This window comes from Streptomyces sp. NPDC056628, assembly GCF_042792555.1.
Lineage (GTDB): Bacteria > Actinomycetota > Actinomycetes > Streptomycetales > Streptomycetaceae > Streptomyces.
The window spans coordinates 234,239-288,850 of the sequence record NZ_JBHTWG010000002.1 but is presented as its reverse complement, the minus strand read 5'-3'; the positions used below and the strand labels follow the sequence as shown (position 1 = coordinate 288,850).

The following is a 54,612-nucleotide window of genomic DNA, read 5'->3' as shown; positions in this document are numbered from 1 at the left end:
CGACGGGGCCGCCGAGCCCCAGGCGCACCAGCCGCAGCAGGACGTCGAACACGCCGCCCCGGTCCGGGCTCATGACCATCGCGGAGCGCAGGGCCACCTTGCGGGTGTGCGGGGTGTCGGCCTCGTCCAGGGCCCGCTCCCAGGCCCTGGCGATGTCGACGCTGTAGGACCAGTAGCCCGGCACATCGGGTTCGTGGCCGCCGATGACGCCGGTCGCCTCGTCGTGGGGCGCGTCGAAGCGGTGGGCGTAGACGGTGGCCGTGCTCATCTGGAGCCAGACGCGCGGCGGCCTGGCGGCGTCCGCGATCGCCTCGCCGACGATCTCGGTCGAGCGCACCCGTGAGTCCATCATGGCCTTGAGGTGGGGCGCGGTGTATCGGCAGCTGACGCTGCGTCCGGCCAGGTTGACGACGACGTCGCTGCCGTCGATCTCCGCCGTCCACGGCCCCACGGTCGTGCCGTCCCAGCCGACCTCACCCGTCCGGACCGGACGCCTGGTCAGGACGACGACCTCGTGGCCGGCCGCGCTGAGCGCACGGTTCAGGATCGTGCCGACCTGCCCGGCGCCGCCGGGGATCACGATCTTCATGGGGGTCCCCCTCTCGTCCGGCATGACCCTAGCCCATATTTGAACACGTTCAAAACCCCGTCGGCGGACCCCTCTTGGCACCGCTTCAAGCCCGACCACTTTCCAACACAGTCCGACACGTTCTACCGTGAGCAAACCATGACGCGTACATGACGTCTCCCTTTGCAGGGACGGAGGAACGTGACCATGCGTCACCTTCACAGCCGCACCACCCGCACGAGACTGATCGGGGCGCTCACCGCGGCACTGCTCTGCGCCGCCGGGCTCGCCGCCCCCGCCGCGGCCGCCGCTCCCCCGGCCCCGGCCGTGGACGACGGTCTCGCCCTGACCCCACCCATGGGCTTCAACAACTGGAACTCCACGCACTGCCGTGCCGAGTTCGACGAGGCCATGGTGAAGGGCATCGCCGACCTCCTGGTCGAGAAGGGGCTCAAGGACGCCGGCTACCAGTACGTCAACCTCGACGACTGCTGGGCGCTCCCCTCCCGGGACGCCGACGGCAAGCTGGTGCCCGACCCGGCCCGCTTCCCGCACGGCATCAAGGCGGTCGCCGACTACGTCCACGCCAAGGGGCTGAAGTTCGGGATCTACACGAGCGCCGGCACCAAGACCTGCAACAGCGCGGGGTTCCCGGGCGCGCTGGGCCACGAGTACAGCGACGCGCGGCAGTTCGCCGACTGGGGCGTCGACTACCTGAAGTACGACAACTGCAACAACCAGGACGTGGACGCCCGGCAGCGCTACACGACCATGCGCGACGCGCTGCGGGCCACCGGCCGCCCCATCGTGTACAGCATCTGCGAATGGGGCGAGAACAAGCCCTGGGAGTGGGCCTCCGACGTGGGCCACCTATGGCGCACGACCGGCGACATCAGCGACTCGTGGGGCTCGATGCTGTCGATCCTCAAGCAGAACCTGCCGCTCGCGGCCCACGCGGGCCCCGGCCGCTGGAACGACCCCGACATGCTGGAGGTCGGCAACGGCGGCATGACCGGCACCGAGTACCGCTCGCACTTCTCCCTGTGGGCGATCATGGCCGCGCCGCTGCTCATCGGCTCCGACCTGCGCACCGCCTCCGCGGAGACCTTCGAGATCCTCGGCAACCGGGAGGTCGTCGCCGTCGACCAGGACCCCCTGGGCCGGCAGGGAACCGTCGTCTCCTCCGAGGGCGGGCGCTGGGTCGTCGCCAAGGAGATGCGGGACGGCAGCCGCGCGGTGGCGCTGTTCAACGAGTCCGACACCGCCCAGCGCGTCACGACGACCGCCGAGGAGGTCGGACTGCCCGCCGCGGGCGCCTACACCCTGCGCGACCTGTGGCGGCACCGCACCCTCAACACGGCGGGCACGATCTCCGCGACGGTGCCCGCGCACGGCACCGTCCTGGTCCGCGTCGCCGCCGACGGCCGGTGGGCCCAGCACCCGCCCGCGGTCGAACTCGGCGTGGACGGCGGCCTGCTGTTCGAGCCGGGCCGGACCGCTGCGCTGACCTCCACGGTCACCGATCTCGGGCGTACGGCCGCCCGGCGCGTGTCCGTGTCCCTGTCCGGGCCCGAGGACTGGTCCCTCCGGCCGACGTCGCCGGCCACCTCGCCCGCGCTGCCCACGGGCCGCGCCCTGCGCACCGGATGGGAGGTCACCGTGCCCCGAGGGACGCCCACGGGGCCGTACGCGCTCACCCTCACGGTGCGGCACCGCTCACCGGCGGGCGACCGGGTCGAGACCGCGCTGCCGCTCACCGCGACCGTGGTGACCGCGCCGCCTGCGGGGACGTCGGGACTCGGCGCTCTGCCGTGGCTGTCGGCCACCAACGGATGGGGGCCGGTCGAACGCGACACCAGCAACGGGGAGAGCGGCGCGGGCGACGGGAACCCGATCACCATCGGCGGGGTCGTGTACGGCACCGGCCTCGGCGTCCACGCCGAGAGCACCGTCGGCTACTACACGGGCGGCGCCTGCGAGACGGTGACGGCGCACGTCGGCGTCGACGACGAGGAGGGCGCGGACGGCACCGTCGCCTTCGAGGTCTGGGCGGACGGCACGAAGGCCGCCTCGACCGGCGTCCTCACCAATGCCATGCCGGCCCAGACGCTCACCGCCGACGTGACCGGGGCGCAGGTGGTCCGGCTCGTCGTCACCGACGGCGGGGACGGCGTCACCTCGGACCACGGGGACTGGGCGCAGGCGCGGCTGAGCTGCTGAGGCGCCCGGCCCCCGAGGCGGACTCAGACCCCCGCCGCGGCCACGCCCGTCCGACCGGCGAGCGCGGCCGCGGCGGCACCGACCAGACCGGCGTCGGTGCCCATCCGGGCGGGCGTGACGGTCAGGCGCCGCACGAAGGACAGGGTGGCGTAGTCGGCGAGCGCCTTGCGCAGCGGCGTGAACAGGACGTCGCCCGCCTTGCCGACGCCGCCGCCGATCACCGCCACGTCGATCTCCACGAGGGTCGCGGTGGCCGCGATCCCGGCGGCCAGGGCCCGTGCGGCCCGCTCGAAGGAGGCCACGGCGACCGGGTCGCCCTCACGCGCGGCGACGGCGACCGCGGCGGCGGAGGTGTCGCCGTCCGGTCCGGGCCGCCAGCCGGCGTCCAGGGCCCGGCGGGCGATGTTCGGGCCGCTCGCGATGCGCTCCACGCAGCCGCGCGAGCCGCACGGGCACAGGTCGCCGTCGAGGTCCACGCTGATGTGGCCGATGTGGCCGGCGTTGCCCGTGGGCCCGGGGTGCAGCCGCCCGCCCAGCACCAGACCGCCGCCGACGCCCGTGGAGACGACCATGCACAGCGCGTTGTCGTGCCCCTGGGCGGCCCCCTGCCAGTGCTCGGCCGCGGTGATGGCCACGCCGTCGCCGATCAGCTCGACGGGCAGCCCACCGGTCGCCTCCCTGACCCGCCGCACCAGCGGATAGCCGCGCCAGCCGGGGACGTTCACGGGGCTCACGGTGCCCGCCGAGGCGTCCACCGGTCCCGCGCTGCCGATCCCGAGCGCCGAGACCTGCCCCCACAGGGGAGAGGCCGCGAGCTCCTGGACGACCTCCTCGACGGCCCGCATCACGGTCTCGCCGTCCTCCCGCGCCGGAGTCGGGCGCTGCGCCCGGACCGCGATGGTGCCGTGACCGTCCACCAGCGCTCCGGCGATCTTGGTGCCGCCGATGTCGAGCGCAGCCACGAGGTCGTTGTGCATCTGATTCAGTTCTCCCCGTCAACCATTCGGAACTCCCGCCGAGGGCGGAAATCGGACGCGCCGGTCTGGCGGTGGGGGCGCAGGCCGGAGATTGCGGTGGACAGTGTCTCCCGGATCTGACAACGTTGTCCAGGCTCTATGCTCGACGCCACATCCTCATACAAGCCCATGGACCGCCGCATCCCCGTGGACGAGAACAGGACAGGACACCGCATCGTGCCCGAGACCATCCGCCGTTCCGACCGGCTTCCCGAGAGCCGCTACGGCAATCGTCCGACTATGAAGGACGTCGCCGCGCGTGCCGGAGTCGGTCTGAAGACCGTCTCGCGCGTGGTCAACGGGGAGCCCGGAGTCACACCGGAGACGGAGCGCCGCGTCCAGGAGGCCATCGACGCCCTGGGCTTCCGCCGCAACGACAGCGCCCGTGTGCTGCGCAAGGGCCGCACGGCGAGCATCGGCCTGGTCCTGGAAGACCTCGCGGACCCCTTCTACGGCCCGCTGAGCCGCGCGGTGGAGGAGGTGGCGCGGGCGCACGGCGCCCTGCTCATCAACGGCTCCAGCGCCGAGGACCCCGACCGTGAGCAGGAGCTGGCGCTCGCCCTGTGCGCACGGCGCGTGGACGGGCTGGTGGTCATCCCGGCCGGTGACGACCACCGCTATCTGGAGCCCGAGCTGAAGGCCGGCGTCGCCACCGTGTTCGTGGACCGCCCGGCCGGGCAGATCGACGCCGACTGCGTCCTGTCGGACAACTTCGGCGGGGCCCGCGACGGCGTGGCCCACCTGATCGCCCACGGGCACCGCCGCATCGGCTTCATCGGCGACATGCCCCGCATCCACACGGCCGCCGAGCGGCTGCGCGGCTACCGGGCCGCCATGGAGGCCGCCGGGATACCGGTGGAGGACGCCTGGATGTCCCTCGGGGTGACGGACCCGGAGCGGGTGCGCCGGGCCGCCGAGGACATGCTCAAGGGCCCCTCCCCCGTCACCGCGATCTTCACGGGCAACAACCGGGTGACCGTCACCGTGATCCGGGTGCTCGCCGCGCAGAGCCGCCGGGTCGCCCTCGTGGGCTTCGACGACCTCGAGCTCGCCGACCTGCTGCAGCCCGGGGTGACCGTGGTCGCCCAGGACGCGGCGGCCCTCGGCCGTACGGCCGCCGAGCGGCTGTTCGGCCAGCTGGACGGCACGCTGGTCGCCCCCGAGCGCATCGAGCTGCCCACCAGGCTCGTCACCCGCGGCTCGGGCGAGCTGTCGCCCGAGGACTGAGCGGACATGGACGGCACGTCCGGGGCGGGTCCCGGGGAGGCGGTGGACGACCGCACGCTGGAGGCGCTGGGCCTGGCCGAGGCGCCCCGCGACCATCCGCTGCTCTACCCGGGCGCCTGGCCGAGCGACACCGCGCTCCTCGACGGCGATCGGCTGCTGCCGCTGGAACGCCTGGTGCACGACGCCCGGGTCCCGGTCCTCGCCGTGGGCTCCAACGCCTGCCCCGCCCAGCTGCGGCGCAAGATGCAGGCGTTCGGGATCGACTCCCCCGTGCCCCTGGTGAGGACACGGGTGACGGGTCTCGCCGTCGGCGTCTCCGCCCATGTGAGCCGCCCCGGGTACGTCTCCGCCGCTCCGTTCCTCGCGCACGACCATGTGACCGAGCTGTTCGTGATCTGGCTGGACGAGGAGCAGCTCGCGGTGATGGACGCCAGCGAGGGCGTGCCCCGGTCCGACGGCAACTACGCCCGCGCGTGGCTGCCCGCACCGGACGTACGGATCGGCCTGGCGGACGGCACGACGCTGCCGGGCGCCTTCGTCTACGTCAACCGCCACGGCGTCCTGCACGACGGCACCGGCGCACCGCGCACCCACCCCGGGCAGCGGCCGCTCCTCACCGAACTGCTGTCGGGGTCGGCCCGGTTGCGGGAGCTGTTCGGCGCCACCCCCGAGGAGTTCAGCGCGCGGGTCCGCGAGGACGTGCGTCTGTGCGCACTGGGCACCGCGGTGTTCGCGCGGGAGAAGCTGGTGACGGCGTCCGGGCTCGAGCCGTACGTCGGCGTCTGAGGTCAGCAGACGGGGAGGCCGGGGACCGGTGCGTCGTTGTCGCCGCCCTTGATGTAGACGTCGCTGACGAAGACCCCGGTGTTGCCGCTGTCGTCGTCGGTCCTCGCCCACCAGACGTTGGTCCACCGGCCGGACGTCTCGCGGCGGCCGAGGTTCTGCTGGCAGTAGAAGTAGTTGGTGCCCGCGTTGAGGACTCCGGCCTTGGCGCCGGAGGCGGTGTAGGAGTCCGCCGTCTTCCAGACCTCGCAGTTGTACCGGCCGCCGCCGATGGGCCGGCAGGCCGCGGCGGGCGTGGTGGGGGTGTCCCCTGGCTTCGCCCCGCCGTCGTCCCCGCCCGTGCCGGGGGCACCGCCGCCCGCGGTCCTGGTCGGCGACGCGCCGCCGGGCCGCTCGGCGGGCTTCCGGTCCGCCGGCCGGCTCGGGTCGCCGGTCGTGGCGGGGGACGTGGAGGCGTCCCGTTCGGTCAGCCCGGAGTCGCCCGCGCGGTCGGCCTCCGGGCTGCCGTTCGCCCGGACGGCCGGGCCGGTCGCCGTCGGGGACGTCCTGCCGCCCGCCGCGGCCGGGGCCTTGCCGTCGTGGTGGTTCAGCAGGGCGGCGGTGATGCCGCTCGCGGCGAGGACGACGGCGACGGCCGCGGCGGCGAGCAGCGCGCGGCCCCGGTGCCGCGGCCGGGTGCCGGAGGAGCCGGTCAGGGGGCCGGTGGCGCCCGGGTCGTGCGGCGGCGGTCCGGGGTACGGCTGTCCGGCCGGGGCGAACCCCTGTGCCGCCGGAGTTCCCGGAGTCGTGGGACCGTCGGCGCCCTGGGCTGCCGGCCCGAAGCGCGGGGCGCCGGGCAGATCCGAGGCGGGGACGCCGGGGCCGGCCCCCGACACGTCCGCCGCCGTCCGCTCGCGCGCCGGCCCTGTGCCGGACGGGGACAGGCCGCGCAGGGCGGTCGTCGGGGTGTCCGTACCGGAGTCCGCCACCGCCCGGAGGAGGTCGCGTGCCTCCTCGGCCTCGGGACGGGCCTCGGACCGTTTGTCCAGCAGCCGCTCCAGGACGGGGGTGAGGGGCCCGGCCCGACGGGGTGCGGGCAGGGGCTCGCCGACGATCGCGGTGAGCGTGGAGAAGGTCGAGGTGCGGCGGAAGGGCGCGGAGCCCTCGACGGCGGCGTACAGCGTGGCGCCGAGCGCCCACACGTCGGAGGAGGGGCCCGGTGCGGCGCCCTGGGCCCGCTCGGGCGCCAGGAAGTCGAGTGAGCCCACGAGCTGCCCGGTGCGGGTCAGTTGGGTCGCGGAGCCGTCGCCGGGGTCGTCCATCGTCGCGATGCCGAAGTCGGTGAGGACGACGCGGCCGGAGGCCTCCAGCAGGATGTTGCCGGGTTTGACGTCCCGGTGCAGGACGCCGGCCCGGTGGGCGGCGGCCAGCGCGTCCATGACCTTCGCGCCGATCCCCGCCGCCTCGTACGGGTCGAGGGTGCCGCGCTCCCGCAGCACCGCCTCCAGGGAGGGGCCGTCGACCAGTTCCATGACGATGAGCGGGCGGCCGTCGACCTCGGCGATGTCGTGCACGGCGACGACGCCGGAGTGCCGGATCCGGGCGGCCGCGCGCGCCTCGCGCCGCATCCGCAGCCGGAGGTCGGCGAGTTCGGGACCCGCGGCGTCGGAATAGGTGCGCAGTTCCTTGACGGCCACCTCGCGGCCGAGGACCTCGTCGACCGCCCGCCAGACGACGCCCATGCCGCCGCGTCCGAGCTGTGCCACCACCCGGTAGCGTCCGGCCAGCATCCGGCCGGGCTCCTCCGTCTGCCCGCTCTCCCCCGAAGACACCGCAACCCCGTTCCTGTGGCCCGTCCTTGCGCGTGCCGTACAGCCTACGGGGCGCGTACGACGCCGGGGTCACCGTGGGCGGGCGCCCGGGGGCCCGGCGGACGGTGTGCGTGCGCCAAAGCGACCGCGGACGGCGGGGCGCGGGCCTCAGCTCCCGGACGCCGTCAGGTCGCCGCGTCGGGGTGAGGCGTAGCCCTCCAGGTCGGCGCGGGTCAGACCGGTGAGCCGGGCCACCTCGCCGATGTCGAGAGCGCCGCAGTCCAGGCCGCGCAGCAGATAGCCGCCGAGTGCCTTGGCGGTGGCGGGCTCGTCCATGACGTCGCCGCCGGCCCGGTCGGCGTACCGGGCGAGCCGGGCGGCGGCCTGCTCGAACCCCTCGCGGTAGAAGGCGAAGACGGCCGCGTAGCGGGTGGGGATGTGGCCGGGGTGCATGTCCCAGCCCTGGTAGTAGGCGCGGGCGAGGGCGCGGCGGGCGAGGCCGTAGTGGAGCCGCCATGCCGCGTGCACCTGCTCGGTCGGGCCGACGGGCAGGACGTTCGTCGATCCGTCGCAGACGCGCACGCCGGTGCCGGCCGCGGCGACCTGCATGACCGCCTTGGCGTGGTCGGCGGCCGGGTGGTCACTGGCCTGGTGGGCTGCCGAGACGCCGAGGCAGGCGCTGTAGTCGAAGGTGCCGTAGTGCAGTCCGGTGGCACGGCCCCCGGCGGCCTGGATCATGCGGGCGACGGTGGCGGTGCCGTCGGCGGCGAGGATGGCCTGGCTGGTCTCGATCTGGATCTCGAAGCCGATCCGGCCGGTGTCCAGGCCGTGTGCCTTCTCGAACTCCTCCAGGAGCCGCACCATGGCGGTGACCTGCTCGGGGTAGGTGACCTTGGGCAGGGTGAGGACCAGTCCGCCGGGCAGCCCGCCGGCCTCCATGAGGCCGGTGAGGAAGATGTCGAGGGTGCGGGTGCCCCGGGCGCGGACGGGCGCCTCCATGCACTTCATGCGGATGCCCATGTACGGGGCGGCCGTCCCGTCCCGGTACGCCTGGGCGATCAGCCGGGCCGCGCGGGCGGCGGCCTCGTCCTCCTCGGCGTCGGGACGGGAGCCGTAGCCGTCCTCGAAGTCGACCCGCAGGTCTTCGACGGGCTCGCGCTCCAGCTTGGCGCGGACCCGTGTGTACACCGGCTCGGCGAGTGCGTCGGGGAGGCCGAGCACGGCGGCGAAGGACGCGGCGTCGGGGGCGTGTTCGTCGAGGGCGGCGAGGGCCCGGTCGCCCCAGGAGCGCACGGTGCCGGCGGCGAAGACGTCGCCGGGGACGTAGACGGTGTGGACGGGCTGACGGGTGCGGGGGTCTCCGGGGTACCGGCGCTCCAGTTCGGCGTCGACGGGGGCGAGGGAGGCGTCGATCTCCTCGCTGACGGCACCCGCGAGGCTCGTCGTCACCTTCTCCTGCCGGCCCATTCCCACGCCCTCCGCTGCCGCCCTACGGTTCAACAATCTGTTGAATAACGGTATCGGGAGTGCTCCGCCCTGGTCAACACCGTGTCCACGGCCGCAGGGTCGCACGCTCCTGTCCATCATCCGACGCACGAGGCCCCCGTGACCGTCGGAAAACGGTCACGGGGGCCTCGGTGTGCCGGGTGGGGATCAGCCCTTGCGGGCCTTGACCTCCTCGGTCAGGGCCGGGACGACGTCGAAGAGGTCGCCGACGACGCCGTAGTCCACCAGCTCGAAGATCGGGGCCTCGGCGTCCTTGTTGATCGCCACGATCGTCTTCGAGGTCTGCATGCCCGCGCGGTGCTGGATCGCGCCGGAGATGCCGGAGGCGATGTACAGCTGCGGCGAGACCGACTTGCCGGTCTGGCCGACCTGGTTGGTGTGCGGGTACCAGCCGGCGTCCACCGCGGCACGCGAGGCACCGACGGCCGCGCCGAGGGAGTCGGCGAGCGCCTCGATGATCGCGAAGTTCTCGGCGCCGTTGACGCCACGGCCGCCGGAGACCACGATCGCGGCCTCGGTCAGCTCCGGGCGGCCGGTCGACTCACGCGGCGTGCGCGCGGTGACCTTGGTGCCGGTGGCCTTGTCGGAGAAGGTCACCGAGAGGGCCTCGACCGCGCCTGCGGCCGGGGCGGCCTCCACGGCGGCCGAGTTCGGCTTGACCGTGATGACCGGGACACCCTTGGAGACACGGGACTTGGTGGTGAAGGAGGCGGCGAACACCGACTGGGTGGCCACCGGGCCCTCGTCGCCGGCCTCGAGGTCGATGGCGTCGGTGATGATGCCGGAGCCGATGCGCAGCGCCAGACGGGCGGCGATCTCCTTGCCCTCGGCGGAGGACGGGACCAGCACGGCGGCCGGGGAGACGGCCTCGACGGCGGCCTGCAGGGCGTCGACCTTCGGCACGACCAGGTAGTCGGCGTACTCGGCGGCCTCGTGGGCGAGGACCTTGACGGCACCGTGCTCGGCGAGGGTGGCGGCGGTGTCACCGGCGCCGTTGCCCAGCGCGACGGCGACCGGCTCGCCGACACGGCGGGCCAGCGTCAGCAGCTCCAGGGTGGGCTTGCGGACGGCACCGTCCACGTGGTCGACGTAGACGAGAACTTCAGCCATGGGATTGCTCTCCTGCGAAACGAAGTTGAGGGGCGGTCGGCGTGTCGAGCCTTAGATGAACTTCTGGCTCGCGAGGTACTCGGCGAGCTGCTTGCCGCCCTCGCCCTCGTCCTTGACGATCGTGCCGGCGGTACGGGCCGGACGCTCGGCCGCGCCGTCGACCACGGTGTAGGCGCCCTCGAGACCGACCTCCTCGGCCTCGATGTCGAGGTCCGACAGGTCCCAGGACTCCACCGGCTTCTTCTTGGCGGCCATGATGCCCTTGAAGGAGGGGTAGCGCGCCTCGCCCGACTGGTCCGTGACGGACACGACGGCCGGCAGGGAGGCCTCCAGCTGCTCGGAGGCGGCGTCGCCGTCGCGGCGGCCCTTGACGGTGCCGTCCTCGACGGAGACCTCGGACAGCAGGGTGACCTGCGGGACGCCCAGGCGCTCGGCCAGCAGGGCCGGGACGACGCCCATGGTGCCGTCGGTGGAGGCCATGCCGGAGACGACCAGGTCGTAGCCGGCCTTCTCGATCGCCTTGGCCAGCACCAGGGAGGTGCCGATGGCGTCGGTGCCGTGCAGGTCGTCGTCCTCGACGTGGATGGCCTTGTCGGCACCCATGGACAGCGCCTTGCGCAGGGCGTCCTTGGCGTCCTCCGGACCCACGGTCAGGACGGTGACCTCGACATCGTCGTCGGAGTTCTCGGAGATCTGCAGCGCCTGTTCGACCGCGTACTCGTCGAGCTCGGAGAGCAGACCGTCCACGTCGTCCCGGTCGACGGTCAGGTCATCGGCGAAGTGCCGGTCGCCAGTGGCGTCGGGCACGTACTTCACAGTGACAACGATCCTCAAGCTCACGCCGGCTCTCCTACTGCGTCGACTTTTCTCTGCTGCCTCTTGCAGGCAGCATAGGCGCCCCAAGCGGCCGATCCCGATCGGGGCGACCCGCGCTCCGAGCGAAATATTACTCGTCAGTACATACAGTTCGTTCCCGCTAAGCAAGCGCTTTGAACTGTGACCTTTGCAACGCAGCGTAATCGGAATCCGACGGCTCCGCAGAACACGCCGAGCGCTTCCTCGGTCACACCGCGGCGGTGACCTCAGTCACGCAGCCCGTTGAACCGGCCCTGGTGGTACAGCAGGGGGCGGCCCTGCCCGGAGGGGTCCCCGAGGACGACCTCGGCCAGCACGATGCGGTGGTCGCCCGCCGGGACGCGCGCCACCACCCGGCACACCATCCACGCGAGCACCCCGTCGAGCACCGGGACCCCCTCGGGGCCCTCGCTCCAGACGGTGGGCGGCCCGAAGCGGTCGGCGCCGCTGCGGGCGAAGGTCGCGGCCAGGTCCTGCTGGTGCTCGCCGAGTATGTGGACGCCGACGTGGTCCGTCGCGGCGATGGCCGGCCAACTGGAGGCGCCGGCACCCACGCCGAAGGAGAGCATCGGCGGTTCCGCGGAGACGGAGCTGAGGGAGGTCGCCGTGAAGCCGACGGGCCCGCTCTCACCGCGGGCGGTGATCACCGCCACACCGGCGGCATGGCGCCGGAAGACGGAGCGGAGCAGATCGGGGGAGGCGAGCTGAGCGGATTCCAGGCCGGGAGAGGCCGTCATGGAGTTGTCCTTCTGCGAGGGGAGTCGGGGGCGATCCGTGGCGCGTCAACAGCCCGGACAGCGCGCGCCCACCGTGCGGGCCGGGTCGGCGGGGGCCCGTCCGAAGAGAAGGAGTTCCTCACACATACGGTCAGGCTGACGATAGATGGTCCGCGCAGTCAAGTGCGTTCCGGCATGTGGGAGATGACTCACCCTCGGCATCACGGCCCCTCAGACCGCCTCGCCCAGAGCCGCGATCACGTCGGCCTTGCGGGGCTGCCCGGTGGCCCGCCGCACCACGGCGCCCTCGGCGTCGAGGACCAGCACGGTCGGCGTCTTGAGGATGTCGAGCTGACGCACGAGGTCGAGGTGCTCCTCGGCGTCGATCTCGATGTGGCGGACACCCGGCACCATGCCGGCGACCTCGCCCAGCACTCGCCGGGTGGCCCGGCAGGGGGCACAGAAGGCGCTGGAGAACTGCACGAGCGTCGCGCGCTCTCCGAGCTCGCCACCCAGCTCGCTCGCGCCGAGCCGCTTCCCGTCGTCGCGCCCGCGCACCCTTACCCTCCCGCTCCGCCGCCGATGCAGCATTCCGTACACACTCGCCACCGCGAGCACCGCCACGCACACCATGAGTCCGGTCATCACCCTGCTCAAGCATTCACAAGACTGCAAAGATTCCCACCTCCCGAGACGCGCTCCTATGCGGAATGCTTGATTCATGGACATCGACGTGAGAGGGCCGCGCTTCGGAGCGGCCGTGACGACCGTGGTGCTCGCGGTCGTCCTGATAACCGGGAGCGCCTGGCTGCTCGCCTGGCAGACGCTGGCGTTCGCGCTCGGCGCCGCGGGCGGCGTGGGGCGTTCGCCGTACGGGGTGCTGTTCCGCCGGGTGGTGCGGCCGCGACTCGGGCCGCCGACCGCCTTCGAGGCGCCGGAGCCGCCGCGCTTCGCCCAGGCGGTCGGGCTCGTCTTCGCGGGCCTCGGACTCGTCGGCTACGCGCTGGGCCTGCAGTGGCTGGGCCTGGCGGCCACCGGCGCCGCGCTGGCGGCCGCGTTCCTGAACGCGGCCTTCGGGTACTGCCTGGGGTGCGAGATGTACCTGCTCGTACGGCGGCTGACGGTGCGCGCCGGGTAAAGGACGATCAAAAGCACGAGGTGGATCAAGGGGTGACGTGACGAGGATCTCGCGGCTTCCGGGCGCTTGGGCTTGGCCGTCGGCCGTTCTTCGGGCACGATCAGCCACAAGCCGTAAACCTACGGCTGCGTAACTTTCCTCTGGGAGCTTCCTTCCCAGGCACTGAAGGAAGGGTCCACCTCGTCCATGGCAGAGCTTGTCTACCGTCCTGTCGTCGGTTTCGCCCAGACACTGTTCAAGGTGTGGGACCTCAAGATCGACTGCAAGGGGTCGGAAAACATTCCGCGCTCGGGCGGCGCCGTGCTGGTGAGCAACCACATCAGCTACCTGGACTTCGTCTTCAACGGCCTGGCGGCGCTCCCCCAGAAGCGGCTCGTGCGCTTCATGGCCAAGGAGTCGGTGTTCCGGCACCGGATCTCCGGCCCGCTGATGCGGGGCATGAAGCACATCCCCGTGGACCGCAAGCAGGGTGAGGCGGCGTTCGCGCACGCGCTGGACTCGCTGCGGGCCGGCGAGGTCGTCGGGGTCTTCCCGGAGGCCACCATCTCGCCGTCCTTCACGCTGAAGAGCTTCAAGTCGGGCGCCGCCCGGCTGGCCCAGGAGGCCGGCGTGCCCCTGATCCCGATGGCCGTCTGGGGCACCCAGCGGCTGTGGACCAAGGGCCACCCGCGCAACTTCAAGCGCAGCCACATCCCGATCACCATGCGGGTCGGCGAGGCCATTGAGGCGTCCCGCGAGAAGTACGCCGGGGCCATCACCCGCCAGCTGCGCGAGCGCGTACAGGAACTGCTGGAGGCCGCCCAGCGCGCCTACCCGGTGCGCCCGAAGGACGCGAACGACACCTGGTGGATGCCGGCGCACCTCGGCGGCACCGCTCCGACCCCGGAGCAGGTCCGCGCGGCGGAGAGCGCCGCCGGCTAGAACGCGGCAGGCCGCTACGGGCGGACGGTGACGTCGGCGCCGGGGCTGGACCTCCGCAGTGGCTCGGTCAGTTCGGCCGCCGCCCGCTCGACCTCGGCGACCGGCACCGGCGCCATGCCCTCCAGCAGGAAGACGTCCGAGGTCGTCTCCTCGGTGAGCCGCGTGCGCGGGCCCTGGCGCCGGTTCCAGCGGCGGCAGGTGACGCCCGCGTCGCCGTGCCCCACGACCTCGCCCGCGTCCGGGTGGCCGACCGTCGCCTCGCCGCCGGCCACGGTCACGAAGTCGCGACGGGCGTGAAGCCGGGCGCGAGGGCGCGGACCGCGTCGGACACGGTCAGGGAGAGGGTCGTCGCCGCCTCGGGGTGCGGTGGGGTGCCGGACCCGCCCACGGTACGCGAACAGGCTGGCGTGGTTCGCCGGCCTGTTCCTTCGAGCGGAGAGCCCTAGCGGGCCATCTCCTCCTTGAGCGCCGCCACGAAGGCGTCGACGTCGTCCTCCCGTGTGTCGAAGGAGCACATCCAGCGCACGACGCCGGCCGCCTCGTCCCAGAAGTAGAAGCGGAACTTCTTCTGCAGCCGCTCGGCCACCTCGTGGGGAAGCCGGGCGAAGACGGCGTTCGCCTGCACGGGGTGCAGGATCTCCACCCCGTGGACGGCGCGTACGCCCTCGGCGAGCCGCTGGGCCATCTCATTGGAGTGGCGGGCGTTGCGCAGCCACAGGTCCTTGGCGAGCAGCGCCTCCAACTGCACCGACACGAACCGCATCTTGGAGGCCAGCTGCATCGACAGCTTGCGCAGATGCTTCATGTGGCGGACGGCGTCGGGGTTGATGACGACGACGGCCTCGCCGAAGACGGCTCCGTTCTTGGTGCCGCCGAGGGAGAGGAGGTCGACGCCGACCGCGTTGGTGAACGTCCGCATGGGCACGTCCAGCGAGGCTGCGGCGTTGGCTATCCGCGAGCCGTCCAGGTGCACGGTCATGCCGTGCGCGTGGGCGTGCTCGCAGATCGCCCGGATCTCCGCCGGGGTGTACAGGGTGCCGAGCTCGGTGCTCTGGGTGATGGAGACGACCTGGGGCATCGCCCGGTGCTCGTCGTCCCAGCCGTACGCCTGCCGGTCGATCAGCTCGGGGGTGAGCTTGCCGTCCGGGGTGGGCACCGTGAGCAGCTTCAGTCCGCCGACCCGCTCCGGCGCCCCGCACTCGTCGACGTTGATGTGGGCGCTCTCCGCGCAGATCACCGCGCCCCAGCGGTCGGTGACCGCCTGGAGGGCGACGACGTTGGCACCGGTGCCGTTGAACACCGGGAACGCCTCCGCCGTGGCACCGAAGTGCCCGCGGATGATCTGCTGCAGGTTCTCGGTGTAGGCGTCCTCGCCGTAGGCGACCTGGTGCCCGCCGTTGGCCAGGGCCAGGGCGGCGAGCACCTCCGGGTGGGCGCCGGCGTAGTTGTCGCTGGCGAAGCCGCGGACGTCCGGGTCGTGGTGACGACGGGCGTCGGTCTTCGGAGGGTTCACGGCTTCTCGGTCAGCCACAGGCGCTTTCCGTTCACTTCGGCGGCGGACCGGTCCCAGACGCCCACGACCGCGTCGGCCAGGTCGTGGACGTCCGTGAAGCCCGCGAACTTCGCGTTGGGGCGGTCGGCGCGCATCGCGTCGTGCACCAGCGCCTTCACCACCAGGATGGCAGCCGCCGACGTCGGACCGTCGGCGCCCCCGGCCTTGCGGAAGGCGTCGGCCAGCGCGAGCGTCCACGCCTCGGCGGCGGCCTTGGCGGCGGCGTACGACGCGTTGCCCGCGGTCGGCCTGGTGGCGCCGGCCGCGCTGATCAGCACGTAGCGCCCCCGGTCGCTGCGCTGGAGAGCCTCGAAGAAGGCGAGCGAGGTGTGCTGCACGGTGCGGATCAGCAGCAGCTCCAGGAAGTCCCAGTCGTCGAGGCTGGTCTTGATGAAGGTCTCGCTGCCGCGCCAGCCGCCGACGAGGTGGACCACGCCGTCGACGCGCCCGAACTCCTTCTCGGTGCGCAGCGCCCAGTCACGGGTGGACTCCAGGTCGAGCAGGTCGACCGTCTCGCCCGTCACGCTCGCCCCGCCGCAGGCGTAGCGCGCGGCGTCCACGGCCTCGGCGAGGCGCTCCGGGTCGTTGTCCGCGCCGACGACGGTGGCGCCCGCCTCGGCGAGCCGTCGCAGTGACGCCCGGCCGGCGGGTCCGCCCGCTCCGGCCACCGCGATCACCGCACCGCTGAGTGCACCGTTCCCCACCATGCGCCTCGCCTCCTGAGCAGCCTGAGCCGTGTTGCCCGTGTCGCGGTCGCTCACGCGGCGATCCGCTCGGCGTCGCCCGCGGTGATACCCCGGGTCGAGGCGATCACGTTCTTGAGCTTCTTGGACAGGGCCTCATAGAACATGCTCAGCGGAAACTCGTCCGGAAGCACGTCATCGACGAGTTTCCGCGGCGGCTGGCTCAGGTCGAGGGCGTCGGGGCCCTTGGCCCACTTGGATCCCGGGTGCGGGGCCAGGTAGGTCGAGACCAGCTCGTAGCCGGCGAACCAGTGGACGAGCTTCGGGCGGTCGATGCCCTCGCGGTACAGCTTCTCGATGTCGGCGCACAGCTGGTTGGTGACCTGCGGGGCGCGGTCCCAGTCGATGTACAGCTTGTTGTCGGTCCAGCGGACCACGTCGTGCTTGTGCAGGTAGGCGAAGAGCAGCTGGCCGCCGAGGCCGTCGTAGTTGCGCACGCGCTCACCGGTGACCGGGAAGCGGAACATGCGGTCGAACAGCACGGCGTACTGCACGTCACGGGCCTGCGGGACGCCGTCCGCCTGGAGCTTGACGGCCTCCTTGAAGGCGGTCAGGTCGCAGCGCAGCTCCTCCAGGCCGTACATCCAGAACGGCTGGCGCTGCTTGATCATGAACGGGTCGAACGGCAGATCGCCGTGGCTGTGGGTGCGGTCGTGGACCATGTCCCACAGGACGAAGGCCTCTTCGCAGCGCTTCTGGTCGTGGACCAGCGCGGCGATGTCCTCGGGCAGCTCCAGGCCCAGGATGCCGACGGCGGCGTCGGTGACGCGGCGGAAGCGGGCGGCCTCGCGGTCGCAGAAGATGCCGCCCCAGGTGAAGCGCTCGGGCGCCTCGCGCACGGCGATCGTCTCCGGGAAGAGGACCGCGGAGTTGGTGTCGTAGCCCGCGGTGAAGTCCTCGAACTTGATGCCGCAGAACAGCGGGTTGTCGTAGCGGGTGCGCTCCAGCTCGGCCAGCCAGTCGGGCCAGACCATGCGCAGGACGACCGCCTCGAGGTTGCGGTCGGGGTTGCCGTTCTGCGTGTACATGGGGAAGACGACCAGGTGCTGGAGGCCGTCCGCGCGGTTCGCGGCGGGCTGGAAGGCCAGCAGCGAGTCGAGGAAGTCGGGTACCCCGAAGCCGCCCTCGGCCCAGCGGGCCAGGTCCTTCGCCAGGGCCTGGTGGTAGGCGGCGTCGTGCGGCAGGAGCGGGGAGAGCGCCTCGACGGCCTCGACGACACGCCGCACGGCGGTCTCGGCGTCATCGCGCTCGGGCGCGCCCTCGGCCGAGAAGTCGATCGACCCGTCCTTGCACTGCCATGGCCGGATCCGCTCCACGGCATCCTTGAGCACGGGCCATGCCGGGTGCTCCACCACCCTGGTCACGGGAGGAACCTGCTCCCCCGAAGCCGCCTGCACAAGAATTTCCGTCATGTCCCATCCTCCACGGGAGAACCTCGCGTAAAGAGACCGTATACATACGAGGTTCCTCCCAGCAAGAGGAGGCTCGGGAAATTATCCTGCGCACCCTCAAGGTCACCGCACTTTTTCCTGCGGGGCGCGAGGAACGCGATTCAGACGCCGCCGGATGGGCATATGCACCTCCTACCCAGGGAGCCCCGGTCAATCCTCACGAGACTCGCCCACCCCAGGGTGACGGCCCGGAGCCGTGTGTGCCAGCCGTGCCACGTCGCGTAGCGCGAACCCCGCGCACATGTGGGGCTCATCACGCGCACCGGCCATTAGGCTGCGGGCTGCCACGCGAACAGTGCCCTCCGGTTCGCCTGCGTGCCGAGCCGCCGTCGACGGAAGCGAGTTGAGTCTTGAACTTCCTTACCATCGGTCACCGCGGAGTCATGGGTCTCGAACCCGAGAACACCCTCCGTTCCTTCGTCGCCGCCCAGCAGGCCGGCCTCGACGTCATCGAACTCGACCTCCACCTGAGCAAGGACGGCGCCCTCGTCGTCATGCACGACACCGACGTGGACCGCACGACCGACGGCACCGGCGCCATCGCCGACAAGACCCTCGCCGAGCTGCGCACCCTGGACGCGGGCCGCGGGGAGCGCGTACCGGTGTTCGAAGAGGTGCTGGACGCGGTACGAACGCCGCTCCAGGCCGAGATCAAGGACGTCGCCGCCGCCCGGGCGCTCGCCGAAGTGATCAGCCAGCGGGACCTCGTCTCCCGTGTCGAGGTGTCCTCGTTCCACGACGACGCCGTCGCCGAGATCGCCCGCCTGGTGCCCGGGGTGCGCACCGCGCTGATCGCCAGCCGCTACGGCACCGACGTCGTGGACCGTGCCGTGGCCGCGGGCGCGGCGACGGTCTGCCTGAACATCCGCCGCCTCACCCTCGAGGTGGTCGAGCACGCCCGCAAGGCCGACCTCCGGGTCATCGGCTGGGTGGTCAACACCCAGGACCACCTGCGGCTCGTCCGGGCCCTGGAGCTGGACGGCGCGACCACCGACTACCCGGAGATCAAGCGCACCGGCCGCTTCACCGCGTAGCCGGCTGCGCCGGGGTGCCCTCCACCCGGTCGAGCTCCTTGACCAGCAGCTCGAACTGGAGGTCGTCGCGCCGCGGGATGCCGAAGCGCTCGTCGCCGTACGGGAACGGCGTCATCCGGCCCGTACGGCGGTAGCCGCGCCGCTCGTACCAGGCGATCAGCTCGCTGCGCACCGAGATCACCGTCATGTGCATCTCGGTCACGCCCCAGGTGAGCCGGGCCTGCCGCTCCGCCTCCGCGATGATCACCTTGCCGAGACCGGCGCCCTGGAGCTCCGGGCTCACCGCGAACATCCCGAAGTAGGCGTACGCCCCGCGGTGCTCCAGGTGGCAGCAGGCCACCGTCCGGCCGTCGCGCTCGACGGTGAGCAGCCGGCCGTCGGGCGACTTGACGACCTCCAGCACGCCCTCGGGGTCGGTGCGCTGCCCTTTGAGGATGTCGGCCTCGGTCGTCCAGCCGGCACGGCTGGAGTCCCCCCGGTAGGCCGACTCGATCAGCGCGACCAGCGTGTCCACGTCGGCGTCGGTGGCGTCGCGGAAGACGAGCCCGGCACGGGCGTCGGGCGCGGCGGTGTCCATGGTGTGTTCTCCCCCGTCTCGGGCGCGGTCAGGGCATCGCAGAGCCTAACCCGCCGCTAGGGTGCGGCTGCATGGTGCATGTACTGAGCGGCCGGACACTCATCCGTCCCACCGACCCCGAGCGGTCCCGGGTCTTCTACGGCGAGCAGTTGGGCCTCGCCGTGTACCGCGAGTTCGGGACGGGCGCCGAGCGCGGCACCGTCTACTTCCTCGGCGGGGGCTTCCTGGAGGTCTCCGGCCGCTCCGAGGCACCGCCCTCACCGGCCGTGCGGTTGTGGATGCAGGTCGACGACGTGGCGGCCGCGCACGAGGAGCTGGTGGCGAAGGGCGTCGAGATCGTCCGGCCGCCCCGGCAGGAGCCGTGGGGCCTGATCGAGATGTGGCTCGCCGACCCGGACGGCACGTCGATCGTGCTGGTCGAGGTGCCGGCGGAGCACCCACTGCGGTACCGCCCCGGCATCTAGGGCGTGTTTCGAAAGTCCCGCAGGCTGCCGAGGCGGCCTTCCAGGCGGGTGAGCAGGTCGCCCAGCAGGGAGGCCAGTTCCTCCTGGCCGTCGGCGTCGAGGTCGGCCAGGACGGCTGTCTCGTAGGCGAGCTGTTCGGGCAGGATGCCGTCGACGAGGTCCCGGCCGGCGTCGGTGAGGCGGACGTGCGCGACGCGGCGGTCGCGGGTGTCGCCGCGCCGCTCGACGAGTCCGCGTTCGCTGAGCGCCTTGAGGCGCTTGGTGACGGCGGCCCCGGAGGAGAAGGTCTCGCGGGTGAGCTCGCTGGGGGTGAGCTCGTGGCCGGTGCGCCGCAGCGCGCCCAGCAGGTCGAACTCGGCCCGGCTCAGACCGGCCCGGCGCAGCGGCGCGTCCTCCGCCTGCTGGAGCAGGGCGGAACAGCGGTTGATCCGGCCGATGATCTCCATGGGGGCGGTGTCGAGGCGGGGGTGCACGGTCCGCCACTGGCGGACCACGGCGGCCACCGTGTCCTGTCGCGTCCCGGTCGGCCCGCCGTTCGTCGCCGTCATGGCCGTACGCCCTCCGTCGTGTCGCTGTGTGTGCGCTGGTCGTGGTGCGCGTCCTCGCGGTGTCCCGTCCCGGCGAGCGTACGGGGTGTCTCGCGCGCGTTCCGCACGACCCGCTCGCCGGCGCGGTCCGGGACGGCCACGGCGGCGAGGACTCCGACGAGCGCGCCGACGAGGGTGTCGAGCACCCGCTCGCCGATCAGGCGAGCCGGGTCCTGGAGGCCGGCGAACTCGGTGATGAGCAGGGCCATCGGCGTCACGCAGACGCTGCCGAGCCAGTAGTTGCGGCCGATGAGGGCCTCGGCGCCGAAGTTGAGGGCGACGCAGCACAGGACGAGGGCGAGGCCGCCGGTGTGCGCGAGGGGGACGAGGGCGGCGAAGAGGAGGACCCCGAGGAGGTTGCCGACGACGCGCTGCACCCCCCGGCCCCAGGTGAGCGTGAAGCTGGCCTGGTAGAGCGAGGCGGCGGTGACCAGCGCCCAGTACGGGCGGCCGACCCCCAGGGCGAGGGAGGCGTACCCGGCGAACGCGCAGCCCAGGGCGGTGCGTGCGGCGATCCGGCCGAGCGGGCGGACACGGGCCCACAACGGGTCGCGCACGACGGGTTCGCTCCGGAGGAGCGTGCGGTCGTCGACCAGCGGCACGGGCAGGGTGCCGCGCACCTGGCGGGCCCAGTCGCGCAGCAGGTCCGGGTCGGCGTCCCCGGGCGCCGCGAGGGCGATCCCGGCGCGGTCCACGAGGCGGGTCAGGGCGCGCCGGGCGTCGGTGGCGCGGCCCGCGCCGGCCAGGGCGCGCCGGGCGTCGGTCAGGGCGGTACCGGCGTGGGCCGCGTGGTGGTCGTCACGGGACTCCGCGTACGTGGCGGCCGCGCGGAGCGCCGCCGCGGTGGCCCGGCGTTCCGGACCGTGCGGGCGCAGGAGTCCGGGTGCCATGCCGACCAGCCAGGACCAGGCGCCTGCCGCGGCCCCCAGGGCGAGGTGCCCGGGGATCTCGCCGAGGGTCTGGGGCACGAACAGGGCGGCGGAGCTGACGAAGGTGAGGATGACGTGGCCGGGCGGGCCGATCCTGGTCGCGTCGCACAGCACCTTCTGGACGGCGGCCAGTGCCGCGCCGACGGTGACGAGCACGACGGCGCTGCCGGTCAGCGAGGACGCGACCAGGGCGGCGGCGAGGCCGGCGAGCATGCCGAGCAGCACCCACGCCAGGGCGCGGGCCCGGGCGGCGTAGGGGCGGTTGTGGGCGTAGAGCGCGCACAGGGATCCGGCCATCGTGTACATCGCCAGGTCGAGCCGGTCCAGCGCCACCAGGGTGAGGTTGGGCGGGGCGATGGCGGCGACCACGCTCAGGGCGGGCTTGAACCAGATCTCGGAGGGCCGGCCGAGGCGCAGCACTCCGGCGACCGGAAGCGGAATTCGACTACTCACTTCATCACTTTAGCGGGTGTTTTATCCGTAAATCAAATGCGGGTGCTCCGTCGAACGCTCCCCGTGTACACCTCTGCGCCCGCGTGGCCCCCGTCCCGCCCGGGCATCGACGCACTGTCCGGACCGTCGAGCGGGGAGGTGCGCGTGCACGGACCGGCTTCGCTCGCCTGGCTGCTGGTCGCGCTGTGTGCGGCGACCGGCGCCTACTGCCTGCTGCGGATGCGCAGCCATGTCGAGGAGCAGCGCCGGGCCGCGGGAGGCGAGGCGCTGATGGGGTTCGGGATGGCCGCGATGGCGGTGCCCGCCGCGGTCTTCACGCCGCCCGGCTGGGCCTGGCCCGTCTACGCGGCCGTGTTCGGCGCCGCGGCCCTGCACGCCCTGTGGTCGGCGCGGGCCGGCGGACACCATCTGCACCACCTGGTGGGCGCCGTGGCCATGGTCTACATGGCCCTGGTGATGGCCGCCGCGCCGGGGGGCCCGGGTGGGCACGGCGGGCACGGCGACGCGGGCGTCCCGCTGCTGACAGGAGTGCTGCTCGCCTACTTCACGGGCTATGTGCTGCTGTCCGGTGTCCGGCTGGTGCCGGTCACCGCGGGCGGGCCGGGCGTCGGCTGGGGCGACCGCCCCGAACTCGCGCGCGCCTGCCGGCTGTCCATGGGGATCGCCATGCTGGCGATGCTGCTGACCCTCTGAACCTCCCACCCGACGCCCGGACGGGACGCAGGGATACGCCGTGCCCCCCTGGGTATGCGGTGGACCACGGTGTCCATCCTGGGGCGGCCGGGGTCGCCCGCGGCGCGCGCCGCGGACGCCACCCCGGATGCTGGAGTCCGCCCCACGAGTCGGCGAGGATTCCCGCATGCCCATCCCGTCTGTCGAATCCCCGCCCCGCCCGAGGGCCGAGCGCGCGGTGCCCGGCTGGGCGGGCTCGCTCGCCCTCGCCTCGGCGCTGCTGCTCGCCCTGGTCGCGCTCCGCTGGCACCCGCTCATGGCACTCGACGGATCCGTCGCGGACACCACGCACCGCTGGGCGGTCGACGAGCCCGGACTGACGCATGCCTTCCGCATCCTGACGGACTGGGTGTGGGACCCGTGGACCATGCGGTGCGTGGCCTTCGTGGCCGCGATCTGGCTGGTGTGGCGCCGGGCTGCCCGCTGGGCGGCCATGTGGCTGGTGGTCACCTGTGCGCTGGCCACACTGGCCCAGCAGGCACTCAAGGCCGCCGTCGACCGGCCCCGCCCCACCTGGCCCGACCCCGTGGACTCCGCCCACTACGCCGCCTACCCGTCCGGGCACGCGATGACCGCGACGGTCGTGTGCGGTCTCCTGCTGTGGCTGCTGCACCGGCACGGCACCGACCGCCCCCTGTGGCGCACGGCGGTCGCCGTGGCGGCCGTGTCCGTGACCGGCGTCGGCCTGACCCGGATATGGCTGGGCGTCCACTGGGCGTCGGACGTAGTGGGGGGCTGGCTGCTGGGCGCCCTGGTGGTGGCACTGGCGGTGGGGGTGGACCTGCGCCGGCCACGAGATCGGGCGGACGCGGCCGACGGGGCGCTTTCCTGACCCAGGGCCGCGTGGAGGCCGTACACGGTCATGCCGAGCCCGCCCTGGACGATCCCCCGCGTCGCCCAGGGCGGACGGCAAGCCCCAGCCGGGCACAGCGGTGCCGGACGGGAGTGCTGAGTATAGTTGGCTGGCAGCCAGTCAACGCAGGAGTTACCGGATGTCCCCGCGCAGCGCCTCGGTCAATGAAGAGTTGCGGCGGCGTTCCCGGGAGCGGCTGCTGCAGGCGGCGGTGGAGCTGGTCGGTGAGCGCGGGTTCGACGCGACCACCCTGGGCGACATCGCGGACCGGGCCGGATCGGCTCGCGGACTGGTGTCGTACTACTTCCCGGGCAAGCGCCAGCTGGTGCAGTCGGCCGTGCACCGGCTGATGCACCGGACGCTGGAGGAGGCGCTGGAGCGCGAGCCCCGCACCGAGGACGGCCGGGAGCGGCTGGCCCGTGCCATCGACGCCGTCCTGGGCCTGGCCCGGGACCGGCCGGTGCTGATGCGCCAGCACATGGCGGGCATCCTGCAGGCGGAGGGCTTCGTGCAGTGCCCGGAGCAGCGGCGGCTCGCCGAGCTGCTGCGGGAGACCTGTGAGCGGTACGGCTCGCGGGACGTCGACGCGGACTATCCGATGCTGCGCGCCCTGCTGATGGGCGCGGTGTTCGCGGCCCTGGTGCCCGGGGTGCCGATGCGGGTGCCGGTGCTGCGGGCGGAGTTGTTCAAGCGCTACCGGCTGGACTGGGAGATGGGTGTCCCGCCGGACGCGGGAGCCGCTTCCGGCGGGACGTGCGACCAGGATCTGTCGCGGTTCTTCGCGACCGGGCGCGGGCCCGGCCGTCCGGAGGATCAGTCGAAGTAGTCGGGCTGGGTCTGGACGTTGAGTTCACGCAGGTGGATCCGGCGGGCCGGGTCCGTGCGGCGGTCGTCGATCTTCAGGACGTCGAAGCCGCGCGCGATCTCGTTGGAGTAGATGTAGCCGTTGTAGTAGTACGCCGACCACGAGCCCGCGATCTGCAGGGTGTCCGTCGTCAGGGGGCCGCGGTCGAAGTAGGCGATCTCCTTCGGGCTCCTGGAGTCGGTGAAGTCCCAGACCGAGACGCCGCCCTGGTACCAGGCCTGGACCATGAGGTCCTTGCCCTTCACGGGGATCAGGGACCCGTTGTGCGCCACGCAGTTCTCGGTGTCGGCCTGGTGCCGGGGGATCTTGAAGTAGCTGCGGAAGACCAGCTTGCGCTTGTCGCCCTTGCCAACGATGTCGTAGATGCCGTCGGCCCCGCGGTTCGGGCCGATCTCCGCGTTGCAGGTGGCCGCGCCGCCACCGCCGAGCTCGTCGGTGAAGACGACCTTGTTCGCCTTCTGGTTGAAGGTCGCCGAGTGCCAGAACGCGAAGTTCACGTCGTCCCGGACCTGGTCGATGACCTTGGGGCGCTCCGGATCCTTGATCGACATCAGGATGCCGTCGCCCATGCAGGCGCCCGCGGCCAGGTCCTCGGACGGCAGGACCGTGAGGTCGTGGCAGCCCGTGGTCTTGCTGACGCGGCCGGGTGTGCCGGGGTTGCCGCCGCCGTCCGGGCCCTCACCGGGGAAGAGCACCGGGAAGCCGACGACGGCCGCCTTCTGGGGTGCGTAGCGCGGCACCTTGATCACGGAGATGCCGTCGTGCGGCGGCCGGCAGTCCGGGTAGGAGGCGTCGGGCGAGTACGAGGAGACGTAGAGGTAGACGTTCTTGCGCTCGGGCACCAGGGTGTGGGTGTGCGAGCCGCAGGCGGTCTCGACGGCGGCGACGTACTTCGGGTTGCGCTTGTCGCTGATGTCGAAGACCTTCATGCCCTCCCACGAGGACTTCTCGGTGGCGGGCTGGGTGGTGCTGTTGCAACTGCTGTCGCTGCGCGAGGAGTCGGTGGACAGGAAGAGCAGGTCGCCGGAGACGGAGATGTCGTTCTGCGAGCCGGGGCACAGGACCTGCGCGACGGTCTTCGGGGCCCTCGGGTCGCTGATGTCGAAGATACGGAAGCCGTCGTAGTTGCCCGCGAAGGCGTACTTGCCCTGGAAGGCGAGGTCGGAGTTGAGGCCCTGGAGCGTGTCCTTCGGGACGGACGCCAGGTGCCGGATGTTGGCGGAGTGGACGATCTCGTGCTGGCCGGGTATCGCACCGTCCTTCAGCGCCTCGCGCACCTCGGCCCGGGTGCTCTCCGAGACCTTCTGCTGCTGGGCGGGGCCGTCCCCGGGGTCGGGGATCGCGGTCGCCGGCTGCGCGGTGAGCAGCGCGCCCAGGAGTCCGGCGGCGACGGCCACGACTCCCAGGTGTCTGCGGCGGGTTCGGGGATTTCCGAACAGGATCACTGTTTCCTCCCTTGTGCCGTTCGCACTGGAACGGTTCACGCACGCCCGAGTATCGTCATAGGCATGCCCATATCAAAAGGGGACCAGGCACATGTGACGCCGACTTCACGGCGCCGGGCGGGCGTCGCCCTGGCCGCGGCCGCCCTCGTGCTCACGCTCGGCGGCTGCGACTCCGGCACCGACGCCAAGTCGCCCGCGCGGAGCGGGCCTTCGGTGATCGTGCCTGGTGGGCCGGGTGAACCCAACAAGGTGCTGTCCGCCGAGGAGGCCGCTCGGCAGCGCGCCGAGGACGACTCCCCCAACTCCGCCGACGTCGACTACGCCCGCATGATGATCCAGCACCATGAGCAGGCACTGGTGATGACCCAACTCGTGCCCGAGCGCGGCGAGTCGGCGAAGGTGAAGAAGCTCGCCGCGCGGATCGCCGCCGCGCAGGGCCCCGAGATCGACGCGATGAAGGGCTGGCTCAAGACCCACGGCAAGAACACCCGGGGCGAGGGCCACGGGCACGCGCACACGCCGATGCCCGGCATGGCGACCGAGGCCCAGCTCGCCACGTTGCGCGCCGCGCGCGGGAAGGCGTTCGACGAGCTGTTCCTCACGCTGATGATCACCCATCACGACGGGGCGATCGCCATGGCCACCGACGTGAAGGCGCAGGGCAACAACATCCAGGTCGAGGAGATGGCGGACGACGTCGTCGCCCAGCAGACGACCGAGATCTCCCGGATGCGGGACCTGCTCTGACGCAGCCGGACGCGGGTCCGCCGACGGACGTCAGCGGCGCGCGCGGCGCGGTGGCAGGAACCCCGCGTCGCGTGCCTGCCCGATGAGCCGCAGCGACCGGCGCCGGCTGTGCCCGGTCGCCCCCATCACCGCGAGAACGGGGTCGGCGCCCCGTTCCTGGGCGCTGCGGTACTCCCGCGCGACCAGCCACTGCCCCTCGACGCCGAGCGGCCACTCCGGGCGCGCCCTGCTCGCCGGGGAGCCGTCGGCGGCCCGGCCGGTGACGCCGCACGCCTCGGACAGCGGATCCTCGATCCAGTCGGCGAGGGCCGCGAGGTCGTCCAGCGAGAGCGCCGGTACGGCCCGGACGTCCTCCAGGTAGACGCCGCCGTCGCCGACCACGGCGACCGCGTCCACGTGTGCGCCGTCACCGAACTCCAACCGGACACCCAGCCACGACGTGGCCGCGGCGCCGTCCCGCACTTCCCACGCGGGCCACACGGACACGGTGCCGTCTGTCGCACAACGATCGGAAAGATTAAGAAAGGATGCTTCCAGCACACACGCAACGTAACCTCATGATCACATTCCATAACGAACGAACACGCTTCCCGTGCGCCGGACAGCACCCTGTCAGCGGAGTGGCGGCGGTGCGATGCTGGAGTCGAGAGCGACTCCCGACCTTCCATGACCGAGGAGTTCCGCCGTGCTCAGGATCGCCGTCGTCGGTTCCGGCCCCAGCGGGTGCTACACCGCTCAGGGCCTCGTCCAGCAGCACCCCGGCGTGTTCGTCGACGTCCTGGACCGGCTGCCGTGCCCGTACGGTTTGGTGCGGTACGGGGTGGCCCCGGACCACGAGAAGATCAAGTCCCTGCAGAGCACCCTGCGCACGGTGCTGGAGCACGAGCGGGTGCGGTTCCTCGGCGGGGTCCCGGTCGGCCCGGACGGTGTGCCGGTCGCACGGCTGCGCGAGCTGTACCACGCGGTGGTGTACTGCGTGGGCGCCGCCACCGACCGCCGCCTCGGGATCGCGGGCGAGGATCTCCCGGGCAGCTGGTCGGCGACCGAGTTCGTGTCCTGGTACAGCGCGCATCCCGACGCCGCCGTCGACGGGTTCCTGACCGGGGCGCGCTCGGCGGTGGTCATCGGCGTCGGCAATGTCGCGGTCGACGTGACCCGCATGCTGGCGCGCGGCGCGGCCGAGCTGAGCCCCACCGACATCCCGCACGCCGCGCTCACCGCACTCGCCGCGAGCCGCGTGTCCGAGATCAGCATGGTGGGCCGGCGCGGCCCGTCGCAGGCCCGCTTCACCACCAAGGAACTGCGCGAACTGGGCACGCTGCCGGACACCGCGGTCTCCGTGGACCCGCGGGAGCTGGCGATGGACCCGGCGTGCGCCGACCCCGGCGCCCTGCCCGCGTCGCAGCGCCGCAACGTGGAGGTGCTGCGCGACTGGGCCGGGGCCCCGGCACGGGCCGCCCGCCACCGCGTCCGGCTGCGCTTCTTCCTGCGCCCGGTCGAACTCCTCGCCCGCGAGGGCCGGGTGGGCGCGGTGCGCTTCGAGCGGACGGCGCCCGACGGGGAGGGCGGTGTGCGGGGCACCGGCCGGTTCGAGGACGTGGCGGCCCAGTTGGTGCTGCGGTCGGTGGGCTATCGCGGAGTGTCGCTGGAGGGGCTGCCGTTCGACCCGGCGACCGGCACGGTGCCGCATCGCGCCGGCCGGGTGCTGCGCGACGGGGCGGTGGTGCCGGGCGAGTACGTGGCCGGGTGGATCAAGCGCGGGCCGACGGGTGTCATCGGCACCAACCGGCCGTGCGCGAAGGAGACGGTCGCCTCGCTGCTGACGGACGCCGCCGCACTGGAACGCGGGCCGGTGCTGGACGAGCCGGTCACGGCCCTGCGGGCGGCCGGGATCGACCCGGTGCCATGGGAGGGCTGGCGCGCGATCGAGCGGGCGGAGGCGGAGCTGGGCGCGTCGCTCGGCCGGGACACGGTCAAGCTGCCCGACTGGCGGTCGCTCATGAACGCGGCGCAGGGCGACACCCCCTAGGGGATGTCACCGTCCCCGAGCCGCGTGGCCTGGCGACCGGCCGCGTCCAGGAGCGCGGCGAGCAGACCGGGGAAGAGGCCGTCCAGGTCGTCCGCGCGCAGGCCGTTCATCTTGGCCGTGCCCCGGTAGACCTGCCGGATCACACCGCTCTCACGCAGCACCCGGAAGTGGTGCGTGGTCGTGGACTTGGTGACGGGCAGGTCGAAGTGCGAGCACGAGAGCTCTTCGCCGATGGTCGCGAGCTCGCGCACGATCCGCAGCCGCACCGGGTCGGACAGGGCGTGCAGCACCCCTTCGAGGCGGATCTCCTCGCGCGCCGGGTGCGGCAGGTCCCGGCTGCTGACGGCGGGGCTGGTCACGGCGGCTCCAGTTCGTCGGGTCCCCTGACACGGTTTCCCTCACTCGGTTCCGGCCATTGTACGAGAGGCGTCGTAGTTTGACATGTCCCGTACTACGATGCCTATCGTACGAGTCGACCACCGGCCCCGTGACGAATGGAGTCCGCCGTGAGCGCGCTCTTCGAGCCCTACGTCCTGCGCGACCTGACGATCCCCAACCGCGTGTGGATGGCACCGATGTGCCAGTACTCGGCCGCGCCGGAAGGCCCCGACACGGGCGCCGCCGGGGACTGGCACTTCGCCCACTACACCGCCCGCGCGACCGGTGGCACCGGCCTGATCCTCGTCGAGGCCACCGCCGTCCACCCCGACGGCCGTATCACCCCGCACGACCTGGGCATCTGGAACAACCGGCAGGTCGCGGCGCTGCGCCGGATCACGGACTTCCTGCGCGCCCAGGGCACCGTGCCGGGCATCCAGCTCGCCCACGCCGGGCGCAAGGCGTCGTCCGGACGCCCCTGGGAGGGCGGCGGGGCGGTGGGACCGGACGCGCACGGCTGGCAGCCGGTGGCACCCAGCGCGATCGCCTTCGCCGAGGGACGCCCGGTACCCAGCGAGCTGAGCGTCGCCGAGATCCAGGACGTCGTACGGCACTTCGAGGACGCCGCCCGCCGCGCCCTCGCGGCCGGCTTCGACGTCGCCGAGATCCACGGCGCGCACGGCTACCTGATCAACGAGTTCCTCTCCCCGCACTCCAACCACCGCACGGACGCGTACGGCGGTTCCTACGAGAACCGAACCCGTCTCGCCCTCCAGGTGGTGGACGCCGTACGCGCGGTGTGGCCGGACGACAAGCCGCTGTTCTTCCGGATCTCGGCGACCGACTGGCTCGGCGAGGACGGCTGGACCGACGACGACACGGTCCGCTTCGCCGCCGATCTGCACGCCCACGGCGTCGACCTGCTCGACGTCTCCACCGGTGGCAACGCCCCGGGCGCCCGCATCCCCGTCGGTCCGGGCTACCAGGTGCCGTTCGCCGCACGGGTCAAGGCCGAGACGCCCCTGCCGGTCGCGGCGGTGGGGCTGATCACCGACGCCGAGCAGGCCGAGAAGATCCTCGCGAACGGCGAGGCGGACGCCGTCCTCCTCGGCCGTGAACTGTTGCGCAATCCGTCCTGGGCGCGCCAGGCGGCGCGCGAACTGGGCGGCACGGTGCGCGTGCCCGACCAGTACCACCTGTCGGTCTGACCCACGCCGGGCGGGGCGGGCCGTCGGCCGCTTCACGAGGCCGCCTACTCCGGGCCGCTGTCCGCGCCCTCCCCGGTACGCGCGCGTGCCGCCTCGCGCAGGTGCCCGTCGCCACGCGCGCGTGCCTGGCCGGCCACTTCCCGCCGGTAGCGCGCGTACGCGGCCCGCAGGTCCACCCCCGGCCAGCCGTCCGGGAGGAGGCCGGGGGGCAGCACCGGGTCGGCCAGCAGATGCCGTACGACCGCCGCGAAGGCGGTGAAGCGCGCGGACGGGTCGCCGGCGCGGGCGACGTGGCCGAGCAGGGCGTGGCCGGTCGCGGCCCAGGCGTCCAGGTCCCAGAGGCGGGCGGCCAGGTCGCGGGCGGCGGCATCGGGCCGGGACCGGTAGCGCTGGGCGACGTCGTCGAGGGCGTCGGGCAGGGGCCGGCGCAGATTGGCCGGGCGCAGCCAGACGCCCTCCCGCAGTTCGGCGAGGCGCAGCCGGGTCAGCTCGGCGCGCAGGTCCGCGCGGTCGGCCGGGTCGCGGCCGGTGGCCGTGACCACGACCATCTCCCAGTCGCCGGCCCAGGTCCGGGTCTCCGGGTGGACGGCGTCGTCCTGCCGGCGCTGCCGTTCGAGGAGCCGGTCGCTGAGGGCGTAGACGGTGTCCGCCCGGCGCAGGTCGCCCGCGGCCACCATGCGGCTGAGCGCCGCCCGCAGCGTGGTGCCCGCGATCCCGAACGGCTCCACGGCACGCACCAGTTCCCGCACGGGCAGCTCCGGGGGGTGCAGGCCCAGCAGGAGGCTCAGGACGACCGATCGGGCGGACAGCGGGCGCAGTTCCACGTCCTCACCCCGCCGCGCCGCGTTCTTGCCCATGGCCAGGTACCTTACGTGCCGGCGCGACGTATTACAGTATTGCTGCGACCGTAAGAATGCTGCAACACTGGCGGCATGGTCTCGACACTCACGCAGGAGCAGCCCGTGGACCCGCAGGACGGGTCCGGGCCGTACGCCACCCACGACGTCGCCAACCAGCCCCCTCCCCTGGCCCCGTACGACGCGTCGCTGGACACCGCCCTGCTGGAGGGGCTGCGGCGCGAGGGAGCCGGCTGGGCCGAGGAGGACGTGCGGCGGCTCGGCCTGCGGGCCGGGAGCGCCGAGGCGCAGGAGTGGGGCGAGCTGGCCAACCGCCATGAGCCGGAGCTGCGCACGCACGACCGGTACGGCCACCGGATCGACGAGGTGGAGTTCCATCCGAGCTGGCACCACCTGATGCGGGTCGCCGTCGGCGAGGGACTGGCGGCGGCCCCCTGGGCGGACGACCGGCCCGGCGCGCACGTCGCCCGGACCGCGGGCGGACTGGTGTGGGGGCAGACCGAGGCCGGGCACGGCTGTCCGACGTCGATGACGTACGCGGCCGTCCCCGTGCTGCGCCGCCAGCCGGAGCTGGCCAAGGTCTACGAGCCGCTGCTGACCAGCCGGGAGTACGACCCCGGACTGCGGGTGCCGACGGAGAAGCGGGGACTGCTCGCCGGCATGGGGATGACGGAGAAGCAGGGCGGCTCCGACGTCCGGACGAACACGACGACGGCGTGGCCGTCCGCCGAGCCCGGCGTGTACACGCTGCGCGGCCACAAGTGGTTCACGTCGGCCCCGATGTGCGACGTCTTCCTGGTGCTCGCGCAGGCCCCCGGCGGTCTGTCCTGCTTCCTCGTGCCGCGGGTCCTGCCGGACGGCACCCGCAACACCTTCCGTATCCAGCGGCTGAAGGACAAGCTCGGCAACCGCTCCAACGCCTCCTCAGAGCCGGAGTTCGACGGCACGGTGGCCTGGCTCGTCGGACCCGAGGGGCGGGGCGTCAAGACCATCATCGAGATGGTCAACTGCACCCGGCTGGACTGTGTGATGTCCTCGGCGACGCTGATGCGCAAGACGCTCGTCGAGGCGGGCCACCACGTGCGCCACCGCAGCGCGTTCGGGGCCCGGCTGATCGACCAGCCGTTGATGCGCAACGTCCTGGCCGATCTCGCGCTGGAGTCGGAGGCCGCGACGACGCTGACCCTGCGGCTCGCGGGGGCCGCCGACCGGTCGGTGCGCGGCGACGACCGCGACGGCACCGAGTCGGCGTTCCGCCGGATCGCCACCGCCGCCGGCAAGTACTGGGTGACCAAACGGGGACCGGCGTTCACCGCGGAGGCCCTGGAGTGCCTGGGCGGCAACGGCTACGTCGAGGATTCGGGCATGCCCCGCCACTACCGCGAGGCGCCGCTGCTGTCGATCTGGGAGGGGTCCGGGAACGTCAACGCCCTCGACGTGCTGCGGGCGTTGAGCCGTGAGCCGGCGACCGTCGACGCGCTCTTCGGCGAACTGGCCCTGGCGCGCGGTGCGGACGCCCGGCTGGACGCCTCCGTCACCCGTCTCAAGGCCCAGCTGGCCGAGGGGTCCGAGGCCGGGGCGCGGCGCCTGGTCGAGCTGATGGCCCTGACCCTCCAGGCCGCCCTGCTGGTCCGGCACGCCCCGGCGACGGTCGCCGACGCGTTCTGCGCGACCCGGCTCGGCGGCGACTGGGGGCACGCGTTCGGGACGCTCCCCGACGGCGCGGACGTCGACGCGATCCTGGCGCGGGCCCTGCCCGACGGCGCCTGAGGACCGCGCCCCGCCTCAAGTGGCGAGCCCGCCCTCACCAGGTGGCGCGCCCGCCCCAGGACGGGCCGCAGCGGGCCCACTCCTGACCCCACCAGTCGATACGGCGGCTCTCCAGGCGGGCGCGCAGGGCGCGGCCCGCGACGAACGGGACGGCGGCGGCGCACAGACCCGCGACGCCGCCCACCAGCGTGGCCCGCGTACGGGCCTCGGCAGGGGTGGCCGGGCGGCCGACCAGACGGCCCTCCGGGTCCGTCCACACGGTGACCGGAGTGCCGGCCGGGCTGCCGGGGCGGACGCGGACCTGGCCGGTCCGCGGGGAGCCGTCCCGCGCGCTCCAGCGGACCTCGGCCCAGACCCGCTCGCCGCCGGCCGTGCCGGAGTGCGGACGGGCCCTGCCCGGCGCGGCCGCGCCGAGCAGGGCCACGACCGGCCGCCACTCGGCCTGCTCACGGGCCAGGCCCCGTTCCACACCGCCCGTGGTCGTCAGGGCCGTGACGACGCCCGCGAGGACCATGCCCGCCCACACGGCGAGCAGGACCCAGGACTCGACGGCGTCGGCCCGGCGCTTGAGCGGATTGCGCCGCCACCGCCACAGCCACACCCTGCGACCACGGAACGCCATCGGCGGCTTCCTCCTCACGAGCGCACGGACGCGCGGCACGGACGCGCCGGGCCGCTCACCACCCATACGGGTCCCGGCGCGCGGATGCTCACGCCCCGCGCCGGACGCGGCGTGGGACGCGTCCCGCATGTGCGTCATCGCCGCCCCGACCTGCGGTGTCGCCCTCCGCGGGGGTGACTGTCAGTGGCGGGGTGCACACTGGCCGGTGTCTGGGACAAAGGCGTCGCGGAGGTGATCGGCATGACCGAGGTACTGCTCGCAGTGGGCACGCGCAAGGGCCTGTTCATCGGCCGGAAGCGAGGGGGGACCTGGGAGTTCGACGAGAGTCCGTACTTCAACGCGCAGGCCGTGTACTCGGTCGCCGTCGACACCCGGGGCGAGCGCACCCGACTGCTCGTGGGCGGTGACAGCTCGCACTGGGGTCCGTCCGTGTTCCACTCGGACGACCTGGGCCGCACCTGGACCGAGCCGGCCCGGCCGGCGGTGAAGTTCCCCAAGGACACGGGGGCCTCGCTGGAGCGGGTGTGGCAGCTGCATCCGGCCGCGGCGGAGCCGGACGTGGTGTACGCGGGCACCGAGCCGGCCGCGCTGTACCGCTCGGAGGACCGGGGCGAGACCTTCGACCTCGTCCGGCCCCTGTGGGAGCACCCGACCCGCGCGAAGTGGGTGCCCGGCGGCGGGGGCGAGGGCCTGCACACGGTGGTCACGGACCGGCGCGACCCGAAGACCGTGACGGTCGCCGTCTCCACGGCGGGCGTCTTCCGCACCACCGACGGCGGCGTGAGCTGGACCCCGTCCAACTCCGGTGTCTCCGCGGTGTTCCTGCCCGACCCCAACCCGGAATTCGGCCAGTGCGTCCACAAGGTCGCGCAGGACGCGGAGGACGCCGACTGCCTGTACCTGCAGAACCACTGGGGCGTGTACCGCAGCGACGACGCGGGCGGGCACTGGACGGACATCGGCGAGGGCCTGCCGTCCACGTTCGGCTTCGCGGCCGCGGCCCACCCCCGGCGCGGCGGGACGGCGTACGTGTACCCGATCCAGGCCGACTCCGACCGGGTCCCGGCGGACCGCCGCTGCCGCGTCTTCCGTACGGCGGACTCCGGCGGCACGTGGGAGGCGCTGACGACCGGGCTGCCGCAGGAGGACCACTACGGCACGGTGCTGCGGGACGCGCTGTGCACCGACGACGCGGACCCGGCGGGCGTGTACTTCGGCAACCGCAACGGCGAGGTGTTCGCCTCGGCCGACGACGGCGACACCTGGCGCCAGCTGGCGTCGCACCTGCCGGACGTGCTCTGCGTCAGGGCGGCGGTGATCGGATGAGCCCGCGAGGCCTACCGGTCACCTCGGGCCACCGGTTGATCGGCGCCGCCCGTACGGCAGTAGGGTGACGCCCGTGGCTCCACGACCCTTGCATGAAATCGTCGAACCGGGCTGGGCGAAGGCCCTCGAACCAGTCGCCGACCGGATCGCCGCGATGGGGGACTTCCTGCGCGCGGAGATCGCGGCGGGACGGACCTATCTGCCGGCCGGGGCGAACGTCCTGCGGGCCTTCCAGCAGCCGTTCGACGAGGTGCGCGTCCTGATCGTCGGGCAGGACCCCTATCCGACCCCGGGGCACGCGGTCGGTCTGTCCTTCTCCGTGGCCCCCGAGGTGCGTCCGCTGCCCGGCAGCCTCATCAACATCTACCGGGAGCTGAGTTCCGACCTGGGGCTGCCGCAGCCGTCCAACGGTGATCTGACGCCGTGGACCGAGCAGGGTGTGCTGCTGCTCAACAGGGCACTCACCACGGCCCCCCGCAAGCCGGGAGCCCATCGAGGCAAGGGCTGGGAGGAGGTCACCGAGCAGGCGATCCGCGCGCTCGCCGCGCGCGGCAAGCCTCTGGTGTCCATCCTGTGGGGCCGCGACGCCCGTAACTGCCGTCCGCTGCTGGGGACCCTGCCGTCGGTGGAGTCGGCCCACCCGTCGCCGATGTCGGCCGACCGCGGCTTCTTCGGCTCGCGCCCCTTCAGCCGGGCCAACGACCTGCTGATCCGGCAGGGCGGCCAGCCGGTGGACTGGCGCCTGCCGTGACCGGTGCCGGGGGCGGCCCGGCCGGCTTCCTGGCGGTCGACTCCGGCGGTTCCGGGCTGCGGGTCGTCGTCGGCGAGGCCGGACGCGGTGTGCTCGCCCGGCGGGAGTCGCGCGAGCCCCTGCGGACCGGGGACCGCGGGCTCGACCCGGACCATCTCATGGGTCAACTGGTGCCCATGGTGCGGGCGTCGACCGCCGAGGCCGGTGTCGGCCGGCTCGGCGCCGCCGCCGTCGGGGCGGCGGGGCTCGCTTCCCTGGGGGACGCCCTGCGTGCCGAGCTGCCGGCCGCGCTGGAGCGGGAGTTCGGCGTCCGGCGGGTCGCCCTGGCCGCCGACGCGGTCACCGCCTATGTGGGCGCCCTCGGCTCCCGGCCCGGAGCCGTCGTCGCCGCCGGAACGGGTCTCATCGCCGTCGGCACGGATCTGACGGCCTGGCACCGCGCCGACGGCTGGGGGCATCTGCTCGGCGACTGCGGGGGCGGCGCCTGGATCGGGCGGGCCGGGCTGGAGGCGGCGCTGCGTGCGCACGACGGCCGCTCCGGCGGTTCCGCCGCGCTGCTGGCGTCCGCCGAGGAGCAGTTCGGACCGGTGCGGGAGTTGCCGGGCGCCCTGTATCCGCGTCCGGACCGGGCGGCCGTGCTGGCCTCCTTCGCCCCCCGGGTGGCGGCCTGCGCGGCCGACGGCGACCCGGTGGCCGTGGAGGTGCTGAAGGCCGCCGCACGCCATGCCGCGGACGCTGCGGCGGCCGTCTGCCCGCCGTCCGGGACACCCCGGCTCGCGCTCACCGGTGGCCTGTTGAACCTGGGGGCCTCGCTGCTCACGCCGCTGGACGAGGAGTTGGCGCGGCGGCTGCCGCACGCGCGGCGCGTGCCGGCCGCCGGGGACCCGTTGCACGGGTCCGTGTGTCTCGCGACCGACCTGGTGGAAGGCCGGCTCGCGCTGCCCGGTGACGGCGCGGTGCTCACCGTGACCCAGGGGGCGGCCGTGACAGAGCGCGACGAAGAGTGATCTTCCGGCGTCGCCCGATCCCCCTCTCCACGTCACTCAATCCGACAAAAGCGGACGGATACCGCTCACCTGCACCCTCCCCGAACAGGGGAGCCCAGGAAACCAGTAACATGCGGCGCCATGAGCTCCCCCACTGGACCCGCGTCCGGCCTGCCAGTACGAATGCCGCGACCCCGCCAGCCCGGGCGGCACCGCCGACCCGAGCCCCTGGCGGCTCCTGAAGGCGCGCCCGCGCTCGTCCTCGCGGTGCCCGGCACACCGAGTGCCGCCACCCGCGGCCTCGCCGAGGAGGTCGTGAGCATCGCCCGCTCCGAGCTTCCCGGCCTCGACGCCCGCATCGGGTACGTCGACGGTGACGACGGGGAGTTCCCCACGCTCCAGTCCGTGCTCACCAAGGCCGCCGAGGAGCGCACCGCCCGCTACGAGCAGGCCCTCGCCGCGGGCGTGGAGGCCAAGGCGCCCGAGGGCCCCGTCGCCGTGGTCGTGCCGCTGCTCGCCGGCCCGGACAGCGCGCTGCTGCGGGTGATCCGCCAGGCCGTGATGGACAGCCGTGTCGCGGCCGACCTGACCGATGTGCTCGGCCCGCACCCGCTGCTCGCGGAGGCCCTGCACGTGCGCCTGTCGGAGGCCGGTCTGGCCCGTGCCGACCGGGCGCGCCTGTTCACCGTGGCCACGGCCGCGGACGGCATCATCCTGGCCTCGGTCGGCGGTGAGGAGGCCGTGCAGGCGGCCGGTATCACCGGCATGCTGCTCGCCGCGCGTCTCGCCGTGCCGGTGATGGCGGCGGCCCTGGACCAGGAGGGCTCGATCGCGTCGGTCGCCGAGCAGCTGCTGTCCTCCGGTTCTCAGCAGCTGGCCCTGGCCCCGTACCTGATCGGCCCGGAGATCGACGCGGCCCTGATCGAGGAGGCCGCTCAGGAAGTGGGCTGCTCCGCCGCCGAGGCGCTCGGCCCCTACCCGGCGATCGGCAAGCTCGCCCTGTCCCAGTACACGGCGGCGCTGGGCATCGCCCCGCAGCAGGCGCAGGGCACCCCGGTGCGCTGACCGCCCACCGAGGCCGTGACGCCGAAGGGCCCGGCCCCCGCATCGGGGGCGGGCCCTTCGGCGTACGGTCACACCGTGCCGGGAGCCTCGCCGACGACCACGCAGGAGGCGGCGGACACCGCGACGGACCCCGCGTGGCGCGGGAGCCCGGAGTCCGGGTCCACGGAGAACCAGGCCACGTCCCCGGACCGCTCGTTCGCGACGTACAGGACGCCGTCGGCCTCGGTGAGCGCGCGCGGCCAGTGCCCGGCGCACGGGACGGTGCCGACCAGCCGCAGCTCCTCGCCTTCCACGGCGAAGGCCGACAGCACGTCCTCGCCCCGGGTGGCGACCCAGACGAAGCGGCCGTCGGGCGAGACGGCGATCCCCGACGGGTACGCGTCGCCGGAGGGGGCGTCCACCAGCACCGGGTGCTCCGTCAGCGGCTTCAGGGTGCCGTCGTCGCCGTCCCAGTGGCAGACCGTGACGGTCGGACGCAGCTCGTTGACGACGTACGCGTACGGGCGCAGCGGGTGGAAGGCCAGGTGGCGGGGGCCGGAGCCGGGCCGCAGGGCGATCTCGCGGTGCAGGGCGAGTGCGCCGTCGCAGAGGGTGCACACCCGCACCGAGTCGGTGCCGAGGTCGACGCTGACGATCCAGCGGCCGCTCGGGTCCGGCTGGATCTGGTGGGCGTGCGGGCCCTGCTGGCGGGGTGTGTACGGGCCTGAGCCGGTGTGCCGCAGCACGGCGAGCGGGCCCTCCGCCAGGGAGCCGTCGGAGCGGACGGGGACGGCGGTGACGCTGCCGGAGCCGTAGTTGGCGGTCAGGACGTGCCCGTCGTGAAGTGCCAGGTGGGTGGGGCCGTTGGCGTCCAGGGCCACCGGGGTGCCGATCCGTTCCGGACCGTCGCCGGTCACCCGGTAGGCGGCCACGGCGCCCTCGGCCGTCTCGCTGACCGCGTAGAGGGTGTCCCCGCCGGGTGCGACGGCCAGGTACGAGGGGTCGGGCACGTCCCGTACGCCGTTCAGCACGGTCAGCGCACCGCTGTCGGCGGCCACCGCCGCCACGCTGATACCCGCGCCTCCGGCGGCCGTGAACGACCCGATGTAGGCCCGTCTCCCCCGCTTGCCGGCGTCTGCCACCGCTGTCCCCTTCCGGTCGGGTGCCGTCCGGCCGACGGTAGCAGTGGATCACTGCGCACCGGCCGACGCACGGGTGCGGCGGTCGGGGGAGCCGCTACTCCGCCGCCACGAGCCGCCGCACGGAGGCGGTCCGCAGGGGGTGCGCGAGTTCCGCCAGGGCGCGCTCCAGGCCGTGCAGGTGCGCCAGGGCGGGGTCGGCCGCCGCGGGCCGGTCGGCGGGAGCGGTGACGTCCGTGCCACCGGTCAGGGCCTCCACGGCGGCCTCGACGCGCCAGCAGGCGGCGGCGAGGCGTGCGTCGTGCGAGGCCTCGGGGTCCGCGGCGACCGCGGCCAGGCCGCGCACCTCGCGGGCGCAGTCGTCCAGCAGGTCCAGGACGTGGCGGGCGCGCCGCTTGCGGGCCGGCAGGGGGTTCAGCGGGTGCACGAGCGGGGCGACCGAGAGCCGTACGCGGGCGAGGAGCTGTTCCAGCTCGGCGACCCGCTGGGCCGGGTCGGCGCTGTCGTCGCCGGCGAGGCGGGCGGCGGCCTCGGCGGTGGCCGTGTGCACACAGCGCAGGGCCCGCTGGATCCAGGCGTCCGTGATGGCGTGGGTGGTGACGGGCAGGACGAGGAGCACCGCGAGGACCGCGCCGACGGCGCCGACGGCCGTCTCGGCGAGCCGTACCGCCAGCAGGGCGGGTTCGAGGACGCCGAGGAGGCCGTAGAGGAGTTCGGCGAGCACGGTGACGCAGAGCATCATCCACGTGTAGGAGACGGCGGCCGAGTAGAAGATGCCGAAGACGCAGACGGCGAGGAGGGCGGCCGTGGGCAGGTGCGCGCCCTCCAGCGGGACGGCGACGACGAGCCCGAGGCCGATGCCGAGGAAGGTGCCGAGGACCCGGCGGAAGCCCCGGACCAGGGTCTCGCCGCGCGAGGTGGTGTTGACGAAGACCCACCAGGTGGCGCCGACGGCCCAGTACCAGCGCTCTCCGGACACCAGCTGCCCCACGACCAGGGCGAAGCCGGCACCGGCGGTGGCCTGGACGGCCTGGCGGGTGGTCACCCGGGCGAGTCCGCGGCCGCCCGGCGGTGCGGGGACGGCGGCCGGGGGCATCCGGCGTTCGTAGCACCACATCCCGAAGCGCACGGCGGCCGCGCTCAGCACGGACAGCAGGACAGCGGCGTACAGCTCGGGCAGCCGTCCCGGGGTCGCGTGCAGGAACTGCGCCACGAAGTAGGTCATGAAGGCGAACACGCCCAGGCTGTGGCCGCGCGGCCCCCAGCGGCGGGCGTAGACGCCGGCGCCGACGACCGCGAGGAAGGTGAGGTCGCGGGCGAGAGGCTGGTCGTGCAGTCCGGCCGCCGCCGCGAGGACGGGCAGACCGGCCAGCGGCAGCAGCGCGGTGGTGACGGCCTGCCCGCGCACCGTCGCGTCGGCGACCGTGAACAGGGCGAGCAGCGCGGCGATACCGCCGGTGACCATGCCGACGAGGGTGTGCCCGGCGAGCCCGCAGACGAGGACCGCGAGCCCGATGCCCAGGACGCCCCGGGCGGCGAAGCGCAGCCGCACCCGCCCCGGGTCCGGCGCGACGAACACCCTCTTCAGCAATGTGACCCCCCGTGTGGCCCGTGGTGGCCCTTGTGGCCCTGGCATGCAAAAGGCGCCGCGGGAACCCGCAGCGCCATCGACCGTCCCATTGCAGCATCACCGGACTGGCTGGCTCAAGTCTCCTCTTCTAGGCTGGGCCATTGGTACAGATATTTCGGTCCTGGCACGTCCACCGGCGGGCCAATGGACCAGACGGCGAGAAGGGCCGGCGCCCATGCCCGTGGACGAACTCGACACCCGCATCCTGCGGCTGCTGCTGGAGCAGCCGCGCACCAGCGTGCGGGAGTACGCCCGCATTCTCGGGGTCGCGCGGGGCACGCTCCAGGCCCGCCTCGACCGGCTGGAGCGGGACGGGGTGATCACCGGCGCGGGTCCGACGCTGTCGCCCGCCGCGCTGGGCCACCCGGTGCTGGCGTTCGTGCATGTCGAGGTCACCCAGGGGCACCTCGACGACGTGGGCGCCGAGCTGGCCGCCGTACCGGAGATCGTGGAGGCGTTCTCGATCACGGGCGGCGGCGATCTGCTGACCCGGGTCGTGGCCCGTGACAACGCGCATCTGGAGGACGTGATCCAGAAGCTGATCAGTCTGCCCGGTGTGGTCCGCACCCGGACCGAGGTGGCGCTGCGCGAACGCGTCCCGCACCGGCTGCTGCCGCTGCTGGAGGCGGTCGGGCGGGCGTCGGCACGCGGTTGACCTTTGACATCCTGGGGCCATGAGCGACCTCGGCGGCACTTCGGTCATCTTCGATCTCGACGGAACGCTCGTGGACAGCGAGCCCCTCTATTTCGAGGCGGGCCGGCGGCTCCTCGCCGAGCACGGGGTGACGGGCTTCACCTGGGCGGATCACGAGACGTACGTCGGCATCAGCACCCTGGAGACCGTGACGCTCTGGAAGGACGCCTACGGTCTGCGGGCCGGCGTCGGCGACCTGCTCGCCGCCAAGAACCGCCACTACCTGGACCTGGCCGCCACCGGCATCCGCGTCTACCCCGAGATGCGCGCGCTCGTGGAACTGCTGGCGGCCGACGGCGTCCCGATGGCGGTCGCCTCGGGGTCGTCCCGCGAGGCCATCACCGCGATCCTGTCCGGCACCGGTCTGGACGCCCGGCTGCGCACCGTCGTCTCGGCCGACGAGGTGGCCCGGGGCAAGCCCGCCCCGGACGTCTTCCTGGAGGCGGCCCGTCGCCTGGGCGCGGATCCGGCCGCCTGCGTGGTCCTGGAGGACGCGGCACCGGGTGTGGCGGCCGCCCATGCCGCCGGGATGCGGTGTATTGCCGTGCCCTATGTGGCCGCCGAGGCCGACGCCCCGCAGTTCGCGACGGCGGCGCTGCTCGTGCGCGGCGGTCAGGAGGAGTTCACGGCCCGCTCGGCCTACGCGTGGCTGCGCGGGGCGGCGTGATTCAGGACCGGCGCCGCGGCTTGCCGCCTCGGTGGGCGCCGCCCTTGGCGCCCTTGGCCCCGCCCTGGGTGCCGCGACGGCCGCCGCCGCTGCCGGACCGGCCGCGTGCGGCGCCGCCACCGGACTCGGGGCGCTTGCGCCGGGGCTGTTCCTCGGCCGCCGGGGCCTGCGAGGTCGTACGCCCCCGGGTGCTGTTGACCGTGCGGCCGCGCACCACGCCGATGAAGTCCTCGACCAGGTCGGTGGTCGCCTCCTGCGGCCAGGACAGGGCGACGCTCGACTGCGGGGCGTCGGCCAGGGTGCGGTAGGTGAGGTCCTTGCGGTGGTGCAGACGGGCGAGCGACTGGGGGACGACGAGGAGGCCGACGTTGGCCGCCACCAGTTCCACGGCGTCGGCGGTGGTCGCGGGCCGTTCGAAGCCCGGCCGGCCGGGCGGCCGCTCCCAGCCGAGGACGTCGTCCAGGGGGTGGAAGACCACCTCGTCGGCCAGGTCCGCCATGGTCACCTCGTCGACGGCGGAGATGACGTGGTCCTTGGGGACGACGACCACGGTGGCCTCGGTGTAGAGCGGGATCGCGCTGAAGAACTCCCGGTCGACCGGGAGCCGTACGAAACCGGCGTCGGCGCCGCCGTCCCGCAGCATCTCGGGCGCCTCGGCGGCGGTCGCCGCGTGCAGGGTGAGGGGGACGTCGGGGAAGCGTTCGTTCCAGATCCGCACCCATTTCGCGGGTGTCACTCCCGGGACGTACGCGAGCCGGAACGAGGAGGGTGCCGCCGAGCCTGTCACCTGGCCAGGTTACCGGCCGTGGTCGGGGGAGGTTCACCCGGTGGATACCCTGGACCCCATGACGTCGCACCACACCACTCAGTCCATGAAGCCCGCGACCGCGGCGAAGAAGCTGGGTGTGTACCTCGAAGCCACCCCCGTCGAGTTCCGGGAGGGCGTGGTCACGCGCGCGGAGCTGAACGCGCTCCAGGCCGACCCGCCGCAGTGGCTGCGTGACCTGCGGCGCGACGGCCCGCACCCGCGCCCGGTCGTCGCGCAGAAGCTCGGCGTGTCCATCGCGGGGCTCGCCCGCGGCGGTGTCACCGACGCCCTGACCACCGAGGAGATCGAGGCCCTGAAGCAGGAGCAGCCCGAGTGGCTGGTCAAGGAGCGGGCCACCCAGGCCGAGGTCCGCAAGGAGGCGGCCCGGCTGCGCCAGCGGGACGCCGAGCGGGCGGCGAAGGACGCCTGATCCCCCACGTGAGCGCGCTCCGGTGACCGCCCCCGCGCGGTCACCGGAGCGCGTCAGCGGATGTCAGCTGTCGTAGTCCACGGTCAGCGACTCGGAGACCGGGTACGACTGGCAGGTCAGCACGTACCCGGCGTCGACCTCGGCCGTCTCCAGCGCGAAGTTGCGCCGCATGTCCGCCTTGCCGTCGGTGACCAGGGCCCGGCAGGTGCCGCAGACGCCGCCCTTGCAGGCGAACGGCAGGTCGGGGCGGGTGAGCTGGGCGCCGTCGAGCAGAGTCCGGTCCCTCGGCAGCGCCGCCGTGGTGGAGCGCCCGTCGAGGGTGATGGTGACCTGGCTGACAGGGCCTTCCGGCCCGCTCTCCACGTGCCGCGCCTCGCGTACCGGCTCGTCGTCGGCGTAGAAGAGCTCCTGGTGGACCCGCCCGTCCGGGACGCCGAGGCCGGCCAGCACGCGCTGCGCGTCGCGCACCATGCCGTGCGGCCCGCACAGCCACCAGTGGTCGGCGGTCTTCACGTCGACCAGAGCCTCGACGAGCGTGGCGAGCCGTTCGGCGTCGATACGGCCGGACAGGACCTCGGCCTCGCGGGGCTCGCGGGAGAGCACATGGGCGAGCTGGAACCGTGCCGGGTACAGGTCCTTCAGGTCGGCAAGCTCGTCGGCGAACATCACCGTGCCGGTGCGGCGGTTGCCGTAGAAGAGGGTGACCGTCGAGCGGTCGTCGGCGGTGAGGACGGACTCGGCGATGGACACCATCGGGGTGATGCCGGAGCCCGCCGCGATCAGCACGTGGTGGCCGGGGGTGCCGAGGTCGGGGGTGAAGGCGCCGGTGGGGGCCATCACCTCCACGACGTCGCCGGGTCGCACGTCGTGGACCAGCCAGGACGAGAACAGCCCGCCGGGCACGATCCGTACGCCGATGCGCGGCCGCGCGCCGACCGGCGAGCAGATCGAGTACGACCGCCGCTCGTCGCGTCCCTCGATCTCGCGCCGTAGCGTCAGCGACTGCCCGGGGGCGAACGCGAACTCCTCGGCCAGCTCGTCCGGGATGTCGAAGCTGACGGCGACCGCGTCCGAGCACAGCGGCTGCACGGCGGCGACCCGCAGCCGGTGGAAGGCCGGACGGCGGCGGACGCGCGGGCGGGGCCCGGCGGCCGTCTGTGCTTCCCTGAGGCCTTCCATCAGATCTCCTTGACGTACTCGAACGGCTCTGCGCAGGCGCGGCAGCGCCACAGTGCCTTGCAGGACGTGGCGGCGAACCGGGAGGTCTCCTCGGTGTCCGCCGAGCCGCAGCGGGGGCAGGCCACGGCGTGCCGGGTCGGTGACAGCACGAGCGCGACGGGGCCGCCGCGCGGCGCGGGGCCGGGCGGGGCGATGCCGTGCTCGGCGAGCTTGGCGCGGCCGGCCCGGGTGATCCAATCGCTGGTCCACGGCGGATGAAGCACGGTGCGGATCTCCACGCGCGGGTATCCCGCCGCGCGCAGGCGCGCCGCGACGTCGGCCCGCATCTCGGCCATCGCCGGGCAGCCGGAGTAGGTGGGGGTCAGGCTCGCCACGACCGTGCCGTCCTCGGTCATCTCGACGTCCCGCAGGACGCCCAGGTCGGCGAGGGTGAGCATGGGCAGCTCGGGGTCCGGCACCTGGGCGGCGATGTGCCGGGCGCGCCGCGCGTCGAGCAGGGTCGTCACCATGTCGCCTCCGGATGTGCGCGGGCGACGCCCTGCAACTCGGCGAGCAGCGGGGCGAGGTGCTCGGTGTGCTCGCCCTCGCGTCCGCAGCCGGGCAGCGGGCGGTACACGGGCATGGGCAGTCCGGCCGCGTCGGTGACCTGCTTCAGGTCCGTGACGACCTCCTGCCGTACGTCGAACGCGGTGAACAGCTCGCCCAGGTAGGGCGCCACCTGTTCCTGCGCGCGGCGCATACGGCGGTGGGACTCGTCGGTGCCGTCGCCCAGGCGGACCGCCCACTCGGCGGCGTACTGCCGGTGGTAGCGCAGCTCCTTGGCGCCCTTCTCGGCGATCGCCGCGAGCACCGGGTCGGGGTGGGACGCCAGCCGCTCGAAGTGCGCGAGCCGCCAGCTGGACAGCACCAGCAGCCGCACGATCGTGAACGCGAAGTCGCCGTTGGGGAGTTCGGCGAGGCGGACGTTGCGGAAGCCGGCGGCGTCGCGGAAGTACGCGTACGCGTCCTCGCCGCGTCCGGTGCCGTCGGTCTGGCCGGCGCGGGAGTACAGCAGCCGGGCCTGCCCGAGCAGGTCGAGGCCGATGTTGGCGAGCGCGACCTCCTCCTCCAGCTCGGGGGCGCGGGTGACCCACTCCCCCAGGCGCTGCGCCGAGACGAGCGCGTCGTCGCCCAGCGCTACGCACAGGGCGGCGAGCGCGGCGGCGTCGACGTCGTCCGGGACGGTCGTGTCCACGCCGTGCAGCGGGTCCTCGAAGCCGGTGCCGTAGGCCCAGCGGGTGTCGTCGTCGTGTCCCTCGGCGAGGGTCAGGTAGACGTGGTCGTCACTCATGCCCTCTCCTTCAGATGTGGGGGACGTCGTCGGGGATGTCGTAGAAGGTGGGGTGGCGGTAGACCTTGTCGGCGCTGGGCGCGAAGAACGGGTCCTTCTCGTCGCGGGTGGAGGCGGCGATGTGCTCGGAGCGCACGACCCAGATGCTGACGCCCTCGTTCCGCCGGGTGTACAGGTCGCGGGCGTGGGTCAGCGCCATCCGGTCGTCGGCGGCGTGCAGCGAGCCGACGTGGACGTGGTTCAGTCCGCGCTTGCCCCGGACGAACACCTCGTACAGCGGCCAGTCCTGCCTTCCGGTGCTCATGCCACCGCTCCCTTCTCCGCGCGGGCGGCCTGCTTGGCCGCGTGGGCAGTGGCCGCCTCCCGCACCCAGGCGCCCTCGTCGTGGGCGCTCCTGCGTCGTTCCACCCGCTGTGCGTTGCACGGGCCGTCACCCTTGATGACCCGCATCAGCTCGTCCCAGTCGGGCGTGCCGAAGTCGTGGTGGCCGCGCTCGGCGTTCCAGCGCAGCTCCGGGTCGGGCAGGGTGACGCCGAGCTTCTCGGCCTGCGGGACCGTCATGTCGACGAACCGCTGGCGCAGCTCGTCGTTGCTGTGCCGTTTGATCTTCCAGGCCATCGAGCGGGCGGAGTTGGGCGAGGAGTCGTCGGGCGGCCCGAACATCATCAGGGAGGGCCACCACCAGCGGTTCACGGCGTCCTGGACCATCTCCCGCTGGGCCTCGGTGCCGCGCATCATCGTCATCAGCAGCTCGTAGCCCTGCCGCTGGTGGAACGACTCCTCCTTGCAGATCCGCACCATCGCGCGCGCGTACGGCCCGTAGGAGCTGCGGCACAGCGGCACCTGGTTGCAGATCGCGGCGCCGTCCACGAACCAGCCGATCACGCCGACGTCGGCGAAGCTCGCCGTGGGGTAGTTGAAGATCGAGGAGTACTTCTGGCGGCCCTCGATGAGCCGGTCGGTCAGGTCGGCGCGGTCGGCGCCCAGGGTCTCGGCGGCCGAGTACAGGTACAGGCCGTGACCGGCCTCGTCCTGCACCTTCGCGAAGAGGATCGCCTTGCGGCGCAGCGAGGGCGCCTTGGTGATCCACTCACCCTCCGGCTGCATGCCGATGATCTCCGAGTGGGCGTGCTGCGCGATCTGCCGGATCAGTGTGTTGCGGTAGCCGTCCGGCATCCAGTCCCGCGGCTCGATGCGCTGGTCGCGCGCGATCGTCGCGTCGAAGTGCTCCTCAAGCGGCCCTTGTGGGGGCGCCTCGGTGGAGTGTGAGGTCGTCATCGCTCCCGCTTCCCAACCGACCATTCGTTCGGTGCCAGTGTGACGTGTTTCGCCGAACGGAGCAAGACCTTTGAGGTCACCGACGCCGCCACTCTGCGTGACCGCACGGGCGCGCCGTGACGCGAACCGACCCGACCGCCGCCACCGGCGTCGAAGGTCACAAAAACGTATCGGACATTTCGCACGTCAACCTTCACTGCGGGCACACAAGTTGGCTAAGTTACTGGCTCAGGACGCGCGTTGAACTCCGGCGAACCCCGTCGGGACGAGCGGCCTCCGCCGAGTCGGCGTGCCCTGCGGGGCCGCGGAACCGGGGACCCAACCGAACCATGGGGTGAATCGACCCGAGGCCGTGACGGGCCGGGTCGTAGGGCACACCTTCCGACGCGAACGCCCGAACCCGTCAGCTAACTCGGTAGGCGGAGTACGGAAGGAGCACGTCGCCCATGGCGCCGGAACGCACCGGTATGCGCAATTCCGCGCTCGCCTCGGCAGCAGCCCTCACCTCGGTGGCCCTGCTCGGCCAGTCGGCCGGTGCCGCCCAGGCGGACGAGGGACCGAGCCGCGAGGAGGTCAGCCGGCGGGTCAGCTTGCTCTACGACCGGGCCGAGACCGACACCGGGACCTTCAACGCCACCCGCGCCTCGTCGACGGGACCGCGCAAGCGCGCGGGCGGCCCGGCGGCCTCGGGGCGCGACGGTGACGGCGGCCGGGGCTCGGCCCCGCTCGACGAGGTGGCCCGGCAGTGGTTCGACGTCGCCCGGTCCAGACTGGGCCCGACGACTCCGGCCGTGCTGCCGAGGGACCGGATGCCGGAGCGGTCCGCCCCGGCCCGGTCCGCACGCCCGTCGGCCGGCGACGGCGCACGGGAGATATCCGGCCGCACCGCCCTGGAGCTGCCCGCCGGATCGTCCGCACCGGTCGCCGAGTTGACGGCCGGAACCGCCCGCTCGGCAGTCATGGGAGAGCTCACCGCGGGTCCGGTCGCGGCGCTGCCCGCGGCGACCACGCCGGCCCTCGAATCCGGGGCCGCCCCGGCGCTGCCCGCCCCGGCCACCGCGGATCCGGAAGCGGCTCAGCGGTCCATGCTGCGCGCGAGCAAGGAACGCAGCGGGCGCAAGCTGGCACAGGCGCGCGACCTGTTGTCCGCGCGCGCCGGCCGCACCACCCCGGCGCTGGAGGCTCCCCCGGCCGCCCCGGCGTCGTTCCCGCCCGCGGCGCAGACCCGGTGGGACGCCCTGGAGGCGCAGAGCGCCGCCGATCTGACGACGGTCCCTCCGGGGACGACGGCTCAGCCCGCGCCGCCGGTGGACACCTTGTTCCCCGCCGCCCCTGGTGACCAGTCGACGCCGACCACGGGGACGGCGAGTGCCCCGCAGGTGTTCGCCGCCCCGGACGCCGGGTTCGCCGGGGCCGGCCAGACCGGAAGCTTCCCCACGGTCGACCAGACCGGGGGCTTCCCCACGGTCGACCAGACCGGGAGTTTTCCCGCGGTGGCCCAGACCGGGAGCTTCCCCGCCGTCGACCAGACCGGCAGATTCGCGGCGGCGGCCCAGACTGGCAGCTACCCCGTGATCGACCAGACCGGGGGCTTCCCCATGGTCGACCAGACCGGGAGTTTTCCCGCCGTGGCTCAGACCGGGAGCTTCCCGGCGGTCGACCAGACCGGCGGATTCCCCGCCGTCACCCAGACCGGCAGTTTTCCCGCCGTGGCTCAGACCGGAAGCTTCCCCGCAGTCGACCAGACCGGCGGATTCCCCGCCGTCACCCAGACCGGCAGTTTTCCCGCCGTGGCCCAGACTGGGAGCTTCCCCACGATCGACCAGACCGGCGGGTTCCCGGCCGTCACCCAGACCGGAAGCTTCCCCGCAGCCCCGCTGTCCGGGAGCTTCCCCGCTGCCGCTCCGGCTCCCGCCGCCGTGGCGGTCCCGCAGGACAGTCGGGCGCTGAGGGCGCTGGAGTTCGCCCGGGCTCAGGTCGGCAAGCCGTGTGTGTGGGGTACGACGGGGCCGAACACCTTCGACGGTCCCGGGCTCACCCAGGCCGCCTGGAAGGCCGCCGGTATCGCGCTCCCCCGCACCGCCCAGGAGCAGGCCACCGCCGGGCAGGGCGTCGCCCTGACCCAGCTGGAGCCCGGCGACCTGGTCCTCTACCACGCCGGCCATGTCGGCATCTACTCCGGGAACGGCATGATGATCCACGCCCCGGGCCCCGGCACCGTCATCCGCGAGGAGTCCATCGAGTACGCCGGAGAGGCCGCGATCCACAGCGCGATCCGCCCCGCCTGAGACGACGTCACCGGCGCCGTACGACGACCGCCCCGCCACCGCCGGGTGGGGCGGAGCGGGGCGGGTCCGTCGGGGACGCCTTCGGTGGTCGTTCGGGGATCAGTGGCGGGCTTCCGGGCCGCGCCGGTCGGGCCGGCGCTGCAGGGCGAGCCAGTCGGCGACCGCGGCCGCGATCGGCTGCCCCGTCTCCAGCTCGACGAAGCCGAACTGGCCTCCCTGGTTGCACTCCAGGAACCACCAGATGCCGTCCTTGTCCTCCGCGAAGTCGAAGGCGGCGTACGCCAGTCCGGCAAGAGTGACGTACTCGTGCACCGACTTGCCGATACGGTCCGGCACCGGGACCGGCTCCCAGGGGTGCCCGGTGTCGCCGTACCGTCCGTCGATCTGGTCGGGTTCGGCTGTCTTGCGCGCGGCGAACAATCTGGTGCCGACGCAGGTCAGCCGGATGTCCGCCTCCTTGGGGACGTACCGCTGGAGCAGGGCCGGCCCGGCCGCGACGGCGGAGAAGTCCGCGTCGGGGCCGATGAGGGTGGTGGGCAGGGCCAGGGGCGGCTCACCGGGCGGCGGTCCGGAGGCGGACTTCACCACGACCTCCTTGTGCTGCTCGACGAACGCGCGCGCCAGCCGCGGGGCCGTCGTGAACACCGTGGGCGGCACGGCGAATCCGCTGAGGTGGCCGAGCCTGAGCTGCCAGGGCTTGAGGCGGGCCTGGTCCGCGTTGCGGGGATGGTTCATCCATCGGGCGGCGGCCGAGTGCAGCATGCCGTACAACGCCTGCCGGGTCTCGGCGGTCAGCCAGGGCGAGGGGTCCGGCGCGTGGGCGGCCGGCTCTCCGGGCCTGCGCACCCAGATGGAGCGCAGTCCTCCCATCGACAGCACGTGCCCGTTGACCGACAGATGCCCGTCGAAGTCACCGTGGGCGTAGTCCGCGGACAGCACGGCCTTGCCGGGCAGGTCGGCGGGGTCCAGCCGCAGCATGGGCGTCCCCGTCGCGTGCAGTTCGTTCACCACCATGTCGGCGGTCACGTCCTCCTCGGACGTGAGGATCAGTACCGTCATGCGCCGGCCGGTTCGTCAGTCGTCGAAGTGGGTGGCGGAACCAGCCGTGGACGTCGTCGTGCCGGCGGCGAGCAGGAGATCCGGGTCGCTGACGGCCGGGCGCCCGTCGGGCAGCATGTTCAACTGCCGGGCCGGGTCGAAGTGGTACGGCGTCACCGCTTGGGCGGCGCCTCTGGGGAACGCGTAGTTCAGGGTGAAAGGTCGCATCGAAACCTCCGCGGTCACGTGATGCCTGCACTACCGTCCCTTACGCGCCTGTTGTGTAATGCATTCACTACGTGCTGCCACATGGGGGTGAACGTCGTCACACCCGACGGGGTGGTGCGGAGGCCCTGTCGAGGGCCCTCCGCGTGACGGTCTATGCCGCGGGCACGCCACCGCCCCGGAGGCGTTCGAGGTCCGAGGGGCGCACCTGGATGACGAGCAGGGCGATGACCGCGGCGATCGCGGTGAAGATCGCGGCCGTGATGAAGGCGGCGGAGATGCCCGCGGTCAGGATCTCGCCGGCGAACCGTGCCGGGAGCTGTCCGGTGCGTTCGAAGCGCAGCCGTTCCAGAGGGGTGGCCTGGGACAGGAAGGCCGGGATCTGTTTGTCGGCCTCGTTGCTGCTGGCCGTCCCGTACATGGTGACCAGGATGGACAGGCCCAGCGAACCGCCGACCTGCTGGGTGGCGTTGAGAAGCCCGGAGGCGGCGCCGGTCTCCGCGGGCGTCACGTCGGACAGCGCCATCAGCGTCAGGGAGACGAACTCCATGCCCATACCGAGGCTGAAGACGAGCATGGGCCCGAGGACGCTGCCCAGATAGGTCGAGTGGACGTCGGTCAGGGTCAGCCAGGCCAGCCCGGCGGCAGCGAGGATCGCCCCCGTCACCATGAACGGTTTGGGACCGTACCTGGGCAGAAGCCGGGAGGCGATCCCGGCGCCGACCGCGATGACGGCGCTCACCGGGAGGAAGGCCAACCCGGCCTGGAGCGGGCTGAAGCCGAGCACGTTCTGCACGAACAGCGTCAGGAAGAAGAACATCCCGAAGATCGCGGCGGCGAGGCTCAGCATGATGCCGTAGGTGCCTGCGCGGTTGCGGTCGGCGAACATGTGCAGGGGGGTGATCGGCTGTCTGGAGCGCTGCTCGATCAGGACGAACAGCAGCAGGAAGACGACGGCCGCCCCGAAAGCGCCGAGGGTCAACGCGTCCCGCCAGCCGTCCTGTGCGGCGCGGATGAAGCCGTAGACGAGAAGCACCATGCCGATGGTGGAGGTCGTCGCGCCCAAGATGTCGAAGTGCCCTGCGTGCCGCTCGGACTCCCGGATCCAGCGGGGCGTGGCGAGCACGATGAGCAGGCCGATGGGCACGTTGACGAACAGCACCCAGCGCCAGTTGAGCCACTCCACGAGCATGCCGCCGGCGAGCAGCCCGATCGCGCCGCCGCCCGCCGAGACCGCCGCGAAGACACCGAACGCCCGGTTGCGTTGCGGCCCTTCGGGGAAGGTCGTGCTGATCAGCGCCAGGGAGGTCGGGGAGGCGATGGCACCGCCGACGCCCTGGAGAGCGCGGGCACCCAGGAGTTGCCACTCGTTCTGGGACAGCCCGCCGAGCAGCGAGGCCAGGACGAAGAGCAGCACACCGAAGACGAACACCCGCCGCCGGCCCAGGATGTCGCCCATCCTGCCGCCGAGGAGGAGAAGTCCGCCGAAGGTGAGCGTGTAGGCGTTGACCACCCAGGACAGGCTCGTCGTCGAGAAGTCGAGCGACCGCTGGATGTCCGGGAGGGCGATGTTCACGATGGTGATGTCGAGCACCACCATCAGCTGACAGGAGGCGATCACGAACAGTGCCATGGCGTTGCCACGGCCCTTGCTCCGCTCCATGTCCTGCGGGGTGGTCCGTGCTCGGGGTGTCGGCTCCGAATAGCTCATCGCATCGCCGTGGGCGGGGGTTCGGGGGCTGGGTCGGAATCGGACCGGCTGCCCGCCACCACTCGACCGTACGCCGGTGCCGTACGGCCCTCCAGTCGATCACGGGCCGGGCGGATCAGGCCCGTTCGGCGCGGCGCGGGTGGCGGTCGGGCGTGATCAGGCGGCCGCCGGGGGGATGTTCTGGGTGGCGTGGAAGAAGTTGTCCGGGTCGTAGGCGCGCTTGACGTCGGCGAGCCGGTCGTAGTGCCCGCGGTAGGTCGTCCGGACGCGGTCCGTGTTCTCACCCTCGCCGATGAAGTTGATGTACGAGCCGCCCATCGAGAACGGGTGCAGGTCGCTCTGGTACGCGACCGACCACTCGCGGATGGCCCCGGCCTTGGCGGGGTCCGGGTCGACGCCCGCGATCACCGCGGACCACACGGCGTCCCGGTAGGCCCAGGCCGTGTCGTCGGCACCGAGCTGGTGGGCGGCGGCATCCACCGGATACAGGTGCATCAGGGACAGCGGGGTGGGGAGGTTCTCCCCGTACTTGTGATGCACGTCGATGGCGGAGTCGCTGATCGCGTCGAAGAAGTCGCCGCGCCAGTACCACTGGTAGCCCTTCGGGATCAGCTCGTCGAACATGCCCTGGAGGGCCGGGTAGGGCATGGGGGCGCTGAAGTGGAAGGCGGGCGGGGCGGGGTCGTTCACGGGGGCCAGCATCCGCTCCAGCCGGTCGCCCTCCGAATCGCCGGTGTAGCACCAGACGACGCCGCACATCTTCTGCCCGTGGATCGTCTCGGGGAACGGAGGACCGGGCGGGATGCTGAACAGGGTGAAGAAGCCGGTCAGATCCGCCGGTGCGGCAGGCAGGAAGTCCCGGTACCAGCCCAGCACTTCGGGCGTCCGGTCGACCGGCCACACCGTCACTCCGACTCCGACGGTGCCCACCGGGTGGAGGCGGAAGGTGAACGACGTCACCACACCGAAGTTCCCGCCACCGCCGCGCAGCGCCCAGAACAGGTCGGGGTGCTCCTCCTCGGACGCGGTGACGAAGGTGCCGTCGGCGAGCACGACGTCGGCGGACGTCAGACTGTCGATCGTCAGGCCGTACTTGCGGGTCAGGTGCCCGTGCCCGCCGCCCAGCGTGAGGCCGCCCACGCCGGTCATCGAGACGATGCCGGCGGGCACGCCCAGGCCGAACGTGTGGGCCGCGTGATCGAGGTCCCCTATCCGCGCTCCGCCGGACACCTGTGCGGTCATCGACCCGGGGTCGACACGGATCCCGCGCATCGTCGTCAGGTCGAGGACGAGCGCGTCGTCCACCAGGCACAGCCCGGGTCCGCTGTGCCCGCCGCCGCGCACCGCGAGCTCCACCCCGGTGTCCCTCGCGAAGCCGATCGCCGTGCGTACGTCGGCGACGTCCACGCACTGCGCGAACGCGGCCGGCCGCCGGTCGATCATGGCGTTGTAGATGCTGCGGGTCTCGTCGTACTCCGCGTCCTCGGGGGTGACGACGGGTCCCCGCATTCCCTCGCGCAGTTCCTCGACTGCCGTTGCGTTGATGGCGCCCATGGCCGGACCCCTTCGCTCGAAGTCGATGAGCGACGGATGGCGGCACCCGGCGTCCGGCGTCCGGGCGTGAGCAGGGGCGCACGGTGCGCTGATCCGTTCGCACCTCGTGCAGCTGTCGGCAGGACGCACCGTCCTGCCGTTTTCCAGTGTTCTCCGGTCCTCGGACGACGGCACGTCGATCGAGGACCGGAGGGCTAGGGGGGGCGGGGCCGGCTTCAGGCAGCGGTTTCGGGTACGGCCTCTGTTTCTGCTGTGGCCTCTGCTTCTGCTTCTGCTTCTGCTTCTGCTTCTGCTTCTGCTTCTGCTTCTGCGAGGAGAGCGGCGAGCGTGGCACGGGCGCGAGCGACGCGGGAACGGACCGTCCCCACGGGGCAGTCGCTCCATGCGGCCGCCTCCGCGTAGGGCAGTCCGGCCAACTGGGTCAGCACGAACGCCTCACGCCGCTCCGCGGGGAGCGTGTCCAGCAGATCCAGCAGCGCGACCCCTTCGTCGAAGCCGGGCAGGCCGGCGGGCTGGGCGCGTTCGGCGGCGCGCGTCCAGTCGTCGGTGTCGCACAGGCGCGGCCGGGCGGCCGCGTACCGGTGGCTGTCGATCACCGCACGCCGCGCGATGGCCAGCAGCCAGGTACGCGCCGACGAGCGGCCCTCGAACCGGTGCAGGCTGCCGAGCGCCCGCAGGAACGTGTCCTGTGCCAGGTCGTCGGCGGCCTGCGGGTCGGCCGAGAGGTGTGCCACGTACCGCACGACGTCCCGGTGCAGGGACCGGACGAAACGGTCGGCGGCATCCGGGTCACCACCACGGGCCGCCAGCGCCCATCTGGTCGTCGGCTCGTCCTGGGGCTCGCGGACGGCGGGCAGGGCAGGAGTGATCACCTGAGTCCTTCTCGGGTAGTCCGGACTCCAACACGGCGAGGCACGCGTCGGCGGCGGTCGCCTGCGGACGGGTACGCCACGTCCTGGGACGCGTGTCATACATACGGGTACGGCAGGTGCACAGCAGACGCAGGGCACGGCACCGGAGGTGTCCGGGGATGCGGGACACGGCCGTACGGAGGTACGGCCGTGGGCCCGAGGCGTGGACCGCGATCCATCGCGATCGCATGGGACGCCTCGGGGAGCCGGCTGTCTCAGACGACAGCGGGCTCCGCGGGAGGCCCCCGAGAGGTGATGGAGTGGACCAGCAGCAGCCGCGGCGCCCGGTCGGACCGAGCCCGGCGCGGGCGGAGGCGTGGGCGGACCGGCGGGGCGGGGAGGAAGAGGACGAGCCGCAGCGGTGCGGCCAGCCGGCCGGCGACGGCCCGCAGGATGCGGAAGGCGGCACGCTCGCCGTGCCCCAGCCACAGGCCGCACAGTACGGCGGCGAGGGTGTGGGCGGCGAACATGCCCAGC

At 73.0% G+C, this 54,612-nt stretch carries 55 protein-coding genes, 1 pseudogene and 1 riboswitch (2 of these 57 only partly in view); of the genes and pseudogenes, 22 read left to right on the top strand and 34 right to left on the bottom strand.

Annotated features, from left to right (window positions below; translation table 11 throughout):
• Positions 1-589, bottom strand: partial view of a DUF1731 domain-containing protein gene (locus tag ACFRAC_RS04715; RefSeq protein WP_382920639.1) — the 5' portion only. The gene continues 404 nt to the left of window position 1, outside the view; 589 of the gene's 993 nt are visible here — the first part of the coding sequence; it begins with the start codon at positions 587-589; its stop codon lies off the left edge, out of view.
• A gap of 186 nt (positions 590-775) precedes the next feature.
• Between ACFRAC_RS04715 and ACFRAC_RS04710 the strand changes: the two genes are divergently transcribed.
• Positions 776-2,788, top strand: coding sequence for an NPCBM/NEW2 domain-containing protein (locus ACFRAC_RS04710; protein ID WP_382920636.1), 2,013 nt, complete (start codon positions 776-778; stop codon positions 2,786-2,788).
• A 23-nt stretch (positions 2,789-2,811) separates the two neighbouring features.
• Here the strand turns inward: ACFRAC_RS04710 and ACFRAC_RS04705 are convergent, their stop codons facing one another.
• Entirely contained in the window at positions 2,812-3,765 is a 954-nt protein-coding gene (locus ACFRAC_RS04705) for an ROK family protein (RefSeq protein WP_382920633.1), read from the bottom strand.
• Between the two features lie 216 nt (positions 3,766-3,981).
• Here ACFRAC_RS04705 and ACFRAC_RS04700 point away from each other — a divergent pair, with 216 nt between their 5' ends.
• The gene (locus ACFRAC_RS04700) at positions 3,982-5,031 is read left to right on the top strand and encodes a LacI family DNA-binding transcriptional regulator (RefSeq protein WP_382920631.1); all 1,050 of its coding nucleotides are present in this window, start codon (positions 3,982-3,984) and stop codon (positions 5,029-5,031) included.
• 6 nt (positions 5,032-5,037) lie between these two features.
• Positions 5,038-5,817 carry a hypothetical protein gene (locus ACFRAC_RS04695; RefSeq protein WP_382920628.1) on the top strand — a complete coding sequence of 260 codons (780 nt, stop codon included), beginning with the start codon at positions 5,038-5,040 and terminating at the stop codon, positions 5,815-5,817.
• Between the two features lie 2 nt (positions 5,818-5,819).
• Here the strand turns inward: ACFRAC_RS04695 and ACFRAC_RS04690 are convergent, their stop codons facing one another.
• The 6 genes from ACFRAC_RS04690 to ACFRAC_RS04665 all read right to left on the bottom strand — a co-directional run bounded on the left by ACFRAC_RS04690 (position 5,820) and on the right by ACFRAC_RS04665 (position 12,436).
• Positions 5,820-7,625 (bottom strand): protein kinase, encoded by a 1,806-nt coding sequence (locus ACFRAC_RS04690; RefSeq protein WP_382920625.1) that lies wholly within the window; start codon positions 7,623-7,625, stop codon positions 5,820-5,822.
• Between the two features lie 147 nt (positions 7,626-7,772).
• Positions 7,773-9,071 carry a DUF6986 family protein gene (locus tag ACFRAC_RS04685; protein WP_382920623.1) on the bottom strand — a complete coding sequence of 433 codons (1,299 nt, stop codon included), beginning with the start codon at positions 9,069-9,071 and terminating at the stop codon, positions 7,773-7,775.
• Between the two features lie 186 nt (positions 9,072-9,257).
• Positions 9,258-10,220: an electron transfer flavoprotein subunit alpha/FixB family protein gene (locus ACFRAC_RS04680; protein WP_382920620.1), complete on the bottom strand. Its 963-nt coding sequence runs from the start codon at positions 10,218-10,220 to the stop codon at positions 9,258-9,260.
• A gap of 51 nt (positions 10,221-10,271) precedes the next feature.
• Positions 10,272-11,060 (bottom strand): electron transfer flavoprotein subunit beta/FixA family protein, encoded by a 789-nt coding sequence (locus ACFRAC_RS04675; RefSeq protein ID WP_382920617.1) that lies wholly within the window; start codon positions 11,058-11,060, stop codon positions 10,272-10,274.
• Between the two features lie 242 nt (positions 11,061-11,302).
• Positions 11,303-11,812, bottom strand: a complete 510-nt coding sequence (locus ACFRAC_RS04670; RefSeq protein WP_382920614.1) for a flavin reductase family protein — start codon at positions 11,810-11,812, stop codon at positions 11,303-11,305.
• A gap of 210 nt (positions 11,813-12,022) precedes the next feature.
• Complete coding sequence (locus tag ACFRAC_RS04665; RefSeq protein WP_382920611.1) at positions 12,023-12,436, bottom strand: TlpA family protein disulfide reductase; 414 nt, start codon at positions 12,434-12,436, stop codon at positions 12,023-12,025.
• A 76-nt stretch (positions 12,437-12,512) separates the two neighbouring features.
• Here ACFRAC_RS04665 and ACFRAC_RS04660 point away from each other — a divergent pair, with 76 nt between their 5' ends.
• A complete protein-coding gene (locus ACFRAC_RS04660) occupies positions 12,513-12,929 on the top strand; it encodes a DUF4395 domain-containing protein (protein WP_382920608.1) in 417 nt (138 codons plus the stop codon).
• A gap of 186 nt (positions 12,930-13,115) precedes the next feature.
• Positions 13,116-13,850, top strand: coding sequence for a lysophospholipid acyltransferase family protein (locus ACFRAC_RS04655; protein WP_382920605.1), 735 nt, complete (start codon positions 13,116-13,118; stop codon positions 13,848-13,850).
• Positions 13,851-13,864: 14 nt separating this feature from the next.
• On the opposite strand, the pseudogene ACFRAC_RS04650 reads toward ACFRAC_RS04655, so the two are convergent.
• The 4 genes and pseudogenes from ACFRAC_RS04650 to ACFRAC_RS04635 all read right to left on the bottom strand — a co-directional run.
• A pseudogene (locus ACFRAC_RS04650) lies at positions 13,865-14,212 on the bottom strand (cytoplasmic protein); the annotation flags it as partial.
• An 80-nt stretch (positions 14,213-14,292) separates the two neighbouring features.
• Positions 14,293-15,363 (bottom strand): threonine aldolase family protein, encoded by a 1,071-nt coding sequence (locus ACFRAC_RS04645; RefSeq protein ID WP_382920602.1) that lies wholly within the window; start codon positions 15,361-15,363, stop codon positions 14,293-14,295.
• Positions 15,360-16,109, bottom strand: coding sequence for an SDR family NAD(P)-dependent oxidoreductase (locus tag ACFRAC_RS04640; RefSeq protein ID WP_382920599.1), 750 nt, complete (start codon positions 16,107-16,109; stop codon positions 15,360-15,362). Before ACFRAC_RS04640 ends, ACFRAC_RS04645 begins: the two co-directional genes overlap by 4 nt.
• A gap of 50 nt (positions 16,110-16,159) precedes the next feature.
• A complete protein-coding gene (locus ACFRAC_RS04635) occupies positions 16,160-17,557 on the bottom strand; it encodes a DUF6421 family protein (protein WP_382920596.1) in 1,398 nt (465 codons plus the stop codon).
• A gap of 389 nt (positions 17,558-17,946) precedes the next feature.
• Between ACFRAC_RS04635 and ACFRAC_RS04630 the strand changes: the two genes are divergently transcribed.
• Positions 17,947-18,630, top strand: coding sequence for a glycerophosphodiester phosphodiesterase (locus ACFRAC_RS04630; RefSeq protein WP_382920593.1), 684 nt, complete (start codon positions 17,947-17,949; stop codon positions 18,628-18,630).
• Here the strand turns inward: ACFRAC_RS04630 and ACFRAC_RS04625 are convergent.
• A complete protein-coding gene (locus ACFRAC_RS04625; RefSeq protein ID WP_382920590.1) occupies positions 18,620-19,207 on the bottom strand; it encodes a GNAT family N-acetyltransferase in 588 nt (195 codons plus the stop codon). The two genes, ACFRAC_RS04630 and ACFRAC_RS04625, sit on opposite strands and share 11 nt — an antisense overlap.
• 71 nt (positions 19,208-19,278) lie before the next feature.
• Between ACFRAC_RS04625 and ACFRAC_RS04620 the strand changes: the two genes are divergently transcribed.
• The gene (locus tag ACFRAC_RS04620) at positions 19,279-19,671 is read left to right on the top strand and encodes a VOC family protein (protein WP_382920587.1); all 393 of its coding nucleotides are present in this window, start codon (positions 19,279-19,281) and stop codon (positions 19,669-19,671) included.
• On the opposite strand, the gene ACFRAC_RS04615 is transcribed toward ACFRAC_RS04620, so the two are convergent.
• A complete protein-coding gene (locus ACFRAC_RS04615) occupies positions 19,668-20,219 on the bottom strand; it encodes a MarR family winged helix-turn-helix transcriptional regulator (RefSeq protein ID WP_382920584.1) in 552 nt (183 codons plus the stop codon). The genes ACFRAC_RS04620 and ACFRAC_RS04615 overlap by 4 nt on opposite strands.
• Positions 20,216-21,640 (bottom strand): FUSC family protein, encoded by a 1,425-nt coding sequence (locus ACFRAC_RS04610; RefSeq protein WP_382920581.1) that lies wholly within the window; start codon positions 21,638-21,640, stop codon positions 20,216-20,218. Before ACFRAC_RS04610 ends, ACFRAC_RS04615 begins: the two co-directional genes overlap by 4 nt.
• Before the next feature lie 144 nt (positions 21,641-21,784).
• Here ACFRAC_RS04610 and ACFRAC_RS04605 point away from each other — a divergent pair, with 144 nt between their 5' ends.
• The 3 genes from ACFRAC_RS04605 to ACFRAC_RS04595 all read left to right on the top strand — a co-directional run bounded on the left by ACFRAC_RS04605 (position 21,785) and on the right by ACFRAC_RS04595 (position 24,051).
• A complete protein-coding gene (locus ACFRAC_RS04605; protein WP_382920578.1) occupies positions 21,785-22,333 on the top strand; it encodes a DUF5134 domain-containing protein in 549 nt (182 codons plus the stop codon).
• Positions 22,334-22,499: 166 nt separating this feature from the next.
• Positions 22,500-23,204, top strand: a complete 705-nt coding sequence (locus ACFRAC_RS04600; protein WP_382920577.1) for a phosphatase PAP2 family protein — start codon at positions 22,500-22,502, stop codon at positions 23,202-23,204.
• Between the two features lie 160 nt (positions 23,205-23,364).
• Positions 23,365-24,051: a TetR/AcrR family transcriptional regulator gene (locus ACFRAC_RS04595; protein ID WP_382920574.1), complete on the top strand. Its 687-nt coding sequence runs from the start codon at positions 23,365-23,367 to the stop codon at positions 24,049-24,051.
• Here the strand turns inward: ACFRAC_RS04595 and ACFRAC_RS04590 are convergent.
• Positions 24,039-25,535 carry an LVIVD repeat-containing protein gene (locus ACFRAC_RS04590; protein WP_382920571.1) on the bottom strand — a complete coding sequence of 499 codons (1,497 nt, stop codon included), beginning with the start codon at positions 25,533-25,535 and terminating at the stop codon, positions 24,039-24,041. The two genes, ACFRAC_RS04595 and ACFRAC_RS04590, sit on opposite strands and share 13 nt — an antisense overlap.
• 63 nt (positions 25,536-25,598) lie before the next feature.
• On the opposite strand from ACFRAC_RS04590, the gene ACFRAC_RS04585 reads away from it, so the two are divergent.
• Complete coding sequence (locus ACFRAC_RS04585; protein ID WP_382920568.1) at positions 25,599-26,282, top strand: DUF305 domain-containing protein; 684 nt, start codon at positions 25,599-25,601, stop codon at positions 26,280-26,282.
• Positions 26,283-26,312: 30 nt separating this feature from the next.
• Here the strand turns inward: ACFRAC_RS04585 and ACFRAC_RS04580 are convergent, their stop codons facing one another.
• The gene (locus tag ACFRAC_RS04580) at positions 26,313-26,768 is read right to left on the bottom strand and encodes a DUF6214 family protein (RefSeq protein WP_382920566.1); all 456 of its coding nucleotides are present in this window, start codon (positions 26,766-26,768) and stop codon (positions 26,313-26,315) included.
• Positions 26,769-26,967: 199 nt separating this feature from the next.
• Here ACFRAC_RS04580 and ACFRAC_RS04575 point away from each other — a divergent pair, with 199 nt between their 5' ends.
• Positions 26,968-28,311, top strand: coding sequence for an NADP oxidoreductase (locus ACFRAC_RS04575; protein WP_382920563.1), 1,344 nt, complete (start codon positions 26,968-26,970; stop codon positions 28,309-28,311).
• Here the strand turns inward: ACFRAC_RS04575 and ACFRAC_RS04570 are convergent.
• Positions 28,308-28,670 carry an ArsR/SmtB family transcription factor gene (locus ACFRAC_RS04570; RefSeq protein ID WP_382920561.1) on the bottom strand — a complete coding sequence of 121 codons (363 nt, stop codon included), beginning with the start codon at positions 28,668-28,670 and terminating at the stop codon, positions 28,308-28,310. The genes ACFRAC_RS04575 and ACFRAC_RS04570 overlap by 4 nt on opposite strands.
• A 147-nt stretch (positions 28,671-28,817) precedes the next feature.
• Here ACFRAC_RS04570 and ACFRAC_RS04565 point away from each other — a divergent pair, with 147 nt between their 5' ends.
• Positions 28,818-29,897, top strand: coding sequence for an NADH:flavin oxidoreductase/NADH oxidase (locus ACFRAC_RS04565; RefSeq protein ID WP_382920558.1), 1,080 nt, complete (start codon positions 28,818-28,820; stop codon positions 29,895-29,897).
• A gap of 44 nt (positions 29,898-29,941) precedes the next feature.
• Here the strand turns inward: ACFRAC_RS04565 and ACFRAC_RS04560 are convergent, their stop codons facing one another.
• Positions 29,942-30,754 carry a PaaX family transcriptional regulator C-terminal domain-containing protein gene (locus ACFRAC_RS04560; protein ID WP_382920555.1) on the bottom strand — a complete coding sequence of 271 codons (813 nt, stop codon included), beginning with the start codon at positions 30,752-30,754 and terminating at the stop codon, positions 29,942-29,944.
• Between the two features lie 75 nt (positions 30,755-30,829).
• On the opposite strand from ACFRAC_RS04560, the gene ACFRAC_RS04555 reads away from it, so the two are divergent.
• Positions 30,830-32,524, top strand: a complete 1,695-nt coding sequence (locus ACFRAC_RS04555) for a DNA alkylation response protein (protein ID WP_382920552.1) — start codon at positions 30,830-30,832, stop codon at positions 32,522-32,524.
• Between the two features lie 34 nt (positions 32,525-32,558).
• Here the strand turns inward: ACFRAC_RS04555 and ACFRAC_RS04550 are convergent, their stop codons facing one another.
• Positions 32,559-33,146, bottom strand: coding sequence for a hypothetical protein (locus ACFRAC_RS04550; RefSeq protein WP_382920549.1), 588 nt, complete (start codon positions 33,144-33,146; stop codon positions 32,559-32,561).
• 183 nt (positions 33,147-33,329) lie between these two features.
• On the opposite strand from ACFRAC_RS04550, the gene ACFRAC_RS04545 reads away from it, so the two are divergent.
• The 4 genes from ACFRAC_RS04545 (at position 33,330) to ACFRAC_RS04530 (ending at position 37,274) form a co-directional block, all read left to right on the top strand.
• Positions 33,330-34,472: a WD40/YVTN/BNR-like repeat-containing protein gene (locus ACFRAC_RS04545; protein ID WP_382920546.1), complete on the top strand. Its 1,143-nt coding sequence runs from the start codon at positions 33,330-33,332 to the stop codon at positions 34,470-34,472.
• 73 nt (positions 34,473-34,545) lie between these two features.
• Entirely contained in the window at positions 34,546-35,223 is a 678-nt protein-coding gene (locus tag ACFRAC_RS04540) for a uracil-DNA glycosylase (RefSeq protein ID WP_382920544.1), read from the top strand.
• Positions 35,220-36,230, top strand: coding sequence for an N-acetylglucosamine kinase (locus tag ACFRAC_RS04535; protein WP_382920541.1), 1,011 nt, complete (start codon positions 35,220-35,222; stop codon positions 36,228-36,230). Before ACFRAC_RS04540 ends, ACFRAC_RS04535 begins: the two co-directional genes overlap by 4 nt.
• Before the next feature lie 120 nt (positions 36,231-36,350).
• Positions 36,351-37,274: a sirohydrochlorin chelatase gene (locus ACFRAC_RS04530; RefSeq protein ID WP_382920539.1), complete on the top strand. Its 924-nt coding sequence runs from the start codon at positions 36,351-36,353 to the stop codon at positions 37,272-37,274.
• A 68-nt stretch (positions 37,275-37,342) separates the two neighbouring features.
• Here the strand turns inward: ACFRAC_RS04530 and ACFRAC_RS04525 are convergent, their stop codons facing one another.
• Together ACFRAC_RS04525 and ACFRAC_RS04520 are read right to left on the bottom strand one after the other, a co-directional pair.
• Entirely contained in the window at positions 37,343-38,395 is a 1,053-nt protein-coding gene (locus ACFRAC_RS04525; RefSeq protein ID WP_382920536.1) for a lactonase family protein, read from the bottom strand.
• 94 nt (positions 38,396-38,489) lie between these two features.
• A complete protein-coding gene (locus ACFRAC_RS04520; protein WP_382920533.1) occupies positions 38,490-39,983 on the bottom strand; it encodes an FUSC family protein in 1,494 nt (497 codons plus the stop codon).
• Positions 39,984-40,197: 214 nt separating this feature from the next.
• Here ACFRAC_RS04520 and ACFRAC_RS04515 point away from each other — a divergent pair, with 214 nt between their 5' ends.
• Entirely contained in the window at positions 40,198-40,677 is a 480-nt protein-coding gene (locus tag ACFRAC_RS04515; RefSeq protein ID WP_382920530.1) for an Lrp/AsnC family transcriptional regulator, read from the top strand.
• Between the two features lie 19 nt (positions 40,678-40,696).
• On the top strand, positions 40,697-41,383 hold the full coding sequence (locus ACFRAC_RS04510; RefSeq protein ID WP_382920527.1) for an HAD family hydrolase: 687 nt from the start codon (positions 40,697-40,699) through the stop codon (positions 41,381-41,383).
• A gap of 1 nt (position 41,384) precedes the next feature.
• Here the strand turns inward: ACFRAC_RS04510 and ACFRAC_RS04505 are convergent, their stop codons facing one another.
• Entirely contained in the window at positions 41,385-42,170 is a 786-nt protein-coding gene (locus tag ACFRAC_RS04505) for a LysR family substrate-binding domain-containing protein (protein ID WP_382920524.1), read from the bottom strand.
• Between the two features lie 58 nt (positions 42,171-42,228).
• Here ACFRAC_RS04505 and ACFRAC_RS04500 point away from each other — a divergent pair, with 58 nt between their 5' ends.
• Positions 42,229-42,621: a DUF5997 family protein gene (locus ACFRAC_RS04500; RefSeq protein WP_382920521.1), complete on the top strand. Its 393-nt coding sequence runs from the start codon at positions 42,229-42,231 to the stop codon at positions 42,619-42,621.
• Between the two features lie 63 nt (positions 42,622-42,684).
• Here the strand turns inward: ACFRAC_RS04500 and paaE are convergent, their stop codons facing one another.
• Genes paaE through paaA form a run of 5 tightly spaced genes read right to left on the bottom strand, consistent with a single transcriptional unit; the run spans position 42,685 to position 46,408 of the window.
• Positions 42,685-43,800: a 1,2-phenylacetyl-CoA epoxidase subunit PaaE gene (gene paaE / locus ACFRAC_RS04495; protein WP_382920518.1), complete on the bottom strand. Its 1,116-nt coding sequence runs from the start codon at positions 43,798-43,800 to the stop codon at positions 42,685-42,687.
• On the bottom strand, positions 43,800-44,309 hold the full coding sequence (gene paaD / locus ACFRAC_RS04490) for a 1,2-phenylacetyl-CoA epoxidase subunit PaaD (protein ID WP_382920515.1): 510 nt from the start codon (positions 44,307-44,309) through the stop codon (positions 43,800-43,802). The genes paaE and paaD overlap by 1 nt, the downstream gene beginning before the upstream one ends.
• The gene (gene paaC / locus ACFRAC_RS04485) at positions 44,303-45,130 is read right to left on the bottom strand and encodes a 1,2-phenylacetyl-CoA epoxidase subunit PaaC (RefSeq protein WP_382920512.1); all 828 of its coding nucleotides are present in this window, start codon (positions 45,128-45,130) and stop codon (positions 44,303-44,305) included. Before paaC ends, paaD begins: the two co-directional genes overlap by 7 nt.
• 10 nt (positions 45,131-45,140) lie before the next feature.
• On the bottom strand, positions 45,141-45,434 hold the full coding sequence (paaB, locus tag ACFRAC_RS04480) for a 1,2-phenylacetyl-CoA epoxidase subunit PaaB (protein ID WP_382920509.1): 294 nt from the start codon (positions 45,432-45,434) through the stop codon (positions 45,141-45,143).
• Positions 45,431-46,408: a 1,2-phenylacetyl-CoA epoxidase subunit PaaA gene (gene paaA / locus ACFRAC_RS04475; protein ID WP_382920507.1), complete on the bottom strand. Its 978-nt coding sequence runs from the start codon at positions 46,406-46,408 to the stop codon at positions 45,431-45,433. Before paaA ends, paaB begins: the two co-directional genes overlap by 4 nt.
• Positions 46,409-46,675: 267 nt before the next feature.
• A riboswitch (cyclic di-AMP (ydaO/yuaA leader) is annotated at positions 46,676-46,846 on the top strand.
• Between the two features lie 8 nt (positions 46,847-46,854).
• On the opposite strand from paaA, the gene ACFRAC_RS04470 reads away from it, so the two are divergent.
• On the top strand, positions 46,855-48,696 hold the full coding sequence (locus tag ACFRAC_RS04470; protein WP_382920504.1) for a C40 family peptidase: 1,842 nt from the start codon (positions 46,855-46,857) through the stop codon (positions 48,694-48,696).
• A gap of 99 nt (positions 48,697-48,795) precedes the next feature.
• Here ACFRAC_RS04470 and tgmB read toward each other — a convergent pair whose 3' ends face one another.
• The 6 genes from tgmB to ACFRAC_RS04440 form a co-directional block, all read right to left on the bottom strand.
• Positions 48,796-49,755: an ATP-grasp ribosomal peptide maturase gene (tgmB, locus tag ACFRAC_RS04465; RefSeq protein WP_382920501.1), complete on the bottom strand. Its 960-nt coding sequence runs from the start codon at positions 49,753-49,755 to the stop codon at positions 48,796-48,798.
• 15 nt (positions 49,756-49,770) lie between these two features.
• Positions 49,771-49,962: a putative ATP-grasp-modified RiPP gene (gene tgmA / locus ACFRAC_RS04460; RefSeq protein ID WP_062667970.1), complete on the bottom strand. Its 192-nt coding sequence runs from the start codon at positions 49,960-49,962 to the stop codon at positions 49,771-49,773.
• 151 nt (positions 49,963-50,113) lie between these two features.
• A complete protein-coding gene (locus ACFRAC_RS04455; protein ID WP_382921129.1) occupies positions 50,114-51,592 on the bottom strand; it encodes an MFS transporter in 1,479 nt (492 codons plus the stop codon).
• A 234-nt stretch (positions 51,593-51,826) separates the two neighbouring features.
• The gene (locus ACFRAC_RS04450) at positions 51,827-53,224 is read right to left on the bottom strand and encodes an FAD-binding oxidoreductase (protein WP_382920497.1); all 1,398 of its coding nucleotides are present in this window, start codon (positions 53,222-53,224) and stop codon (positions 51,827-51,829) included.
• A gap of 215 nt (positions 53,225-53,439) precedes the next feature.
• Positions 53,440-54,096, bottom strand: coding sequence for a sigma-70 family RNA polymerase sigma factor (locus ACFRAC_RS04445; RefSeq protein ID WP_382920494.1), 657 nt, complete (start codon positions 54,094-54,096; stop codon positions 53,440-53,442).
• A gap of 254 nt (positions 54,097-54,350) precedes the next feature.
• Positions 54,351-54,612: the 3' portion of a hypothetical protein gene (locus ACFRAC_RS04440; protein ID WP_382920492.1), read on the bottom strand. The gene runs 413 nt beyond the window's last position; 262 of the gene's 675 nt are visible here — the last part of the coding sequence; its start codon lies off the right edge, out of view; the stop codon is at positions 54,351-54,353.

Bases quoted from the DNA above. Each gene is read 5' to 3' on its own strand.
- ACFRAC_RS04710 (WP_382920636.1), top strand. From the start codon at position 776: ATGCGTCACCTTCACAGCCGCACCACCCGCACGAGACTGATCGGGGCG.
- ACFRAC_RS04705 (WP_382920633.1), bottom strand. From the start codon at position 3,765: ATGCACAACGACCTCGTGGCTGCGCTCGACATCGGCGGCACCAAGATC.
- ACFRAC_RS04695 (WP_382920628.1), top strand. From the start codon at position 5,038: ATGGACGGCACGTCCGGGGCGGGTCCCGGGGAGGCGGTGGACGACCGC.
- ACFRAC_RS04685 (WP_382920623.1), bottom strand. From the start codon at position 9,071: ATGGGCCGGCAGGAGAAGGTGACGACGAGCCTCGCGGGTGCCGTCAGC.
- ACFRAC_RS04680 (WP_382920620.1), bottom strand. From the start codon at position 10,220: ATGGCTGAAGTTCTCGTCTACGTCGACCACGTGGACGGTGCCGTCCGC.
- ACFRAC_RS04670 (WP_382920614.1), bottom strand. From the start codon at position 11,812: ATGACGGCCTCTCCCGGCCTGGAATCCGCTCAGCTCGCCTCCCCCGAT.
- ACFRAC_RS04665 (WP_382920611.1), bottom strand. From the start codon at position 12,436: ATGACCGGACTCATGGTGTGCGTGGCGGTGCTCGCGGTGGCGAGTGTG.
- ACFRAC_RS04660 (WP_382920608.1), top strand. From the start codon at position 12,513: ATGGACATCGACGTGAGAGGGCCGCGCTTCGGAGCGGCCGTGACGACC.
- ACFRAC_RS04655 (WP_382920605.1), top strand. From the start codon at position 13,116: ATGGCAGAGCTTGTCTACCGTCCTGTCGTCGGTTTCGCCCAGACACTG.
- ACFRAC_RS04640 (WP_382920599.1), bottom strand. From the start codon at position 16,109: ATGGTGGGGAACGGTGCACTCAGCGGTGCGGTGATCGCGGTGGCCGGA.
- ACFRAC_RS04635 (WP_382920596.1), bottom strand. From the start codon at position 17,557: ATGACGGAAATTCTTGTGCAGGCGGCTTCGGGGGAGCAGGTTCCTCCC.
- ACFRAC_RS04625 (WP_382920590.1), bottom strand. From the start codon at position 19,207: ATGGACACCGCCGCGCCCGACGCCCGTGCCGGGCTCGTCTTCCGCGAC.
- ACFRAC_RS04620 (WP_382920587.1), top strand. From the start codon at position 19,279: ATGGTGCATGTACTGAGCGGCCGGACACTCATCCGTCCCACCGACCCC.
- ACFRAC_RS04615 (WP_382920584.1), bottom strand. From the start codon at position 20,219: ATGACGGCGACGAACGGCGGGCCGACCGGGACGCGACAGGACACGGTG.
- ACFRAC_RS04600 (WP_382920577.1), top strand. From the start codon at position 22,500: ATGCCCATCCCGTCTGTCGAATCCCCGCCCCGCCCGAGGGCCGAGCGC.
- ACFRAC_RS04595 (WP_382920574.1), top strand. From the start codon at position 23,365: ATGTCCCCGCGCAGCGCCTCGGTCAATGAAGAGTTGCGGCGGCGTTCC.
- ACFRAC_RS04585 (WP_382920568.1), top strand. From the start codon at position 25,599: ATGCCCATATCAAAAGGGGACCAGGCACATGTGACGCCGACTTCACGG.
- ACFRAC_RS04560 (WP_382920555.1), bottom strand. From the start codon at position 30,754: ATGGGCAAGAACGCGGCGCGGCGGGGTGAGGACGTGGAACTGCGCCCG.
- ACFRAC_RS04555 (WP_382920552.1), top strand. From the start codon at position 30,830: ATGGTCTCGACACTCACGCAGGAGCAGCCCGTGGACCCGCAGGACGGG.
- ACFRAC_RS04550 (WP_382920549.1), bottom strand. From the start codon at position 33,146: ATGGCGTTCCGTGGTCGCAGGGTGTGGCTGTGGCGGTGGCGGCGCAAT.
- ACFRAC_RS04530 (WP_382920539.1), top strand. From the start codon at position 36,351: ATGAGCTCCCCCACTGGACCCGCGTCCGGCCTGCCAGTACGAATGCCG.
- ACFRAC_RS04515 (WP_382920530.1), top strand. From the start codon at position 40,198: ATGCCCGTGGACGAACTCGACACCCGCATCCTGCGGCTGCTGCTGGAG.
- ACFRAC_RS04510 (WP_382920527.1), top strand. From the start codon at position 40,697: ATGAGCGACCTCGGCGGCACTTCGGTCATCTTCGATCTCGACGGAACG.
- ACFRAC_RS04500 (WP_382920521.1), top strand. From the start codon at position 42,229: ATGACGTCGCACCACACCACTCAGTCCATGAAGCCCGCGACCGCGGCG.
- paaE (WP_382920518.1), bottom strand. From the start codon at position 43,800: ATGGAAGGCCTCAGGGAAGCACAGACGGCCGCCGGGCCCCGCCCGCGC.
- paaD (WP_382920515.1), bottom strand. From the start codon at position 44,309: ATGGTGACGACCCTGCTCGACGCGCGGCGCGCCCGGCACATCGCCGCC.
- paaC (WP_382920512.1), bottom strand. From the start codon at position 45,130: ATGAGTGACGACCACGTCTACCTGACCCTCGCCGAGGGACACGACGAC.
- paaB (WP_382920509.1), bottom strand. From the start codon at position 45,434: ATGAGCACCGGAAGGCAGGACTGGCCGCTGTACGAGGTGTTCGTCCGG.
- paaA (WP_382920507.1), bottom strand. From the start codon at position 46,408: ATGACGACCTCACACTCCACCGAGGCGCCCCCACAAGGGCCGCTTGAG.
- ACFRAC_RS04470 (WP_382920504.1), top strand. From the start codon at position 46,855: ATGGCGCCGGAACGCACCGGTATGCGCAATTCCGCGCTCGCCTCGGCA.
- tgmB (WP_382920501.1), bottom strand. From the start codon at position 49,755: ATGACGGTACTGATCCTCACGTCCGAGGAGGACGTGACCGCCGACATG.
- tgmA (WP_062667970.1), bottom strand. From the start codon at position 49,962: ATGCGACCTTTCACCCTGAACTACGCGTTCCCCAGAGGCGCCGCCCAA.
- ACFRAC_RS04455 (WP_382921129.1), bottom strand. From the start codon at position 51,592: ATGGCACTGTTCGTGATCGCCTCCTGTCAGCTGATGGTGGTGCTCGAC.
- ACFRAC_RS04450 (WP_382920497.1), bottom strand. From the start codon at position 53,224: ATGGGCGCCATCAACGCAACGGCAGTCGAGGAACTGCGCGAGGGAATG.